This is a genomic window from Flavimobilis rhizosphaerae (genome assembly GCF_014852685.1).
GTDB classification, from domain to species: domain Bacteria; phylum Actinomycetota; class Actinomycetes; order Actinomycetales; family Cellulomonadaceae; genus Flavimobilis; species Flavimobilis rhizosphaerae.
Map to the genome: position 1 here is coordinate 746,711 of NZ_JACZDF010000001.1, position 44,359 is coordinate 791,069.

Here is a 44,359-nt window from a genome sequence, read left to right on the forward strand (position 1 = left end):
CCTGTCGCTCACACTGTTCTTCAAGGACACCGCGACGACGCGCGACCTCAACAAGGCCCAGATCTACGCGTGGCGCAAGGGCATCAAGACGATCTACTACATCCGTCTGCGCCAGCTCGCGCTCGAGGGCACCGAGGTCGAGGGCTGCGTCTCCTGCATGCTCTGACCCGCTGACAGCACGTCGACGGCCCCGTCCCGCCACCCGGCGGTGCGGGGCCGTCGGCGTCGCGACCAGGGAGCACCTGCGCCGTGCACGCTCGTCGGAGGTGGGGGAGGATGAGCAGCAAAGCGACAGGGGGATGCATGAGCAATAGCCGCACGCACATCACGGTGGCGCGGGGGCCCGTCGCGTACGTCGTCCTCGGCGTCATCGTGCTCGGGATGGCTGCGTTCTGGGGCTTCGTCGCGCCGTTCGTCCTCTCGGCGGTCTCTGCGGCGGGACCGGGGCCGGGCGGGCTCGACGCGCGCACGCTCGGGCTCCTCGTCCGCGGGGTCACCGTGCTGCTCGTCGTCGGCGGCCTCGCGAGCGTCGTCCGGGGGATCGTCGGCGTCGTCCGACGCGAGAGCCCCGGGGCATCGAGCGCGAACTTCTACGTCGACGTCGGAGTCGAGCCCTGGCTGCTCGACGGGATCCTCGGGCAAGACGAGCACGGCACGCCCGACGGCGGCACCTCCGACGACGGGAGCCCCGACGACCGCGAGGAGCCGAGGTCGCAGGGCCCTGATGTCGCTCCTCCGCTCTTCTGACCACGGTCGGCGCCGCCCGGCGGGTGCGCTCGCACCTGTGACCGGGCACCCCTAGACTCTGCGCGACAGCCACGGCCGCGCCTCCGGGCGTGTACCGCGGCACGGAGCCGGTGCGCGACGCAGGGGGTCGACGGACGATGACAGATGAAATCTACGGCGGCGCGCCCGCGTGGGGCCCCGGACCGGGCTCCGGTGCGCCGGACCCGTCCCGTGCTGCACCGGCCGGTGCAGCGCGGCCGGGCACGGGCCGCACGGTCGGTGGTATCGCCGCGCTCGTCATCGGCATCTTCCTGCTGTTCTTCGCGGTCGTGTGGCTTTCCATCACGGTCGGGTTCGGTCTCCTCTCTGGGGCCGGGAACGCGCTGTTCGACGACAGCCTCGTCGAGGCCGACGGGCGTGTCGTCGACCTCGTCCGGTCGACGTCGAGCGACGGCGGCGCCTCGTGCCAGCCCGTCATCGCCTACCCGGGGCGCGAGGGAGAGGTCCTCACGTTCACCGGGCTCGTGAGCGAGTCGCCCTGCCGACGCGTCGGCGACGTCGTCCGCATCCACGTCGACCCCGAGAACCCGACGCGCGTCTATCTCGACCCGTTCGACGGGCCCACGGGCCTGCTGCTGCCGATTTTCGCCGTCATCGGCGGGGTCCTGTTCGTCGGGGGCATCGGACTCGTCGTCGGGGGTGCCGTCGCCCTTCGGCGTGGGCGTCGTGCAGCGCGTGCGGGCGACGTGCCCCGCGGGGCGTGGCCGCCGCCCACGGCGGCACCGTCCTCCGTGCCACCGCCGCCCGGGTACGCCGAGCACGCGGGCCCGGGCAACGTCATGGATGCCGGTGCGTACGCCGTCGCGGACGAGGCCCCCGCCCGCCCCGAAGCTGCCCTTCGTGAAGCGGCCAGTCCGGACGCTGCCCGCCCCGACGGGTCGGGGCCGCACGTCGCACCGCCCCTCTTCTGACCCCCGCTCCCGCCTGTTCGAGGGTCTCCGCCCGTCCGAGGGGCGAGACCCGTCGACCGTCCGGGAGAGGTGTCGCGGGCATCACCCGACCGGAGCGTGGGTCCGGCTTCACCCCGCTCGCGTGCGCGGCTAGGCTGGGCCAGCGGCGCACGAGCACCCGCCCGAACCTCGTCCCGGCGCCACGCCGGTCGGGTCCGTGGCGGCTCGTCGGCCGCAGGTCGCTGCGCCCGGGGCACCCCGTGGGCCCGCAGCGGCGCACGACGACCCTGGAGCGAGGAGCGGCATGACCCCCAGCCCGAAGATCAAGCTGATCGACCGTGTGACGGCGATCAACTGGAACCGCATCGAGGACGACAAGGACCTCGAGGTCTGGGACCGTCTCACCGGCAACTTCTGGCTGCCGGAGAAGGTCCCGCTGTCGAACGACATCCAGTCGTGGGCCAACTTCAACGACGAGGAGAAGACGCTGACGACGCGCGTCTTCACCGGCCTCACGCTGCTCGACACGATCCAGGGCACGGTCGGCGCCGTCTCGCTCATCCCGGACGCGCTCACGCCGCACGAGGAAGCCGTCTACACGAACATCGCGTTCATGGAGTCGGTCCACGCGAAGAGCTATTCGTCGATCTTCTCGACGCTCATCTCGACGCCGGAGATCGACGAGGCGTTCCGCTGGTCGGAGGAGAACGAGGCCCTGCAGCGCAAGGCGCAGATCATCCTCGACTACTACCGCGGCGACGACCCGCTCAAGCGCAAGGTCGCCTCGACGATGCTCGAGTCGTTCCTCTTCTACTCGGGCTTCTACCTGCCCATGCACTGGTCGTCGCGGGCCCGCCTGACGAACACAGCGGACCTCATCCGCCTCATCATCCGCGACGAGGCCGTCCACGGGTACTACATCGGCTACAAGTACCAGAAGGGCCTCGAGCGCGCCTCGCAGGAGGTCCGTGACGAGATGAAGGCCTACACGTTCGAGCTGCTCTTCGAGCTCTACGAGAACGAGGTCCAGTACACGCAGGACCTCTACGACGGCGTCGGTCTCACCGAGGACGTCAAGAAGTTCCTGCGCTACAACGCGAACAAGGCGCTCATGAACCTCGGCTACGAGGGTCTCTTCCCCAAGGATGAGACGAACGTCAACCCGGCGATCCTCTCGGCGCTGTCGCCGAACGCCGACGAGAACCACGACTTCTTCAGCGGTTCGGGTTCGTCGTACGTCATCGGCAAGGCCGTCAACACCGAGGACGAGGACTGGGACTTCTGACGTTCCGGCTCCCAGCACGACGGAGGGCCGGTCACCGCGCACGCGGTGACCGGCCCTCCGTCGTCGGCCGCGGTTGTCAGTCGCCCGGCGTTGTCGTCCCGATCGCGGGCTGCGCCGACCACGGGAACGTGATCCACAGGTCCGTGTCCTTCCACGAGTAGTCGGGTCGCACGATCGAGCGCGGCTTCGTGAAGAGCACGGCCGAGCGCGCCTCGGCACCCTTGGCGGCGAGCATTTCCATGACGAGCGCGAGCGTGCGGCCCGAGTCGGCGACGTCGTCGACGACGAGGACGTGCGCGCCGGGCAGGTCCGAGGTGTCCATGAGGGGCGGCAGGACGCGCGGGTCGTCGAGCGTCTGCCCGATGTCTGTGTAGAACTCGACGTTGAGCGTCCCGACGCCCTTCGTGCCGAGCGCGTACGCGACGGCGCCGCCGGGCACGAGGCCGCCGCGGGCGATCGCGACGACGACGTCGGGCCGGAAGCCCGAGTCGTAGACCTGCTGGGCCAGCTCACGGGCGGCGACGCCGAAGGTCTCCCACGTGAGGACCTCACGCTCGGGTGACAGGACGGGGTTCTCGGTGCTCATCGCCTCACGATACGTGCGCCGCGGCAGGGGATCGGGGTCGGACGGCCCGGATCGGGCGGACGTCGCGCGTGAGCCTCCTCACGCATCACGCCTCGGACCGCTGACGACTGAGGGGCGCGCACCGGCAGGTGCGCGCCCCTCAGGACGTGAGACGGACGGAGCCTCCCGGTGTTACTCCGCGGCGACGACCGAGTCGATCGTCACGACGAAGACGAGGGTCTCGGTCGCGAGCTCGGAGGAGGGCGACGCACCGTAGCCGAGGGCCGGCGGAATGATGAGCATGACCGTGGTCCCGACCTTGAGGCCCTCGAGCCCGTGCGTCCAGCCCTGGATCACACCGGTGAGGGGGAACTCCGACGGCTCGTCGCCGCGCGTCCACGACGAGTCGAACTCCTCGCCGTCCGAGCCGTTAACTCCGAGGTAGAAGGCCTTGATCGTGTCGGTCTGCTTGACGACGTCGCCGTCGCCCTCTTCGAGGACGACGCGGGTGACGCCCGGAGCCGTCGTCGCGAGCCCGCCCTCGGGCAGCGTCACGGTCGGCTTCTTGCCCTGGGGGGCGTCGACGGTCGGCAGGCCGGCGTCGCTGACCTTCGCGTCCGTGACGAACTTGTCCTGGGTGAGGACGTCGACGAGCTCGAAGACCTGGACTGCGGGCGTGCCGTCGTTGGCGAACGTCACGGCGAAGCGCGTGCCGACGGTGAGGCCCGCGAGGGCCCCCTGGTCAAGCTCGCCCTTCGCGACGCTCATGTAGCCGGGTGCCGTGGCCACGTAGAGCTCGGTGCCGTCCGCGATCGTCACGGCGCGCGAGAGGTACGTCGCCACGGAGCCCTCCTCGAGGACCGGACCGTCGCCGGTGCACAGGGTCGCGACCTCGCCCTCGTCGGGAACCTCGTACGACGCGTCGACGGTGATCGTCGGGGTCGTGCCGAGGTCGCCGCCGAGCGTTGCGGCGGACACGAGCTTCGACTCGCTTCCCTCGACTGGGGTGCAGGTCGTCGCGTTGGTCGCGAACGTCGCGGGGACACCGGGGGTCGCAGTGTTGCCGGAGGGCGTCGCCGACGCGCCGGGAGTCTCGTAACCCGACGAGCTCGAGGTGTTGCCACCGTCGTCGGAGCAGCCGGCGAGGGCGAGGACGGCAACGGCGACGAGCGCGGTGCCGCGCCGCAGGAAGGTGCTGGACACTGGGGAGATCCTCACGTCGTGGGGGCGCAGCGCGCCGCGGGTCCGGACCACCCTACGGCCACTTCCTGTGAGCGGCCTGAGGAGCCCGGCATCCGGTCGTCCCGGTCCGCCGTGGCACGATGGGGACGTGCCGTCCAAGCGTCCCTCCCGTCGCCGCCCGTGGGGCGAGCCGCACCGTGAGCTCGACCTTGACCGAGCGACCGGCGGACGGTCGACGACGCAGCGGCGCGGCGAGGACTGGACTGTCCAGAAGATCCGCGCGAGCGACAAGGCCTACCGGTGTCCCGGGTGCCAGCAGGAGATCGGGCCGGGCACAGCGCACGTCGTCGCGTGGGCGCAGGACGGGCTCTTCGGCGCGGACGCCGCGCTCGCGGACCGTCGCCACTGGCACAACGCGTGCTGGGACCGCGCCCGCTGACGTTCGCGCCGTGGCCTGCGGTCGTGCCCGACGTCACGCGGGGCCGTCGCCCGTGGGGCGGTCGCCCGGGCTAGGCTCGGGCCTCGTGACGACCGAGATCCGCTCCACGACAGTCCTGCCCGCGCGTCGCGAGGACGTCGAGCTCCACACGGCCGACGGCCTCACGCTCGTCGGGGAGCTCGCCCTCCCCGCCGACCGCGACCCGGTCGCGACGCTCGTGACGCTCCACCCCCTGCCGACGCACGGCGGGTTCATGGACTCCCACGTCTACCGCAAGGCCGCCTGGCGCCTGCCGGCGCTCGCCGACCTTGCGGTGCTGCGCTTCAACACGCGCGGCACGTCCTCGCCGCGCGGCACGAGCGAGGGCACCTTCGACGGCGGCGAGGCCGAGCGGTTCGACGTCGCCGCAGCGATCGAGCTCTCCGAGTTCCGCGACCTGCCGCGACGCTGGCTCGTCGGCTGGTCCTTCGGCACCGAGCTCGTCCTCAAGCACGGCGCCGACCCGTCGATCGAGGGCGCGATCCTCCTCTCGCCCCCGCTGCACCGCGCGACCGACGAGGACCTGCGCCGCTGGGCCGAGTTCGGCCGCCCGCTCAAGGTCCTCGTACCGGAGCACGACGATTACCTCCGCCCGGCCGAGGCGCGCGAGCGCTTCGGCCTCGTCCCGCAGGCGGAGGTCATCGGCGTCGACGCCGCCAAGCACCTGTGGGTCGGGGAGGCCGCGGTGCGGCGCGTCCTCGACGAGATCGTCGGCACCGTCCTGCCCGGCCACGGCCCGCTCCCGACGACGTGGGACGGCGAGGCGACGACCGCCGACGAGCCCGAGACCCGCTGACGCCCGTCCTGCCCGTCCAGGGTGCCGTTCGGCCCCAGTGCGCCATGATGGTGACGGGCACGGCCGCACGGGCCGTGCGACGCTGCGGGCCCCGCGCCCGGGACGGGAGGCACCTCGTGATGACCGGAGACGGACTGCTCGCCCACCACCGCCTGCGTGAGGGGGAGGGCACGCCCCTCGTCCTCCTCCACGGCTTCCCGCTCGACTCACGCATGTGGCACGACATCGTGCCGCTGCTCCCGGGCTCGTTCCCCGTCCTCGCGCTCGACCTCCCCGGCATGGGGGCCTCGCCGTCGGGTCATGACGTCGCGCTGCGCCTCCAGGTGCCCGACGTCCCGTCGGTCGAGCTCCAGGCCGACGCGGTCGCCGACACGCTCGCCGAGCTCGGCATCGACCGCGCCGTCGTCGCGGGCCTCTCGATGGGCGGCTACACGGTTCTCGCGCTGCTCGAACGTCACGCGTGGCTCCTCGCCGGCGCGGCGCTCGTCGACACGAAGGCCGGCGCCGACGCCGAGGAGGCACGCGCGAACCGCCTGCGCATCGCCGACGAGGTCGAGCGCACGGCGACGGTCGACGAGGTGCTCGGGATGCGCCGGGGGATCCTCGGGGAGACGAGCCGTGTCGAGCGCCCCGACCTCGTCCAGCGGATCGACGGCTGGATCCGCGACCAGGGCCCCGCAGGGGTCGCGTGGTGCCAGCGGGCGATGGCAGCCCGGCCCGACCGCCTCGACGCGCTGCGGGCCTTCGACGGCCCGGTCGCGGTCGTCGTCGGCGACGAGGACGAGCTCTCGCCGCTGCCGGAGGCTGAGGCGATGGTCGGCGCCGCGCAGGACGCCGTCCTCACGGTCGTCCGTCGGGCCGGGCACATGACGCCCATCGAGCAGCCCGAGCCGGTCGCCGTCGCGCTCGCGGACCTCGTCGCGCGGGCCTGAGAGCCCCTGGGGACGTACGGGTCAGGGCCCGTGGCTACTCGTCGCGGCCACGGGCCCTGACCTGTTCGACGGACTCGGGGTCAGTCCTCGGGGACGACGCGCGCGAGCGCGTCACGCATGTCGATCGACTCACCGTCACGCCCGCCCTTGCCGAGGACGAGAGGCGGGTCACTCGGCTCAGGACGCGACCCGGCGAGCCGGGCACGCAGCCCCCCGGCGACCGTGAGGACGTAGAAGAGGCCGTCCTCGCCGACCGCGGCGGAGCGGTTGGCGCGGACGTACCACCCGCGCAGGCCCGTGCGGTACGGGCCGTTGCCCGAGTAGTCCCGTGCCTGGAGCGGCTCCGGCTCGACACCTCGTGCGCGGGCCCGCTCGACGAACGCCGCGATGAGCTCGCGTGCGACGGCCGTCTCGCCAGCCTGCTTCTCACGGAGCCGCTGCTCGTGGACGAGGGCGGCCTCGCGCCGCTGCTCGGCCCAGTCGCCCCCGCCGCTCATCGTGCTGCCTGCTCCGAACTGCTCTGCTCGTCGCCCGCCGCGTCCTCGTCCGTGGCCGTCGCGCCCTCGTCGGGCTCGACGGCGGGAACCTCGACCTGCGCGTCGGTCGTCCCGGCCTCGACGGCCTCGACGGCCTCGGCGGAGACAGCCGACGGTGCGGGCTCGGCGGAGGCCGCCGACGGTGCGGCGGCTGCCGCAGCTGCCGAGAGGTCGTCGGCAGCGGCCGATGCCGCCGCCGTGAACTGAGTCGTCTCGGTGCCCTCGGCCTGCTGCTCGAAACGCTCCTGGGCGACGGAGACCTTCTCGAGCGTGCGCCGCGAGGGGATGGGGTCGCCACCGAGAAGCGAGCGCAGCTCGTCGAGGTACGTCGTGATGGACTCGCGCTGCTTGTTGAGGTCGTCGACCTGGCGCTGCGCGGTCGTGCGCTCGCGGTCAGCCTCGCTCACGGCCTCCGAGAGGGTGCGCTCGGCGTGCTCGCGCGCGCCCGAGACGATCTCGTCGGCGTTGCGGCGGGCACCGGCGAGCAGTTCCTTCGCGTGGGCGTCGGACTCCTGACGGATCTTCTCGGACTGCTCGACCGCGCGGACGACGCGCTGCTCGGCGTCCGCGGCGTGCGCCTCGGCCTCCGCGACCATGCGGTCCGTCTCGGCGCGGGCAGCTGCCATGCGCTCGTCCTCGGAACGCTCGAACTCGGCCTTGCGGGTCGCGATCTCGAGCTCGGCGTCGGCGAGCGCCTTGCGGGCCTGCTCCCGCAGCGTGTCGGCGTCGGCCTTCGCGGACGCGAGGACCGCGGCCGCCTCACGGGCTGCCTCGGCGCGCTGTGCCTCGACCGCGAGGCGGGTGCTCTCGCGGAGCTCGGCGGTCTCACGAGCCGCGGTCGCGCGGAGCTCGGCGACGGCGGTGTCCGTGGTCTCGCGCAGCTCGGTCGTCTCCCGTTCCGCGGCCTCGCGGAGCGCGGTCGTCTCGAGGCGGGCGGTCTCGCGCTGCTCGGTCGTCTCGCGGTCCGTCGTCGCTCTGAGCGTCGTCACGTGCTGCTCGGTCTCCGTGCGCAGCGCCGTCGCCCACGTGTCCGTCTCAGCGCGGAGCTGAGCGACCTCGGCGGCTGCGGCCTCCCGGAGCTCACGGACCTCGCGGTCGGCAGTCGTGCGTGTGAGGGCCGCGTACTGGTCGGCCTCGGTGCGGAGAGCCTCGGTCTCCTCCGTGACGCGGCGGCGCAGCTCGGTCGTCTCGCGCTCGGCGGTCTGGCGGAGCGTGTCGGCAAACTCCTGGGCGCTTGCACGCAGCTCGGCGGCGGCGGTCTCGGCTGCCTGTCGGAGCTCACCCGTCTCGCGTGCCGCGGTGCGTCGCAGCTCGGCGGTCTCGCTGTCGGCTGCCTGGCGGAGCGCGGCGGTGTCCGCCTCGGTCTTCTGGCGCAGCGCCGACGTCTCGACGTCAACGGTGCGACGCAGGTCCGCGGCGTACGCGTCGGTCTCCTCGCGCAGCGCGGTCGTCTCGCTCTCGGCCGTCTGGCGCAGCGCGGCGACCTCGTCCTGCGTGCGCACGCGGAGCTCGGTCGTCTCGAGCTCGACGGCTGCGCGGAGGCTCGACGTCTCGCGCTCGGCGGTCGCGCGAAGTTCGGCGACCTCGGTCTGCGTGACGGACTGGATGCGAGCGGCCTCGCGCTCGGCGGAGCTCACCATCTCGTCCGCGCGGCGCAGCGCGCTCGTCGTCACGGACTCGGCCTCGGTCACTGCGGCGGCGCGGGTGTCGTCGGCCTCGCGTCGGGCGGTCGCGAGGATCTCGGCGGCCTCGTTCTCTGCGCGGGCACGGATCTGGCCCGCGGCGAGCTTGGCACGAGCGACGGAGTCGGATGCCTGGGCGTTCGCCTGCGCGACGACGTCCGACGACTGCTCCTCCGCGGACCGCATGAGCTGTTCGATGCGCGAGCCGAGACCGGAGTACGTCGGGCGCTCGGCCTCACGGAGCTGGCGCTGCGCGTCCGAGAGTTCTCCACTCATCTGGAGCGTCTTCTCGTCGAGCGACGCGACCTGCGCGCGCGCGGCGTCGAGCTGCTTGGCGAGGCGGGCGATCTCGCCGTCGACCTGGCCGCGGTCGTAGCCGCGCATGACGACGGGGAACAGAGGACGGTCTTCGGACACGATGAGCCTTCGGCGTCGGGAGTGGAGCATCGGATGCGCAGGTCCGCCGGGTGGTCGTCGTCGACTCCCGCCCGGGGGCGCCGTCCCAGCGTATCGGTTCACCCGCAGGTCCGGGACCCGGATGATGTGATCTGTGCCGGTGTGCAGATCCCGTGGTGAGGTGGCACGGGCTGGACCGCTCGTTGGCTGTCGCCGCGGGCGACACCGTAGGCTGGAGCGTCCGGAACGGAAGGAAACTTGGTGCTGCAACGCGTCATCGGTGCCGTGCTCGTCGCGCTCGGCGTGCTCTCGGTGGCCTTCGCCGTCGCCTCGGCGACGGTCTGGCGACCCGACGCCGTCGTCACGGCGTCGAGCACGAGCGGGGGTGCGACGACGCTGCTCGTCGTCGAGCCCGGTGTGCTCGACCTCGTCTCGGACGAGGTGACCGTGACCGCGAGCCGGAGCGACGGCGGCGAGGTCGCGGTCGCTCTGGGCCGTGAGGTCGACGTCCGTGGCTGGGTCGGGGAAGACGCGCACCTTGCCGTCACGGGTCTCGCGTCGTGGGACGCTCTCGCGACGCAGCTCGTCGCGGGGAGCACGACCCCTGTCGAGCCTACCGACGACGCGACGACGAAGCCGTCCGACGACGCCTCGACGAAGCCGTCCGACGACGCTTCCGCGACCCCCTCCGGCGACCCGACGACGAAGCCGGCCGATGGCTCCTCCGCGACCTCGACGGCGTCGCCCACGCCGGCACCGGACGTCGGATCCTCGGGTCTCGTCGGACCTGATCCGTCGGGCTCCGACATGTGGTTCGCCTCGGCCTCTGGCGCCGGCAGCGCGAGCCTCCCGGCTGGTACGGCCGTGGCAGAGGGACGCACGATGCTCCTCGTCGCATCCGTCGGCGACGGCGCGCCCGCGCCCGTCCTCACGCTCTCGTGGCGGCGCGAAGTCTCGTCGGCGTGGCTCGTCCCCGGCCTTGTCCTCGGGAGCCTGCTCGCGCTCGCCGGCGCGGCGGTCCTCGTCGCCGCCTCGCGCGGCGGGCTGCGCGCCGTCGGCGCGAGCACGCGCCGCAGCATCCTCGAGACCTCCGCCCGCACCGCCGCGACCCTCTCGCGCCGCGGTGGCCAGCGTGCCGAGCCGACCGACGAGCGACCGGCGTCGCCGACCCCCACGCAGCCGCCGACCCCCACCCAGCCACCGGCGACCCGGCCGGCGACGCCCGTGGCGCCCACGGTGGCGCAGGCCCCGTCCCCGTACGATCTCCGGCCCGGGCCCTCCTCAGCCGGCGGACCGGTGCCCGCAGGACCCGCCTACCGCGGGCCCGTGCCCGGGGTCGCCTCCGTAGCGGGCGCACAGCACGCCGACGAGCCCGCCCGGACCGCCGGAACCTCCGCGGCGAGCCCCTACGCGATGCGACCGAGTTCCCCGACGAGCGGCTCCGCGGTCGACCCCGCAGCCGAGACCGGGGCCCGACCGCTCACGCGGCGTGAGCTGCGCGAGCAAGCGGAGCGCGAGGCGCTCCTCGCGGCACAGGAGAAGACCCGTCGCCGACCCCGCACGGGCGCGCTGCCAGCCGTGCGCGCCGAGCGTGCAGGCGGCGGCACGGAGCCGACACCGACGCAGCCGACTCCTCCCGCAGCCGCGCCCACGCCTGCCCCCACGCCCGACGACTCGAACACCGCCCGGGCCGACGCCTGGCGGCGCGCCTGGGGCTTCGAGCAGCAGACCTGGACCCCGGACCCGCACGACGGCAGCCCCGCCCGCCCCGAGGAGGACGCATGACCCGCACTCACCGGACGGCACTCGCTGCGTCCGCGCTCGCGCTCGCGTTCGGCCTCTCGGCGTGCGCCGAGCCGCTCCCCACGCCGACGCCCGCGGCGACGCCCGTCCAGGCGCCGCCCGTGCTCACTCCCGAGCAGTCCGCAGCGATCCTCGGCTCGATCGGTGAGACCCTCGCGACGACCGACGAGGCCCGCAGCGACAAGGGCCTCAAGGACCGGCTTTCAGGACCTGCGCTCGCGATCCGCAAGGTCGAGCTCGCGGTCGCCAAGGCGACGAAGAAGGACGACTCGCTCACGAAGCTGCCGACGACGGCACTGTCGATGACGAGCCCCGTCGAGCAGGCGTGGCCGCGCGCGGCGCTCGTCGTCTCGGAGCAGCCCGAGCTCGAGACGGAGCGTCTCCTCGTCCTCGAGCAGGACGAGGCCCGGGACCCCTGGCGCCTGTGGTCGTGGGTGCGGCTCTTCCCGGGGGTCACGCTGCCGCGCTTCGCGGCCGCGACCGTCGGGTCGGCCGAGGTCGGTGCGGACGACGACGGCTACCTCGTCTCCGCGTCCGAGGCACTCGAACGCTACGCGGACGTCCTCTCGAAGCCGAAGAAGTCCAAGCACCTCGATCTCTTCGCCGACGACCCGTTCCGGGAGAGGGTCGCGCAGCTGAGCAAGCTCCAGAACGCGGCGCTCAAGCCCGCCGAAGGCAAGCAGACCATGACGTTCACCGCGGTGCCGGGCGCGCTCCACGCGTTCGCGACCGTCGACGGCGGCATGCTCGTCGTCGGTGAGCTCACGGCGCTCGAAGATCGCGTCGCCGAGAAGGGCGCGAAGATCTCGCCCGTCGACGACGTCGAGAAGCACCTCACGAAGAAGCTCAAGGTCGAGAACTCGATGGCGCTCACGTACACGACGGTCGTCGCGATCCACGTGCCCGCCGACGGCTCCGACGCGACGAAGGTCGACGTCCTCGGCGTCGAGCACGCCGCGACGAAGGCCTCGATCCCCGAGAAGAAGGACTGACGACGCGCGTCGTCCCCGCACGCAGGAAGGTGTCATGAGCCAGCCCCAGCCCGACCCCCGTCTCGACGTCCGCGGAGCCGTCGACCTCTCCTCGCTCGGCCGACCGACCGCGCCGCCCCCGGGCGAGCCCGGGGGCGCACCGGCGGCCGGGGGCAACGTCGTCGACGTGACGACCGAGACGTTCGGCGACGTCGTCGAACTCTCCGCGCGCGTGCCCGTCGTCGTCCTCATGTGGCTGCCGACGGACGACGCCGTCGCGCGCTTCGGCACCGCGCTCGGTGCGGTCGTCGACCGCTACGAGGGACGCATGCTCCTCGCGCGCGCGGACGTCGAGGCGCACCCGCAGATCGCTGCCGCGTTCCAGGTGCAGGGCGTGCCGTCGGTCGTCGCCCTCATCTCGGGCCAGCCCGTCCCGCTGTTCCAGGGCATCCTCGACGACGCGCAGGTCGGGGGCGTGCTCGACCAGGTCCTTCAGGCTGCCGAGGCCAACGGCGTCACCGGGCGCCTCGACGCCGAGGGCGGGGCCGCGGACGACGACGTCGCCGCGGAGCCCGAGCCGGAGCCGCTGCCGCCGCTCCACCAGAAGGCGTACGACGCGATCGACGCAGGGGACCTCGAGGGCGCGATCGCGGCCTACACGCAGGCGCTGCGCGAGGACCCCCGCGACGCGGCCGCGTCGGCAGGGCTTGCGAACGTCCGGCTCCTCGCGCGGACCGCGACGATGGATCTCGGCGCGGTCCGGGCGGCCGCAGCGGAGCGTCCCGCGGACCTCCAGGCCCAGCTCGACGTCGCCGATCTCGACCTCGCAGGCGGCAAGGTCGACGATGCGCTCGGTCGTCTCGTCGAACTCCTGCCGTCGCTCGACGCCGACGGCAAGGAGACGGTGCGCACGCGCCTCGTCGAGTACTTCGAGATCCTCGGACCCGAGGACCCGCGCGTCGGACCGGCGCGCCGCGCCCTCGCCAACGCGCTGTACTGACGCTCACGACGACGGCGGCCACCCCGGACCGGGGTGGCCGCCGTCGTCGCGCGTGGGTGTCAGCCCTCGTGCCGCAGGTAGATCGCGCCGAGCGGCGGGACACGCAGTGGCACGGAGAACCGCTGGCCCTTCCACGGCTGGTCCTCCGCGGTGACGCCGCCGAGGTTGCCGACGCCCGAGCCGCCGTACGCCGACGCGTCGGTGTTGAGGATCTCCGTCCACGTGCCAGCCGTCGGAAGCGGCAGACGCCAGCCCTCGTGCACGGTGTCGGCGAAGTTCACGACGACCGCGACATCCTGGCCGTCCGTGCCGCGCCGGAGGAACGCGATGATGTTCGCGTCGGCAGCGTCGGAGTCGAGCCACGTGAAGGCCGCAGGGTCGAAGTCCCGCTCCCACAGCGCCCCCTCGGCGCGATACACCGAGTTGAGGTCGCGCACGAGGCTCTGGACGCCCCGGTGCGGCGCATGGTCGAGCAGGTACCACTCGACACCCGAGCCGTCGTCCCACTCGGTGCCCTGTCCGATCTCGCAGCCCATGAAGAGCAGCTGCTTGCCCGGATGCGCCCACTGGTAGGCGAGCAGCCCGCGCAGCCCCGCGAACTGCTGCCACTCGCCGCCCGGCATCTTGCGCAGGAGCGACCCCTTGCCGTGGACGACCTCGTCGTGGCTGAGCGGCAGCATGAACTGCTCGGAGTACGCATACACCATCGAGAACGTCACCTCGTGGTGGTGGTATCGCCGGTGGATTGGGTCCGTCGCGAGGTAGCGGAGGGTGTCGTTCATCCACCCCATGTTCCACTTGAGCCCGAAGCCGAGGCCGCCCGCGCTCGTCGGCGCCGTGACTCCGGGCCACGACGTCGACTCCTCGGCGATCATGACGATGCCCGGGTTGCGCCGGTAGGCCGTCGCGTTGGCCTCCTGGAGGAACGTGATCGCCTCGAGGTGCTCACGGCCGCCCTGCACGTTGGGACGCCACTGACCGGGCTTGCGCGAGTAGTCGAGGTAGAGCATCGACGCGACGGCGTCGACGCGCAGACCGTCGACGTGGAACTCCTCGAGCCAGTATGTCGCGTTCGCGACAAGGAAGTTACGGACCTCGGCACGTCCGAAGTTGAAGACGTACGTGCCCCAGTCTGGGTGCTCGCCACGGAGCGGGTCCGGGTCCTCGTACAGCGGGGTGCCGTCGAAGCGCGCGAGCGCCCACTCGTCCTTGGGGAAGTGCGCGGGCACCCAGTCGAGGATGACGCCGACGCCCGCCGCGTGCAGCGAGTCGATGAGGAACCGCAGGTCGTCAGGGTGACCGAAGCGTGAGGACGGCGCGTAGTACCCCGTCACCTGGTAGCCCCACGACGGCCCGTACGGGTGCTCGGCGATCGGCATGAGCTCGACGTGCGTGAAACCCTGCTCGACGACGTACGCCGTGAGCTGCTCGGCGAGCTGGCGGTAGCCGAGTCCTGGACGCCACGACCCGACGTGCACCTCGTAGACGCTCATCGGCCCCGTGTGCGGGTCCGACTGCGCACGGCGCGCCATCCACGCGTCGTCCTGCCACACGTGCTCGGAGGCGACGACGACGGACGCCGTCGCGGGCGGCACCTCCGCGGACTTTGCCATCGGATCGGCCTTCTGCCGCCACGAGCCGTCCTGCGCGAGGATCTCGAACTTGTAGCGCGTGCCGGCACCGACCCCCGGGACGAAGAGCTCCCACACGCCCGAGCCGCCGAGCGAGCGCATCGCGTGCGCCGCACCCTGCCAGTGGTTGTGGTCGCCGACGACGCGCACCGCGCGCGCGTTGGGCGCCCACACCGCGAACGCCGTGCCGTGGACCTCGCCGAGCACGCTCGGGAACGTGCGGAGGTTCGCGCCGAGCACCGTCCACAGCGTCTCGTGGCGGCCCTCCTGCACGAGGTGGAGGTCGAGCTCGCCGAGCGTCGGCAGGAAGCGGTACGGGTCGTCGGAGCGCGTGACCTCGTCGCCGTAACGCACGCGGAGCCGGTAGTCGGGCACCTCGTCGACGGGCAGGACGACGCGCCATACCCCGTCCTGCTCGTGCTCCGCCGGGTGCTCGCCGTCAGCTGTGACGACGACGACCTCGTCGGCGAGCGGACGCAGGACCCGGACCGTCACCGTGCCGTTGTGCACGTGCGGCCCGAGCACCGAGTGCGGGGCATGGTGACGACCTGCGGCGATCGCGGCGAGCTGCGCGGCGTCGACGGGGAGCGGCGAGGGTGAGGACGGGATCATTGCACTACCTTTCCACGGCACGGGCAGGAGACAGGGGGACCGACGACCGGCGCGTCGGCTCCGGTGCAGGTCACCCGGGCACGGGCTCGTCCCCGTCGGGCGCAGGTGGCTTGCCGTGCGCGAGCAGCCGGTCGACCGCGCCGAGCGGGATCCCCAGCCAGTCGGGCCGGTTCCCGGCCTCGTAGACGACCTCGTAGAGCGCCTTGTCGAGCTCGAGCGCGTCGCGCAGGGTCTGCGTGAACGCGTCGTCGGGCGTGGGGTACGCCTCCGTGTAGCCCGCGAGGAACGCGTCACGCGCGTCGGTCGCCCACGTGGGCGACGTCGCCTCGCCGACGGCCGCCGCGTAGTCGAAGGACCTCAGCATCCCGGCGACGTCCCGGACCGGGAGGTCGGGGCGCTGTCGCTCCTCGAGCGGCCGCATGGGCTCGCCCTCGAAGTCGAGGACGCGCCACGTGCCGTCGCCCGCGCGGAGGACCTGGCCGAGGTGTAGGTCGCCGTGGATGTGCTGGAGCTCGAGCAGGCTCGCCTCGCCCGGAGCCTCGAGCAGGCCGTAGAGCCGCTCGATCGCGGGGAGACGCCCCGCGATCACGCTCGCGCTCGCGGCGGCGGCACGCGCCCGTCGGCGCAGCTCCGAGCGCAGCCATGCGAGCCCGACGGTCTGGCCGGCAGCGGGCAGCGCCTGCCGCAGCGCGACGTGCATGCCCGCGACGGTGCGGCCGAGCTCGGCCGCGTCCTCGGCGAACGAGAGGCCGCCCGTCGCGTACGCGCACGCGAGCTGGAACCCGTCCGACGCGTCAGGGACGAGCTCCGTGAGCACCCCGAGGTCGATCGGCTCGGCACCGGCCGGCACGTCGCCCTCGTCCTCGCCCGCAAGCTCGAGCCACGCGAGCGGGGCGGGCACGCCGTCCCAGCCGACCTGCACGAGCGCCCGCGGCACGTCGACGTCCGGGTTCGCGCCCGGCGCGACCGTCCGGAACAGCTTGAGGATCGCGCCGCCCGCAACCGCGGGCAGGAGGATCGACGTGTTCGACTGCTCGACCGTGAGCATGCGCGCGCCCGCGAGGTCGAGGCTCGCGGGCGGGGCGTCTGCCTCGCCCCACTGGGCGAGCGTCAGCCACGCCCGCCAGAACGTCGGGTCGTCGCACGCGTCGAGCAGGTCCGTGCCGTCGCCCAGCGTGCCGATCCACGACGGTGGTACCTCCTGCCCGACGGCGTGCGTGACCGACGGCCGCCGCACGACCGGAACCTGGACCGTGACGGTCGCCTCGGGACCCTCGACGCGCAGGAGGTGGACGATCGCGTCCGAGCCGTCGGCGAGCCCGAAGGACCGCCACGGCGTGATCGTCGTCGTCCCCGACTTTACGGGGAACCAGCGTCGCGCCGGCATCCACGCGCGCAGCAGTGCCAGCTGGGCGTCGTCGGGCGCAGGCGCCGGGACGAACGGTCCGAGCTGGTCGGTGAGATCAATGCGTCGACGGCTCATCCGCACCCCTCAGCTGGCCGTCGTCGACGTCGCCGGCGTGAGCGACACCCAGTGGAAGTCGCGCGCCCCGAAGGTCCACCGCACCGAGCCGTCGGCCGCGACCGTGCCGAGCACGGCGCCGCCGAAGAGGTCCGTGAGCGTCGCACCCGCATGCCCGGGAAGCATGAGGGTCGCGGCACGTGCCGTAGCACCGAGGTTCGCGAGGCACAGCAGCGTCTCGTCGGCTGTCGTCCGGAGGAAAGCGAGCACGGACTCGTCGTCCGCCGGCACCGGCGTGAACGTGCCGAGCCCGAACGCCGGGTGCCGCCGCCGGACCGTGAGCATGCCGTGCACCCAGTGGAGGAGCGAGCCCGGCATCGCGAGCTGCGCCTCGACGTTCGTGCCCTCGTAGGTGTGTCCGAGCGAGCGCACGACCGGCAGGTAGAGCTTGCCGGGATCCGCCGTCGAGAAGCCCGCATTGCGGTCCGGCGTCCACTGCATGGGGGTGCGCACGCCGTCGCGGTCCTCGAGCCAGATGTTGTCGCCCATGGCGATCTCGTCGCCGTAGTAGAGGCAGGGGCTGCCCGGGAGCGACAGGAGGAGGGCGTGCGCGAGCTCGATCTCCTTGCGGGAGCCTCCGAGCAGCGGCGCGAGCCGCCGGCGGATGCCGACGTTCGCACGCATGCGCGGGTCGGGCGCGTACCAGCCGTACATCGCGGCACGCTCCTCGGTCGACACCATCTCGAGCGTGAGCTCGTCATGGTTGCGCAGGAACGTCGACCACTGCGCGCCCGCCGGGATCTCCGGGGTGTCCGCGAGGATCTCGAGGATCTTCGTCGCCTTCTGGTCTCGCAGCGCGTAGTAGATGCGCGGCATGACGGGGAAGTGGAAGCACATGTGGCACTCGGGGGCTTCCTCGGTGCCGAAGTACTCGACGACCTCGCCCGGCCACTGGTTCGCCTCCGCGAGCATGATCGTGCCCGGGAACTCCGCGTCGACCATCGCCCGAACGCGCGCGAGGAACTCGTGGGTGCGCGGCAGGTTCTCGCAGTTTGTGCCTTCCTCCTCGAAGAGGTACGGCACGGCGTCGAGCCGGAAGCCGTCGACGCCCACACGGCACCAGAATCGTGCGACGTCGAGCATCGCTTCCTGGACGGCGGGGTTCTCGAAGTTGAGGTCCGGCTGGTGGGAGAAGAACCGGTGCCAGAAGTACTGGCGGCGCACCGCGTCGAACGTCCAGTTCGACGTCTCCGTGTCGACGAAGATGATGCGGGCGTCGCCGTACCGTGTCGGGTCGTCGCCCCACACGTAGAAGTCGCCGTACGGGCCGTCCGGGTCCTGCCGCGACGCCTGGAACCACGGGTGAGCGTCGCTCGTGTGGTTCATGACGAGGTCGATGATGACGCGCATGCCGCGCGCGTGCGCAGCCTCGATGAGCTCCGTGAAGTCCTCGAGCGTCCCGTACTGCTCGGCGATCGCCGTGTAGTCCGCGACGTCGTAGCCACCGTCACGCAGCGGCGACGGGTAGAACGGCGGCAGCCACAGGCAGTCGACGCCGAGCCACTGCAGGTAGTCGAGCCGGTCGACGAGGCCGCGCAGGTCGCCCGATCCTGACGCTGTCGAGTCGGAGAACGCCCGCACGAGCACCTCGTAGAAGACCGCGGTCCGGTACCACTCGGGGTCGTCGGACAGCGCACGAGGCACGGCCGGGACCGTGGGGCGACGCTGCGGCGGCAGCGCCGCAGCAGCGAGCTGGCCGGTCACGGGTGCTGGCTCAGGCATCCGGGGAATCGTCGTCATGGCGTCGTCACCTCGATGATGTGCGCGGGGCGGCCCGGCTCGAGCCGCACGAACGCTCGACGGCCCCACGCGTACGTCTCGCCTGTGAGCAGGTCGTGCGCGTTGAAGCGCGGCTCGTCGTCGTCCGCGGGCTCGAGGCCGAGGGCCACGAGGTCGAGGTCGACCATCGACTCCTGCGGACCCCACGGGTCGAGGGAGACGACCGTGATGACGGTGTCGGGGCGGCCATCCGCCGTGAACTCACCGCCGAGGTGCGAGGAGAACGCGACGACCTGGTCGTTCGTCGTGCCGTGCACCGTAAGGTTCCTCAGCTGGCGCAGCGACGGGTGCGCGCGGCGGATCTCGTTGAGCCGCGTGAGCAGACCCGTGAGACGCGCAGCCTCGGGAGCAGACCAGTCGCGCGGCTTGAACTCGTACTTCTCGTTGTCGATCTGCTCCTCGGCGCCAGGTCGCGCGACACGCTCGGCAAACTCGTAGCCCGAATAGATGCCCCACGTCGGCGATCCCGTCGCGGCGAGCACCGCGCGGATCGCGAAGATCTCCTCGCCCCCGTGCTGCATCGTCGGCGTGAGGATGTCGTGCGTCGTCGGCCAGAAGCTCGGCCGCATGACCGAGCCGACCTCGTCCGACACCTCCGCGAGGTACGACGTGATCTCCTCACGCGTGTTGCGCCACGTGAAGTACGTGTACGACTGCTGGAACCCGATGCGCGCGAGCGTGAGCATCATCGCGGGACGCGTGAACGCCTCTGCGAGGAAGATCACCTCGGGATGCGTCGCCCGGATGCTCGTGAGCAGCCGCTCCCAGAAGTCGAGCGGCTTCGTGTGCGGGTTGTCGACGCGGAACGCCGTCACCCCGTGATCGATCCACAGGCGCACGACGCGCTCGATCTCCGCCTCGATGCCCGCGGGGTCGAGGTCGAAGTTCAGCGGGTAGATGTCCTGGTACTTCTTCGGCGGGTTCTCCGCGTACGCGATCGTGCCGTCGACTCGCGTCGTGAACCACTCGGGGTGCTCCGTCACCCACGGGTGGTCCGGCGAGCACTGCAGCGCGAGGTCGAGCGCGACCTCCATGCCGAGGCTGCGAGCACGCGCGACGAACGCGTCGAAGTCGTCGAAGGTCCCGAGCTCGGGATGGATCGCGTCGTGACCGCCGTCGGGCGAGCCGATCGCGTACGGCGAGCCAGGGTCGCCCGGGAGCGCCTCGAGCGAGTTGTTGCGCCCCTTGCGGAACGTCGTGCCGATCGGGTGGATCGGGGTGAGGTAGACGATGTCGAAGCCCATCGCGGCGATGCCCGGCAGGCGCTCGGCCGCGGTCCGCAGTGTGCCCGAGCGCCACGAGCGCGTTGCGGCGTCGTAGACCGCGCCCTCCGAGCGCGGGAACATCTCGTACCACGCACCCGCGAGCGCAAGCTCGCGGCTCACGACGAGCGGGTAGTCCGCGGACGGCGAGACGTGGTCACGCAGGGGCGACCGCAGGACGAGGATGTCGCGGACGTCGTCCGCGAGCGCCGCCGAGAGACGGTCCTGCGGGGTCGACCGGGTGTCGGCGAGCGTCGTCCGGACGCGCTCGAGCGTCGAGCGGTCCGCGGCGTCGAGCGCGAGCTCGGCGAGGACACGGTCCATGAGCCGCACACCCTCGGCGAGCATGAGCTCAACGTCGACGCCCGCAGCGATCTTCACGGCCGCGTCGTGCGTCCACGTCCCGTACGGGTCCGACCACCCCTCGACGCGGAACGTCCACTCGCCCGGTGCGTCAGGCGCGACGCGGGCCTCGAGGCGGTCGAGCCCCGGCGCGATGTCGACCATGCGGGCGCTCGCGCGGACTGTGCCGTCGGGCGCGACGAGCACGGCGGTCGCGGCGACCGCGTCGTGCCCTTCGCGGAAGACTGTCGCGCGGACCGGCACGGCCTCGCCGACGGCGGCCTTCGCGGGCCAGCGGCCCTGCTCGACGGTCGGGGAGACGTCGACGACGGGGATGCGGCCGATCGGTGTCGGCAGGACCGGGACGGGCTGCGCGACGCGCGGGGCCGGGGCGACTGGTGCGCTGATGCGCACGGCGTGGCCCGGGTTCGCGGCGGCACTGACGGGGCGGGGGCGCTTGTTCCTGCTCACAGGTCGAACCTAGCCCGTGGGACGGGTCTCTCGCGCGTCGCCACGCTCCCGGCGGGTCCCGGCAATGGGCGTCGGGGGACCGTGACCAGCGAACCTGCGGTCAGCGGGCGCCCTCGACGTAGAGCCGCATGCTCAGCGGCTCGAGCTCGGTGTCTGGGTCGTCGAACGGCTCGAGGTGCTGGTCCGGGTGCTCCCACGAGGAGTCCCACACGAGCTCCCAGCCGACATGGGACTCGGGGAGCGCGGCGTCGACGACGTCGAGGGACCCGTTGAGGACGATGAGAACCGCCGGGTCGGCGACGTCCGCCGTCCGGCGCACCATCTGCAGCACACGACGCGACGTGTCGTTCCACTCGGCCGGCGACATCGGTGTGCCCGCCTCCGTATACCACGCGAGGTCGAGCCCGTCGTCCGGACGCGACTCGTACGGACGGCCGCGGTAGAAGCGCGCGGGACGCAGCGCCGCGAGCTCGGCGCGGCGCGCGAGGAGGTAGCGCGTCGTCGCGAGGAGGTCGGCCTCGGGGCCCGTCGCGTCGAACCGCGGCCGCGTGAGCTCGTTGTCCTGGCAGTATGCGTTGTTGTTGCCCTGCTGGCTGTGCCCCACCTCATCGCCCGCAGTGAGCATGGGCGTGCCCGCCGAGAGGAGGAGCGTGCCGAGAAGGTTGCGGTGCGAGCGTCGACGCAGCGCCGCGATCCCGTCGCCGTCGTCGACGTCGGGGCCCTCGATCCCGTGGTTCCACGACCGATTGTCGTCCGTCCCGTCGCGGTTGTCCTCCCCGTTGGCCTCGTTGTGCTTGTGGTCGTAGCGTGTGAGGTCGGCCATGGTGAAGCCGTCGTGCGCCGTGACGAAGTTGATCGAGGCGACCGGGCCGCGCTCGAGCGGCGGGTCGGAGTGACCGAAGAGGTCGGCCGAGCCGGACAGCCGCGTCGCGAGGTCCCGCAGCCCGTGACCCGTGCGGCCGTGCGAGAGCTCGCGCGCGTCGGCGAGCCAGAACTGCCGCACCGCGGAGCGGTAGCGGTCGTTCCACTCGCCGAACGGCTCCTTGAAGCTGCCGGTCTGCCAGCCGCCCGGACCGACATCCCAGGGTTCCGCGACGAGTTTGACGTCGGCGAGCGTCGGGTCGGTCGCCAGCGCGACGAGGAACGGGTGGACGTTCGTGAAGCCGTCGTGGTGGCGTCCGAGCGTCACGGCGAGGTCGAAGCGGAAGCCGTCGACACCGATCTCCTGGGTCCAGTAGCGCACCGAGTCGAGAGCCGCCTGGATGGGCCTCGTTCGCCGGTGGTCGAGCGTGTTGCCGCAGCCCGTCGTGTCGGCGAACCGGGCAGGCGTGCCGCCGTCGTGCATGTAGTGGACGGTCGCGTCGAGGCCGCGCCACGACAGCTGCATGCCGTCCGTGCCGCCCTCCGCGGTGTGGTTGTGGACGACATCGAGCATGACCTCGAGCCCGGCCTCGTGCAGGAGCGCGACCATGCCCTTGACCTCGTCGAGCACGGCCGTCGGGCCCTGCGCACGTGCCGCGGCGGTCGCATACGACGGCTCGGGCGCGAAGAACCCGAGCGTGTTGTAGCCCCAGTAGTTCACCCGGCCCTGCGAGAGGAGGTGCGGCTCGGACACCTTCGCGTGGATCGGCAGGAGCTCGAGCGTCGTCACGCCGAGCGAGCGCAGGTGCGCGATCGTCGCGGGGTGCGCGACTCCCGCATACGTGCCGCGCAGCGCGTCGGGAACGCCGGGCAGGTGAGCCGTGAGGCCCTGGACGTGGGCTTCGTAGACGACGGTCCGCGACCACGGGACGTGCGGCCGCTCGTGCACGGGGCGGTAGGTGGGGTCGACGACGACCGAGAGCGGGACGTGCCCGAGCGAGTCGAGGTCCGACGGCAGCGGCAGGCCGTCCTCGCCGCGCGTGTCCCAGGCGTGGCCGTAGACCGCCGGCCCGTGGACGAGCGCGCCGTCGAGGCCTCGCGCGTACGGGTCGACGAGGATCTTGGCGGGGTTGTACCGCAGGCCGACGCGCGGGTCCCAGCGACCGTGGGCCCGGAACCCGTACCGCTGGCCGTCGCCCACGCCGGGCACCGTCGTGTGCCACACCCCGCGCGCACCCCGCGTCATCGGCAGGCGTTCCTCGGCCCAGCCCGAGGCCGTCGCGGGGTCGCGCTCGAGGAGGCACAGCTCGACGAGGTCGGCGTGCGAGGCGAACACCGCGAACGAGGTGCCGCCGGGGACGACGCGCGCGCCGAGCGGGGGCGTCCGCTCGTCGGTCGCGGTGCGTGCGGCGGTCGTCGTCATGGTGGTGGTCTCCTCGAGCGTAGGGTCCCGCGGTGCGCGCCGGGGCCGACCATCGATCCTACCGTCGCGCCGGGACCGGATGGCGGGACGTCCGCCACGCCACGCACGCGACCGCGCCGTGGGGCGATAGCCTCGACGGGTCCGGTCCCGGCCCCTCCAGGAGGCTCGCAGCGTCATGGCCCGCAGAATCGTCGTGGTCGTCAAGCACGTCCCTAACATCCACTCCGCCCGCGCGTTCGCGGACGGCCGCACGGTGCGCGGCGCGGAGGACGGCTCGCTCAACGAGCTCGACGAGCACCCCGTCGAGGAAGCGGTGCGGATCCTCGAGGGGCTCGACGAGGCCGAGCGTGCAGAGTCCGAGATCGTCGTCATCACCGTCGGTCCCGCCGAGGCGGTCGACGCGCTGCGGCGCGCCTTCCAGCTGGGTGCGACGACCGCGATCCACGTCAACGACGAGGCGCTCGCGGGCTCCGACTACGCGGGCACCGCGAAGGCGCTCGCCGCTGCGGTGCGCAAGGTCGCGGCCGACGGCCCGATCGACCTCGTCCTCGCGGGCATGGCGGCGCTCGACGGACTCGGCTCGGTCGTGCCCGCGCTCCTCGCCGCCGAGCTCGGCCTGCCGCAGCTCACGAACGCCGGCAAGCTCGAGCTCGACGGGGCCACGGCGCGCGTCGAGCGTGTCGTCGACGGCGCGACCGAGGTCCTCGAGGCGCCGCTGCCCGCGGTCGTCTCCGTCAACGACCACATCAACCGGCCCCGCTTCCCGAACTTCAAGCTCATCATGGCGGCGCGCACCAAGCCCGTGACGACGTGGACCCTCGCGGACCTCGGCGTCGACGCGGCCGAGGTCGGCGAGGCCGGAGCCCGCACCCGCGTCCTGTCGGCCGAGCCGCGCCCCGAGCGCGCGCCCGTCGAGATCCACGTCGATGCCGGCGCGGGCGGCGAGGCCCTCGTCGAGTTCCTCGTCCGCCGCGGCCTGGTCTGAGAGGAGACCCCCATGACCCGTCACATCTCCGTCGTCCTGCTCGACGACGTCACCGGCGCGCTGCGCGGACCTGACCTCGAGCTCCTCACCGTCGCGCGGACGCTCGGTCCGGTGCGTGCCGTCGCGTTCGAGGCGCCGTCGGCCGACGCGCTCGCGGCGCTCGGCACGTACGGCGTCGCTGACGTCGTCCACCTCGACGTCGACGGCGAGCCGCACCTCACGGGCGTGGCCGCGGCCGCGCTCGCACCCGTCCTCACGGACGCGCGCGTGCTCCTCGCCCGCGCGACGTTCGCCAACAAGGAGGTGCTCGCGCGCCTCGCCCACCTCACCGGGGCGGGCCTCCTCATCGACGCCGCGCGCGTCGGCGAGCACGACGGCCTCGTCGCCGGGTGGAAGCGCGTGTTCGCGGGTTCGTGGGACGTCGACTCGGTCGTGACGACCGAACTCGCGCTCCTCACGGTGCGACCCAACGCGGTGCGGCCCGTGCCGGCCGACGCACCCGCCGACCCGGTCGTCCGTGCCGTGGCGCTCGACGCCGCAGCCGCGGAGGCCGCCGCGGGCGGCGTCCGCCTCGTGTCGCGCACGCTCCACGAGACCTCGGGCTCGGCGCGCCCGCCGCTCGCCGAGGCGAGCGTCGTCGTCGCGGGCGGGCGTGGGACGCTCGGCGACTTCGGGCCCGTTGAGGACCTCGCCGACGCGCTCGGCGCCGCGATCGGCGCGACCCGCGACGCCGTCGACGAAGGCTGGATCGACCACGACGCGCAGGTCGGCCAGACCGGCGTGACGATCACCCCGCACCTCTACATCGGCGCCGGTATCTCGGGCGCGCCCCACCACCGCGGCGGCATGCAGGCGTCCGAGGTCATCGTCGCTGTGAACTCCGACCCGGAGTGCCCGATCTTCGAGATCTGCGACTTCGCGGTCGTCGGCGACCTCGCGACCGTCCTGCCTCAGGCGGCCGCCGCTCTGCGGGCCCGGACGGCCTGAGCCGACCCGCGCACGTCCCGGACGCCGCGGCCACCGACGAGAGGGTCGCGGCGTCCTTCGTAGGATGGGGGGCGTGACACCTCCCGCCTACCTCGACCACGCCGCGACGACCCCGATGTCGCCTGCGGCGGTCGCGGCGTACACCGAGCAGCTCGCGATCGCGGGCAATCCGTCGTCGCTCCACACCGCGGGCCGCGCCGCCCGCCGCGTCGTGGAGGAGGCGCGCGAGTCGATCGCGGCGTCGCTCGGCGCGCGCCCCAGCGAGGTTGTCCTCACCGCGGGCGGCACCGAGGCCGACAACCTCGCGATCAAGGGCCTCTTCTGGGCGCGCCGCACGGGGCACCCCGAACGCACGCGCGTCCTCGTCTCCGCCGTCGAGCACCACGCGGTGCTCGACCCTGCGTTCTGGCTCGCAGAGCACGCGGGCGCCGAGATCGTCCTCCTGCCGGTCGACGCGACCGGCCGCCTCGACCTCGACGCGCTCGGCGCCGAGCTCGCCGCGCACGCCGAGGAGACCGCGCTCGTCTCCGTCATGTGGGCGAACAACGAGATCGGCACTGTGCAGCCCGTCGCAGACGTCGTGCGGCTCGCGCACGCGCACGGCGTGCCCGTCCACTGTGACGCCGTCCAGGCCGCGGGCATCCTGCCCGTCGACTTCGGCGCGAGCGGCCTCGACGCGATGACCGTCACCGCGCACAAGCTCGGCGGCCCCGTGGGCGTCGGTGCGCTCGTTGTCGGGCGCACCGTCGACCTCGTGCCCGTCCTCCACGGCGGCGGCCAGGAACGCGGTGTGCGCTCAGGGACGCTCGACGCTGCGGGTGCGCGCGCATTCGCGGTCGCACTCGCCGAGGTCGTTGCTGCCCGCGACGTCGAGGCTGCGCGCCTCGCCGCGCTCCGGGACGAGCTCGTCACCGGCGTGCTCGCGCGCGTGCCTGACGCGACGCTCCGCGGCCCTGCACTGGACGCCCGGACCGACGACGGGGGGGTGGCGCGCCTGCCCGGCAACGCGCACCTCACGTTCGACGGCTGCGAGGGCGACTCGCTCCTCTACCTGCTCGACTCCGCGGGCGTCGAGGCGTCGACCGGCTCGGCGTGCCAGGCCGGCGTGCCGCAGCCCTCGCACGTGCTCCTCGCGCTCGGTCTCACCGAGCACGAGGCTCGCGGCGCTCTGCGGTTCTCGTTCGGCGCGACGTCGACGTCCGCGGACGTCGCGCGCGTGCTCGACGTCCTGCCCGGCGTCGTCGAGCGGGCCCGCGCTGCGGGCCTCGCCTCGCCCGCGCGCCGCAGCGTGCCGACGGGCCCGGCTGCGGTCGGGGGTGCCGCATGAGGGTGCTCGCCGCGATGTCCGGCGGCGTCGACTCGGCGCTCGCGGCCGCTCTCGCGCTCGAGGCCGGGCACGAGGTCGTCGGCGTCCACATGGCGCTCGCACGCGAGCGGGCCCAGATGCGCACGGGCTCGCGCGGCTGCTGCTCGATCGAGGACGCGGGCGACGCCCGGCGTGCGGCTGACGTCCTCGGCATCCCGTACTACGTGTGGGACCTCTCCGAGACGTTCGAGGAGACCGTCGTCGCGGACTTCCTCGCCGAGTACGCCGCGGGCCGCACCCCGAACCCGTGCGTGCGCTGCAACGAGCACGTGAAGTTCGACACGCTGCTCGACAAGGCGACTGCCCTCGGCTTCGACGCGGTCGCGACGGGCCACTACGCGCGGATCGTCGAGACCGACGGGCGGCGCGAGCTGCACCGCTCGCCCAACACGGACAAGGACCAGTCGTACGTCCTCGCCGTCATGGGATCCGAGAGGCTCGCCCGGTCGATCTTCCCGCTCGGCGGCTTCACGTCGAAGGCCGACGTCCGTGCGGAGGCCGCGCGTCGCGGGCTCGGCGTCTCGACAAAGCCGGACTCCTACGACATCTGCTTCGTCGCCGACGGTGACACGCAGGGCTTCCTGCGCTCGCGGCTCGGCTCGCAGCCCGGCGAGATCCTCGACGAGTCCGGGCAGGTCGTCGGCGAGCACGACGGCGCCTACGCGTACACCGTCGGGCAGCGTCGCGGCCTCCACCTCGGGCGTCCCGCGCCCGACGGCCGACCGCGCTACGTGCTCGAGGTGCGGACGGGCACCAACCAGGTCATCGTCGGGGCCGCCGAGTTGCTCACGGTCGACCGCGTCACGGGCGACGGCACGGTGTGGCTTGCCGACGACGTCGACGCGTCGGGCGGCATCGAGGCAGAGGTCCAGGTGCGCGCGCACGGGGCGCCCGTGCCCGCGGTCGTTACCCGGACCGGCACGGGCCTTGTCGCCGACCTCACGGGGACGCGCCTGCGCGGCGTTGCCGCCGGGCAGTCGCTCGTCGTCTACCGGGGCACGCGGGTGCTGGGGCAAGCGACGGTGACGAGCGCTGGACGGCGGGCGGCCTCCGCGGGCGCGACGTCTGCTGTGGGCATTGGCCGTTGAGCGAGGTACTGCGGCTTGGGGCGGACGGTGCGACAGGCGCCGTCACGACGGACGGCATCGTTGCGAACGGCATCGTTTCGAGCGATGCCGCGCTCGGTGGGACCGCGCCCGCGACCTTCGCACCTCGTGCCCTTCCCGGCGCGGTTGCGCCGCTCGCGTGGCCCGGGACGGAGCCGCTTGAGGCGCTCATGACGGTGCTTGGCGACACCGACGAGGCCCCGGCCGACGTGCGTGCGCTCGCGACCCTGCCGGTCCTTGCCGCGCGCGGGCCGGGATCTGACCGGGTCGGCCGGACGGCGTCACTGCTTGACGGCATGCCCGTGGAGTTGGGCCCGCACGGTTGGCGGCTTGCCGACCACGCGGGCGTGGACCTCGAGCGAGCACGGGCGGCGCACCGGGAGGATCTCGACGCTCTTGCGGTTGCCGCTGTCGGCTGGGCGGGGGAGATCGTCGTCGAGGCCGTCGGGCCGTGGTCGCTTGCGGCATCGCTGTGGCTTGCGCGCGGGGATCGCGTGCTGTGCGACGACGGCGCCGTTGCAGATCTGGGTGCTGCGCTTGCCGAGGCGCTGACCCGTCGCGTGCACGATGTGCGCAGGCAGGCTCCGGGCGCGCACGTCACGGTGTTGCTTGCCGAGCCCCTCGTCGGGCAAGTCGTTGCGGGGGTACTCCCGACGTTCTCGGGGCATGCCCGGTTGCGCGCGGTGCCGCGCCCGCGTGTGCTTGAGGTGCTTTCGCCGGTTGTCGCCGCCGTGCGCGCGGCCGACGCCCGCGTGGTTGTGCACGTGGGGACGGCCGTGGGCGGCGTGGCTCCCGCGGTGCTTGCCGGGGCCGACGGGGTCGGGCTCGACGCCGGGCCCTGGGATGAGCGCCGGTGGGAGACGATCGCGACGGCTGTTGAGCGTGGGGTTGAGCTCTGGCAGGGGCTGCCTCCCGCCCGCGTGTCGTCGTGTGCGGGCCCGGACCTTGTCGCACTCGCGCGGCTCGTTGCCGAGCCGTGGCGCCGCGTGGGACTGCCAGCCGCTGACCTCGCGCGGGTTGTGCTCCACGAAGCGCTCGGCGAGGTGCGGGTTGATCCCGCACCGCCCGCGCAGCGGTCGGTTGACGAGGCGCGGGCGGCGGGCCGGAATCTGCGGCGGACGGCGCTGCTTCTTGCAGAGCGCGCGGCGGGCTGAGGTCCGCGGACACGCAATGCCAGGCGGTGCGGGAGCACACTCGTGCCGTTCCGGGTGTCCGGATGCGATGCGGACGGAAAAGCGGACGTGCCACATCGATACGGAAGTCGCGAGACGCTGGTGTCGTCATCGCCCACCTGCCACTTTCTTTGCATGCACTCAACGAAGCTCCTCCGATTGCCGCGGACGCCGCGGCTCGTCGCAGTTCTCGTCGCGCTCTTGCTGGGTCTTGTTGGTATCGGCATCGTCACGCCGATCGCTTCAGCGAGCCCAACAGTGGCGCTTGCCGGCGCGGGGATACCGCTTGCCGCCGCGCGATCGTTCACTCAAGCCCCCGTGCCAAAGATCACTGGCAAGCTGATCGTCGGGAAGAAAGTGCGTGCGAGCACTGGGAAGTGGGCGCCGAAGGCGCGGCTCTCCTATCAGTGGTACCGCGGAAAGGCCAAGATTAAGGGAGCGCGGAGTGCTACCTACACGCTCGTTGCTGCCGATCGCGGCAAGCGAGTCAGCGTCAGGGTCACTGGTCGGGCGAAGGGGCGAACGACCATCGTTCGCGCATCGCGGCCATCGGCTCGGGTTGCGGCCGGGCGTTTTCAAGCGAGCGATCCATCGATCACGGGGACTGCTGCAGTCGGGAAGACCCTGCAGGGATCGATCAGCGCATGGAAACCGAAGGCGCGTATCGCACTTCAGTGGTACCGGAGCGAACGTGCGATCGAGGGTGCTACCGGGACGACCTACGCTCTGACGGCCTCGGATGTCGGCCACAAGATCTCTCTGCGTGCCCAGGGAACGCGCAAGGGCTACGCGACGGCGACTCGCTCGTCGCAGCCCACTGCAGTCGTAGCGGCGGGGAGCTTTACCTCGACGCCCGCACCGACGGTGACGGGGAACCTGAAGGTCGCGGCGGTACTCACCGCGACGACCGCCGCCTGGCAGCCGGCCGCCACCTTGAGCTACCAGTGGTTCCGGGGAGCTGCCGCGATTCCCGGAGCGACAAAGGCTACATATCGCCTCGTTGATGCTGACGCTGGCTCCCGAATTCGCGTGAGGGTCACCGGCGTTCGGACAGGGTTTGCGACGACTTCACGAGATAGTGGATTCACCAGCGAGGTAGTTGGCGCGATCACTGGAACAACACCTCGTATCACGGGGTCTGCGGTTGTCGGATCGACGCTGCGGGGAGAGCCTGGCACGTGGAACCCTGCGGGTGTGGCGCTCAACTACCAGTGGAAGCTCGACGGTGTGCCGATTTCTGGCGCGACCGCCGCGACCTTCACGCTGGGGCAGGAGCATCTGCGGAAGAGTATTTCTGTGACGGTCACCGGCCGACGCGCGGGATATGCGTCCCTTTCGCTGACTTCGCCCGCGCTATCCGTCGGAGCGCCGTCGACGCTCGGGGCTAATCAGGCGCTGCGGCGTGGCGGTGAGCTTTGGTCGCCGACGGGAAGCTATCGGCTCGTCATGCAGGGCGATGGAAACCTCGTTCTTTACGGTCCGGCAGGGGCTGTGTGGGCCTCGGGCGGAAGCGACGCAAGCAGGGTCGTCATGCAGAGTGACGGCAACCTTGTGAGCTACAACGATGGCGGCACCGCACGATGGTCAACGGGATCTTGGGGGTCCGGCGGAACCAGGCTTTCTGTGCAGGACGACGGGAATCTTGTCATCTATGACGCGGGTGGAACTGCGCGATGGGCGAAGAACGTCGTCGGCTTCATCACGGTTCACACAGGGTCCAAGGCGGGAAGTCAGTCAGGAACGCAGAGCCAGTCGGCCGCGACACTGTCGAGCACAATGTTCCGCGTCTACGGCGTCGGTACGCGGGTGCCCGTAGTTTGCGGGGTGACGAACGGTCAGGCGGTTTCTGGCAGCGCCACTCCTGGGACGTCGAAGTCGACGGTGTGGCATCGCTTGCTCTGGGGAGACTGGGTTCCGGATGCGGACTTCCTGACAGGCGTCGACGGCCTCATTCCTCGGGGCAGGCTCGGTTTCACGGCCAATGAGCCAAACTGCGGCGGCAATGCGGCGACGTCGACGTCGCTACCTGGGGTCAACGGTTGGGTGTTCCCGATCCAACCGCACGCGACGCTCACGACATACTCCGGACATAACGGCGATGACTTCCCGGTTCCGAATGGGACTCCTGTCTATGCGATGTACGGGGGAACCGTGAGCATTCCAGCTGCCTACCGGGTGGATGCGAGTTGGTGCCCGGTGCCTGCAGCAGTCGGGCGTACGCAGCAGGATCTCATCGTGACGTCCGTCCGAGACGGTAAGACCTATCGTTTCGATTATGCGCACATGAGGAGTTTCAGTGTGTCTTCAGGTCAGACCGTTCGGGCCGGGGATCTTCTGGGTTACTCAGGTGACCGTGGCTGCGTCACAGGACCACACCTGCACATCGACATCAAGGTCAACGGTCAGGCGAACGTGGTGTATCCGCACAACCTCATAGGTTGGAAGTACTGACGGTTCTAGAGAGGCCGACGGCGGAGTTCCTCTACTCCGCCGTCGGCACCTGGAGCCGCTCCCAGCAGAACGTGTAGGCGAGCGCCGAGAGATGCGCGGCCTGGCGGTTGTCGGCGGCGCCCCCGTGTCCGCCCTCAAGATTCTCGTAGTAGGTGACGTCGGCTCCGAGAGCTTCGAGTAGCGCGGTCGCCTTGCGGGCGTGGCCGGGGTGGACGCGGTCGTCCTTCGTCGACGTCGTCAGCAGGACGGGCGGGTACGCGACCCCGGGCCGCAGCAGGTGGTAGGGCGAGAACGTGCGGATGAACTCCCACTGCGCGGGGTCGTCGGGGTCGCCGTACTCGGCCTGCCAGGACGCGCCTGCGAGCAGGTGCGTGTACCGGTGCATGTCGAGGAGCGGCACCTGGACGACGATCGCGCCGAAGAGCTCGGGGTAGCTCGCGAGCATGTTGCCTGTGAGCAGGCCGCCGTTCGAGCCGCCCTTGCACGCGAGGTGCGCGTGGTCGGTGATGCCGCGTGCGACGACGTCGCGCGCGACGGCCGCGAAGTCCTCGTACGCGCGGTGGCGGTTCTCCTTGAGCGCGGCTGCGTGCCACGCGGGCCCGTACTCGCCGCCGCCGCGGATGTTGGCGACGACGTACGTGCCACCGCGGGCGAGCCACGCGCGGCCGAGGACCCCCGAGTAGTCCGCGGTGAGGGAGATCTCGAAGCCGCCGTAGCCGTACAGGAGCGTGGGGACCGGGCCGTCGCCCTTGCGCGCCGCGGGATCGCCGTGGACGACGAAGTACGGCACGCGCGTGCCGTCGTCCGACACGGCGGTGTGCTGCTCCCAGTGCATCGTGGACGCGTCGAAGAACGAGGGGGCGGCCTTGAGGGACTCGCGCGGACGCGCCCCGGTCGCGTCGACGCGCACGAGGGTCGGCGGGGTGAGGAAGTCGGTCGCGGTGACCCACAGGTCGTCGTGCATGTCGCGGTCGACGGCCCCGACGGCAAGCGTCGCCGCGGACGGCGCCCCGGGCAGGGCGGCGCGCTGCCACGCGCCGCTCGGGGCGTCGGGCGGCGTGAGGACCTCGATGCGGTGACGAACGTCCTCGAGCACGGTGAGGACGACGCGGCTGCGGGTCCACGTGACGTTCTCGAGCGCGCTCGTCGGGGTCGGGGCGAAGAGCACGACGGGCTCGTGAGCTCCTGCGAGCAGCGCGTCGAGCCGAGCGGCGAGGAGCGTCCCGCCGGGGTGCACCGTCCCCGCGACCTCCCACGGCTCGCGCAGCCGGACGAGGGCCCAGGGGCCGTGGAGGAGGACGTCCGCGGAACGGGGTGCGGGCACGAGCACGGGCGTGTCCGCCCCGTCGAGAACGTACGTCTCGGAGTCGTAGAAGGCGATCGACCGCGTGACGACGTCGCGCTCGAACCCGGGAGTGCGCTCGTGGTGGGCGGAGATGTAGAGGTCGTCGGCGAGGCCCTCGTAGACGACCTCTGCGGTGCTCATCGGGGTCCCACGGCGCCAGCGACGCACGACGCGCGGGTAACCCGAGCGCGTCGACGAGGCCTCGTCCTCCGCGGAGAAGACGAAGACGGTGTCGCGGTCGATCCATGCGAGCCCACCCTTGGCCTCGGGCCGCACGAAGCCTCCGTCGGCAGGATCGACGAACGCGAGCGTCGCGAGGTCGTACTCACGGTCGACGTCGGCATCGGAACCGCCGTGCGAGAGCGTGACGATCGCGCGGTCGAGGTCGGGCCTCAGGAGGCTCGCGCCGTGCCACACCCAGTCCTCGCCCTCCGCCTCGTTGAGCGCGTCGAGGTCGAGGAGGACCTCCCAGACGGGCTCGTCGGTGCGGTAGGACTCTTCCGACGTCCGGCGCCAGAGCCCGCGCGGGTGCTCGGCGTCGCGCCAGAAGTTGTAGAGGTGGTCGCGCGCCGCGCCGACGTAGGGGATGCGGGCGTCGTCGTCGAGCACCTCGAGCACCTCGGCCTCGATCTCGGCGAGGAGCCCACCGCCGGCGAGCCGCGCGTTCGCGGCCTTGCCGCGCTCGCGGGCCCACGCGAGCGGGGCGTCGCCGCTCACGTCCTCGAGCCACGCGTACGGGTCGGCGCCCGGGAGGGGGAGCGTGACGTCGGTCGGGATCTGGTGCGGCTGGGCAGCAGGGGGCGTCGGCATGGTGACACGGTAGCCGGGGCGACGGACATCGCAGCGTACGGGGTGCCGTGACCTGCGGTGACGTCCCCGGGGCCGGGCGAGCCCGCGCCCGATGTCCGACCCCCTTGGCATGATGGTGGACGTGACCGACGCCGACGCTCCCGCCACCCCCGCCGAGCCTGACTCTGCCGCGCACGCGCGCTGGACCGAACTCGCCCAGACCGTGACGGCGCACCAGTTCGCCTACTACGTCAAGGACGCCCCGCTCGTCTCCGACGGCGAGTTCGACGCGCTCCTCGGCGAGCTCACAGCGCTCGAGGACCGCTTCCCGTCGCTGCGCACCCCTGAGTCGCCGACGCAGCGGGTCGGCGGCACGTTCTCGACGGATTTCGCGGCGGTCGACCACGTCGAGCGCATGCTCTCGCTCGACAACGCGTTCTCGTTCGAGGACGTCGAGGCATGGGCGAGCCGCGTCCGTCACGGCGTCGGGGACGCGGAGATCCACTACCTCACCGAGGTGAAGATCGACGGCCTCGCGATCGCGCTCGTGTACGAGAAGGGACGGCTCGTGCGCGCGGTGACGCGCGGCGACGGGCGCACCGGTGAGGACGTCACGCTCAACGTCCGCACCCTCGCGTCGGTGCCTCACGAGCTCGGCGGCGACCCCGCGACGCACCCGGACCTCGTCGAGGTGCGGGGCGAGGTCTTCTTCCCGGTCGAGCAGTTCGAGGCGCTCAACGCTGCCCAGGTCGCCGCGGGACGTGCGCCGTTCGCGAACCCGCGCAACGCGGCGGCCGGGTCGCTGCGCCAGAAGGACCCGCGGGTCACGGCGTCGCGCGCGCTCGCGATGTACGCGCATGGTGTCGGCGCGCTCGTGTGGGGCGACGCGGCCGTGCCCGCGGCCTTCGCCGACGGCCGCGTGCGGCAGTCGCAGGAGTACGACCTCTTGGCGGCGTGGGGCGTGCCCGTCTCGCCGCACAACCGCGTGTGCGACGACCTCGACGGAGTCCGCGAGTTCGTCGCGCACTTCGCGCAGCACCGCCACGACATCGAGCACGAGCTCGACGGTGTCGTCATCAAGGTCGACGAGGTCGCGCTGCAGCAGCGGCTCGGCGCGACGAGCCGGGCTCCGCGCTGGGCGATCGCGTACAAGTACCCGCCCGAGGAGGTGACGACGCGCCTCCTTGACATCGTCGTCGGGGTCGGCCGCACGGGCCGCGCGACACCGTACGCGGTCATGGAGCCGGTGCGGGTCGCGGGCTCGGTCGTTCGCCAAGCGACCCTCCACAACCAGGACGTCGTCAGAGCCAAGGGCGTCCGCATCGGCGACATGGTCGTGCTCCGCAAGGCGGGCGACGTCATCCCGGAGATCGTCGGCCCCGTCGAGGCTGCGGCGGACGACGGCACCCCGCGACGCGACTTCGTCATGCCAGCCGTGTGCCCCGAGTGCGGAGCGACGCTCCGCCCCATGAAAGAGGGCGACGTCGATCTCCGGTGCCCCAACGCGCGCTCGTGCCCCGCGCAGGTGCGGGGTCGCGTCGAGCACATCGGCTCGCGCGGCGGTCTCGACATCGAGGTTCTCGGCGAGGTGACCGCCGCAGCGCTCACGCAGCCGCTCGTCCCCGAGGTGCCGCCGCTCGAGACCGAGGCGGGTCTCTTCGACCTCACTGAGGCCGACCTCGTGCCCATCCGCGTCGTCGTCAAGGACGCCGAGACGGGGCTGCCCAAGGTTGACGAGGACGGCCAGGCCAAGGAACGCACCCCGTTCGCGCGTCGTGCGACGAAGAAGGACCACGTCGCGTGGGCCGAGGAGCGCGGACTCACGTTCGAGGAGGCGCAGGCGTCGGGCGAGCTCCCGGCCGTCGTGCCGTCGGCGGCCGCCGGCAAGCTCGTCGCCGAGCTCGCGAAGGCCCGGACGAAGGACCTCTGGCGGATCCTCGTCTCGCTCAACATCCGGCACGTCGGACCGTCGGCGGCGCGCGCGCTCGCGGACCACTTCGGCTCCCTCGACCTCGTGCGGACGGCGACGGCCGAGGAGCTCGCAGCGGTCGAGGGCGTGGGCCCGACGATCGCGGCGGAGATCCGCGCATGGTTCGGCGTCGACTGGCACGAGGAGATCGTCGAGCGCTGGCGCGCGTCGGGCGTGCGTTTCGAGACCCCGGGACACCCCGGGCCGGGGGCCCCGAAGGAGGAGGTGTCAGGCGTGCTCGACGGACTGACCGTCGTCGTCACGGGAGGTCTCGAAGGTTTCACGCGCGACGGTGCCAAGGAGGCGATCCTTGCGGCCGGCGGCAAGTCTGCGGGTTCCGTCTCGAAGAAGACGGACTTCGTCGTCGTCGGTGAGAACGCGGGGTCCAAGGAGACGAAGGCGCGCGAGCTCGGCCTCCGGATCCTCGACGAGGCGCAGTTCGTGCGCCTCCTTGCGGAAGGCCCGTCGGCGTTCGACGCGTGAGCGGCGGGGCTCTCAGCCTCGCGCGGCCCAGAGGAGCCCGCGCTCGATGATCGTGCGCACCTGCGGGACCGCGAGGTCCGCGAGGTGGTGCCCGGGGGCGCACACGACGATCCGGCCCGCGCCCCAGCGCCGCGTCCACACGGCGGGATGCGTCGAAGCTCCGTCCCAGGGGTCGTCGGGGCCGGCATCGATCGTCGTCGTCGCGAGGACGTCGAGCAGCGGGTCGGTGAGGAGCCAGTAGCGCTCGGAGCGCAGCGTGAAGTCCTCGAGACCGGCGACGACGGGGTGGTCGGCGCGCTCGGGGACGATGCGCACGGCGTGCTCGACGGAGTCGCCGGGGTGAGCGGCGAACTGAGCGCCCATGAGGTGGAGGTACTCGGCGGACATCCGGAAGGAGTCGACGACGCCACCGTGCCAGCCGACGAGCCCCGTCCCGGCGGCGACGGCGGCGCGCAGGCCGTGGACCTCGTCGCCGAGGATCTCCCCCATCGTCCAGGACTGCAGGACGAGGTCGGTCTGGGACATGAGCTCGGTGTCCGCGTAGACCTCGAGGGAGTCGGAGACGACGACCGTGAACCCGGAGTCCTCGAGAAAGGGGACGAAGAGGTCGGTCGCCTCCTGCGGGGCGTGCCCGTCCCACCCTCCTCGGACGACGAGGGCCTGGCGTGCGGTCATCGGTGACTCCTCTGACGGAGGGTGGTGGACGGCGGTGTCCTGCTCCGACCGTAGCGGTCGGGTGCGGGGGAGGGCGAGCACCCTACTGGACGAGCGCCTCGACGGCGACGGCCGAGAGGACGGCGTCGGTCGCCATGACGCTCGCGCCGAGGACGCCTGCGCGGGTCCGGGTGCGGGACGTGACGATGCGCAGGTGCTGGGTCGCGAGCGGGAGCGAGCGTTGGTAGACGACCTCACGGATGCCGGCGATGAGGTGTTCGCCGGCCTCGGCGAGCGCCCCGCCGACGACGATCATCGACGGGTTGAGCATGCTCACGCAGGTCGCGAGGACAGCGCCGAGCTCGCGTCCGGCCTGGCGGACCTCGGAGCTCGCGGTCGTGTCGCCCGCGCGGACGAGGGCGACGACGTCGGCGGTCGTGCGGACGTCGCGGCCGGTGTCGCGGAGGCGTGCGACGAGCGCGCCGCCTCCGGCGACGGCCTCGAGGCAGCCGGTGTTGCCGCAGCGGCACAGGACGTCCTGTCGGCCGGGGACCGCGACGTGCCCGAGGTCGCCGGCGGCGCCCTGGGCGCCGCGGCGGATGCTGCCGTCGGAGATGATGCCGGCGCCGATGCCGGTCGCGACCTTGACGAGGAGGAGGTGGTCGACGTCGGGCCAGGTGGTGGCGTGCTCGCCGAGCGCCATGATGTTGACGTCGTTGTCGACGAGGACGGGGGCGCCGAGGGCGCGGCGCAGGACGCCGGGGACGTCGGCGTCGTCCCAGCCGGGCATGATCGGCGGGCTGATGGGGCGTCCGCTCGTGTGCTCGACGGGGCCGGGGAGGCCGACGCCGATGCTCACGAGGTCGGTGCGGGGTCGGCCCGAGGAGGTGATCATCTCGTCGGCGAGCTCGATGACCCGTGTGAGGACGCGGTCCGGTCCGTCGGCGATGTCGAGGTCCTCGGAGTGCTCGACGAGGACGTTCGACGCGAGGTCGGTGAGGGCGAGGCGGGCGTGGGTCGCGCCGAGGTCGACGGCGAGGACGACGCGGGCGCCGGGGTTGAAGGCGAAGGTCGCGGGTGGTCGGCCGCCGGTCGAGACGGCTTCTCCTGCGGGGGCGACGAGTCCTGAAGCGAGGAGGAGGTCGACGCGGGCGGCGATCGTGGAGCGTGCCTGGCCGGTGGTCTGGGCGAGGTCGGCGCGGGTGCGTGGTGTCCCGTCGCGGAGCAGCTGGAACATCTCGCCGACGCCGGTGCCGCGCGGTGCGAACTTCGTGGAGTCGTCGACCATGCGCACAGTGAACCACGTCCGCTTCTGCAGGTCACGTTCGCGTAACACGCACGATCATCATGCATCTTTTGATTGACGGTCGACAGAAGTCTCCGTAGCGTCGTCGTCATGGTCAACGACGACCCCCACCAGACCGACGACCCCGCACCGTTCCTCCGGATGCGCGGCATCGTCAAGACGTTCCCCGGAGCGCGCGCCCTCGCCGGGGTGGACCTCGACGTCCGCCCCGGAGAGGTCCACTGCCTCCTCGGACAGAACGGCGCCGGCAAGTCGACCCTCATCAAGGTCCTCGCCGGGGCCCACCAGCCCGACGAGGGCGAGATCGAGATCGACGGCGAGATCGTCACGCTGCCGACCCCGGTCGCAGCGCTGCGCCGCGGCGTCGCGACGATGTACCAGGAGCTCGACGTCGTCGACGGCCTCACCGTCGCCGAGAACGTCTTCCTCGGCCACGAGCTCGCGAGCGCGGGCCTCACCCGCCGCGGCGAGCTCCGCGCCCGCACCGCGGAGCTCCTCGCCCGGCTCGGCCACCCCGAGATCCGCCCCGGACGCGAGGTCGGGTCGCTCTCGGCCGCCGGCAAGCAGGTCGTCTCGATGGCTCGGGCGCTCTCGCGCGGCGCACGCGTCATCGTCATGGACGAGCCGTCGGCCGTCCTCGACACGGAAGAGGTCGACAACCTCTTCCGCGTCGTCGCCGAGCTCACGGCCGCAGGCGTCGCCGTCGTCTACATCTCGCACCGGCTCGAGGAGATCCGACGCATCGGCCACCGCATCACGGTCCTCAAGGACGGCCGCACGGTCGCGACGGGCCTCGACGTCCACGCGACCCCGACCACGGAGCTCATCCGGCTCATGACGGGCCGCGACGTCGAGCGCGTCTTCCCCGACCGTCCGTCCACGACGGTCGAGGGCGCTCCCGTCCTCGAGGTGTCCGACCTCGCGCTCCACGGGGTGTTCGACGGCATCGACCTCACGATCCGCCCGGGGGAGGTCGTCGGCCTCGCGGGCCTCGTCGGCTCGGGCCGCTCGGAGATCCTCGAGACGATCTACGGCGCCCGCCGCGCGACCCGCGGCACGGTCCGCGTCGACGGCCGTCCGCTGCGACGCGGCTCGGTCCGACGCGCGGTCGCCGCGGGCATCGGCCTGTGCCCCGAGGAGCGCAAGTCCCAGGGGCTCCTGCTCGACGAGCCCGTCTACCGGAACATCACGCTCTCGACGTTCGCGCTCAGCGCCCGCGCGGGGTTCCTCGACGAGCGCGCCGAGCGCAGCCAGGCGCGCGCGCAGATCGACGACCTCGAGCTGCGGCCTGCCGACCCCGAGCGCGACGCGCGCACCCTCTCGGGCGGCAACCAGCAGAAGATCCTCCTCGGTCGGTGGCTGCTCCACGGCTGCCGGGTGCTCCTCCTCGACGAGCCGACGCGCGGCGTCGACGTCGGGGCGCGGGCCGAGATCTACGCGCTCGTGCGCCGGCTCACGGCGCAGGGCACCGCGGTCCTCGTCGTCTCGAGCGAGATCGAGGAGGTCCTCGGCCTCGCCGACCGCGTCCTTGTCCTCGCCGAGGGCCGCGTCGTCCACACCGGCCCTGCGGCCGAGATCGACGAGCACCGCGTGCTCGACCTCGTCATGGAAGGAAGTGCAGCGTGAGCCCCTCGACCTCCTCGCCCGCCGCGACCGCCCCCGCAGGGGTCCCGGCGCCGATGGCCACGAAGAAGCGGCGCAGCCCGTTCGCCGGAGCGGCGGGACGCAACGCCGGGCTCGTCGTCGCGTTCGCGCTGCTGTGCGTCGTCGGCTTCGTCACGGGGGGTGAGCGCTTCGCGTCGGTGAGCAACCTCCTCACGGTGCTGAGCCTCGCGTCGGTCATCGGCGTCCTCAGCATCGGCATGACGTTCGTCATCACGACGGGCGGGATCGACCTCTCCGTCGGCGCGGTCATGGGGCTCGCGTCCGTGTGGGCGACGACGCTCGCGACCCAGCAGATGGCCATGGACACGCACTGGTCGGTCATGGTGCTCACGGCGCTCGCCGTCGGGCTCGTCGCGGGCCTCGTCAACGGTGCGCTCGTCGCGTACGGCAAGGTCGTCGCGTTCATCACGACGCTCGCGATGATGGCCGCGGCGCGCGGCCTCGCGGAGATGATCTCGAACCGTCAGACGCAGCGGGTGCGCGTCAAGCCGTTCCTCGACTTCTTCGGGAGCGACGTGCTCGGAGTGCCGATGCTCGTGTGGATCTTCGCGCTGGTCTCTGCGGCCGGCTGGATCCTTCTCAACCGCACGACGTTCGGCCGACGGACGGTCGCGGTCGGCGGCAACCCGGAGGCTGCGCGCCTCGCGGGCATCGACGTGCGGCGCCACACGATGTACGTCTACGGCCTCGCGGGTCTCACCGCCGGAATCGGCGCCGTCATGATGCTCGTCCGCACGACGGCAGGCACGTCGACCCACGGCTCGATGTACGAGCTCGACGCGATCGCCGCGGTCGTCGTCGGCGGGACCCTGCTCATCGGGGGCCGCGGCACGATCGTCGGCACCGTCCTCGGCGTCCTCATCTTCACGACGCTCACGAACGTCTTCACGCTCAACAACCTCTCGACGTCGGCCCAGGCCGTCGCGAAGGGCGTCATCATCGTCGCCGCGGTCCTGCTCCAGCAGCACCTCGCCCGACGGTCCCGCTCGACCACCTGAACCGGTCGACGGTCCTGGCGCCGCAGGTGCCGCGACCGTCCTCCGTCGCTCGTCCCGCTCTCGTCACTCGACCCAAGGAGACTGTCATGCCCGCATCACCGACGCTGCGCCGCCGCCTGACCCTCACGCTCGGCACGGCAGCCGCGCTCACGCTCGCACTCACGGGGTGCACCTCGAACGAGGCGCCGCCGGACCCGACGACGGCTGGCGGCGGGAGCACCTCGTCCGCTCCTGCCCCTGGGGCGGGCGGCAACGACGAGCCGGGGGAGAAGGTCGTTATCGGCTTCTCGGGCCCCGCGGCCGACCACGGCTGGCTCGGCGCGATCAACAAGGCCGCGATCGCCGAGGCAGGGCGCTACTCGGACGTCGAGCTCAAGGTCTCGGAGGGCACGAACGACGCGAACCTCCAGATCTCCCAGGTGGAGACGTTCATCAACGAGAAGGTCGACGCGATCGTCCTCCTGCCGACCGACGGTGCGGCGCTCACGGACGTCGCGATCAAGGCGATGGAGGCGGGCATCCCCGTCATCAACGTCGACCGCGAGTTCTCCTCGACGTTCGCGGCGCGCGTCACGGTGCTCGGCGACAACTACGGCATGGGCGTCTCCGCGGGCACGTACATCTGCGAGCGCCTTGGTGACCAGCCGGACGCGGTCGTCGCGGAGATCGCGGGCATCGACTCGCTGCCGCTCACGCAGGACCGCACGAAGGGGTTCAACGACGCGCTCGCGGGCTGCGGCCTCAAGGTCTCCAACCGCGTCGCGGCGGACTTCACGATCCAGGGGGGCGAGTCGGTGACGGCCCAGCTCCTCCAGGCGGCGCCGAAGATCGACGCGATCTGGAACCACGACGACGACCAGGGCATCGGTGTCCTCGCGGCGATCGACACGGCCAAGCGTGACGAGTTCTTCATGGTCGGCGGCGCCGGCTCGAAGGACGTCATGGAGCTCATCAAGAGCGGTGACTCCGTCATGGAGGCGACGGTCATCTACCCGTCGACGCAGGCGGCAGACGGGATCCGTCTCGCACGGATCCTCGCGCAGGGCCGGGTCATGGGTGACCTCGTCTCGGGAACGGTGCCCCGCAAGGTGCAGCTGTATGCGCCGGTCGTCACGAAGGACAACGTCGACGACTTCATCGGCGCCGCGTTCACGTCCTGACCTTCGCCGGGCGGGCGCGTCGCGCCCGCCCGGCCCTGTCCGAGAGGAGGACGCACATGAGCAGGACGGATCGACCCCGGCTGGGGGTCGGGATGGTCGGCTACGCCTTCATGGGGGCGGCGCACTCGCAGGCGTGGCGCACCGCGCCCCGGTTCTTCGACCTGCCGCGCACGATCGACATGGCTGCGCTGTGCGGCCGTGACGGTGCGGCGGTCGCTGCGGCGGCGGAGCGGCTGGGCTGGGCGAGCACGGAGACGGACTGGCGTGCGCTCGTCGAGCGCGACGACGTCGACCTCGTCGACGTGTGCACACCGGGTGACACGCATGAGGAGATCGCTGTCGCGGCGCTCGCGGCGGGCAAGCACGTGCTGTGCGAGAAGCCGCTCGCGAACACGCTCGCGGAGGCGGAGCGCATGGCTGAGGCCGCGCGCGCCGCGGAGGCCCGGGGGCAGGTCGCGATGGTCGGCTTCACGTACCGGCGCGTGCCGGCGGTGCAGCTCGCGCGGCAGATTGTCGAGGAGGGCCGCATCGGCCGCGTGAGGCACGTGCGCGCGCAGTACCTCCAGGACTGGATCGCGGATCCGGAGGCGCCGCTGTCGTGGCGGCTCGACCGTGAGAAGGCGGGCTCGGGGGCGCTCGGTGACATCGGGGCGCACGTCGTGGACCTCGCGCAGTTCGTCACGGGGGAGTGGCTCACGGGGGTCTCGGGTCTGCTCGAGACGTTCGTCCACGAGCGTCCGGTCGCGGAGGCCCATGCGGGGCTCCGAGGGTCGGCCGGCGCCGACCGGGGCCCGGTGACGGTCGACGACGCCGCGGTGTTCTACGGCCGGCTCACGGGCGGAGGGCTTGCGACGTTCGAGGCGACGCGCTTCGCGTGGGGCCGCAAGAATGCGATCCGCCTCGAGATCAACGGGGAGGCCGGCTCGCTCGCGTTCGACTTCGAGGACATGAACGTCCTGCACCTCTTCGACGCGTCGGAGCCAGCCCGGACGGCGGGCTTCCGCCGGATCGTCGTGACGGAGGCCGACCATCCGTTCGTCGGGGCGTGGTGGCCAGCGGGTCACGGTCTCGGCTACGAGCACGGTTTCACGCACCAGGTCGTCGACCTGGTCGAGGCGGTGGCCGCGGGCGCGGCCGTGCGCCCGACGTTCGACGACGGTCTGCAGGTTCAGCGGGTTCTCGACGCGGTCGAGCGTTCGAGCCTGGCCGACAACGTCTGGGTCCCGGTCCCGGGGCCTCGCCGCGCGCAGCCTGCCGCGGCCCGAGAGTGAGGAGAGCTGCTGTGGCACGACCGATCACGCTGTTCACCGGCCAGTGGGCCGATCTGCCGTTCGAGGAGGTGGCGCGCCTTGCGTCGGGGTGGGGGTACGACGGGCTCGAGATCGCCTGCTGGGGCGACCACCTCGACCCGTGGCGCGTCGACGAGCCGGGCTACGTCGAGGGTCGGCTCGAGATCCTCGAGCGGCACGGCCTCAAGGTGTGGACGATCTCGAACCACCTCAAGGGCCAGGCGGTGTGCGACGACCCGATCGACGCGCGGCACCGGGACATGCTGCCAGACGTCGTGTGGGGGAACGGAGATCCTGAGGGGGTGCGGACGCGGGCTGCGGAGGAGATGCGGCTGACGGCGCGTCTGGCGCGCAAGCTCGGCGTCGACACGGTCGTCGGTTTCACGGGCTCGTCGATCTGGAAGTACGTCGCGATGTTCCCGCCGGCGACGCAGGCGATGATCGACGCCGGGTACGAGGACTTCGCGCGCCGGTGGAACCCGATTCTCGACGTGTTCGACGGGGAGGGGGTGCGCTTCGCGCACGAGGTCCACCCGAGCGAGATCGCGTACGACTACTGGACGACGCACGCGGCGCTCGACGCGATCGACCACCGGGAGGCGTTCGGCCTCAACTGGGACCCGTCGCACATGGTGTGGCAGGACATCGACCCGGTGAGCTTCCTCTGGGACTTCCGTGACCGGATCTATCACGTCGACTGCAAGGACACGAAGAAGCGCATGACGAACGGGCGCAACGGCCGGCTCGGGTCGCACCTGCCCTGGGCCGACCCGCGGCGCGGCTGGGACTTCGTCTCGACGGGCCACGGTGAGGTGCCGTGGGAAGACGCGTTCCGCATGCTCACGACGATCGGCTACGAGGGCCCGATCTCCGTCGAGTGGGAGGACGCTGGCATGGATCGCCTCGTCGGTGCGCCTGAGGCCCTCGAGTTCGTGCGCAGGACGGCGTTCGACGCGCCGACGGCCGCGTTCGACGCGGCGTTCAGCGTGCGGTGAGCCGCTCGCCCGTCGTCCGGCTCCGGAGGACGGGCGAGCCTCGCCCTGCCGGGGGGAGCCGGGAGGGACGGGCGCGGCACCTCCGGGGGAGGGTGTCATGTCCGTCCTGCGCGCCCGGGCACCCTCTCGTCCGCAGGATCCCGCCGATTTGTCATCCGCGGAGGCGCCCGTGTAATGTTCTTCGAGCCAGCCCGGCAGGGCGAAGGAACGGGATGCAGATCCCGGGCCGAACCGCCGAGGCTCAGCCACCCACCTTCACCGGCCCCGGAACTCCGGGTCCTCTGGTATGCGTGGAGGGCGCGGGTGCTTCCGCAACTCGGATCCGGTCAACACACCGGGTTTGACGCGGGGGAGCGAACGGGGTAAGTTTGAACGGTTGCCTCCGAGCAGGACCCGCAAGGGAAGAGCGAGGATGCGCGTCTGTTCCTTGAGAA

34 protein-coding genes (1 of these 34 only partly in view) are annotated in these 44,359 nt (G+C 72.2%); 22 read left to right on the plus strand and 12 right to left on the minus strand.

Annotated features, from left to right (window positions below; genetic code table 11):
- The 4 genes from nrdE to nrdF form a co-directional block, all read left to right on the plus strand.
- A protein-coding gene (nrdE, locus tag IGS67_RS03155) for a class 1b ribonucleoside-diphosphate reductase subunit alpha (RefSeq protein WP_192277698.1) crosses the window boundary here: on the plus strand, positions 1-166 show its end. The gene continues 1,967 nt to the left of window position 1, outside the view; the window shows 166 of its 2,133 coding nt (coding positions 1,968-2,133); the start codon falls outside the window, past its left edge; its stop codon occupies positions 164-166.
- Positions 167-303: 137 nt separating this feature from the next.
- A complete protein-coding gene (locus tag IGS67_RS03160; RefSeq protein WP_192277700.1) occupies positions 304-747 on the plus strand; it encodes a hypothetical protein in 444 nt (147 codons plus the stop codon).
- Positions 748-884: 137 nt separating this feature from the next.
- The gene (locus IGS67_RS03165) at positions 885-1,697 is read left to right on the plus strand and encodes a DUF3592 domain-containing protein (RefSeq protein ID WP_192277702.1); all 813 of its coding nucleotides are present in this window, start codon (positions 885-887) and stop codon (positions 1,695-1,697) included.
- 283 nt (positions 1,698-1,980) lie between these two features.
- Complete coding sequence (nrdF, locus tag IGS67_RS03170; protein WP_192277704.1) at positions 1,981-2,961, plus strand: class 1b ribonucleoside-diphosphate reductase subunit beta; 981 nt, start codon at positions 1,981-1,983, stop codon at positions 2,959-2,961.
- 76 nt (positions 2,962-3,037) lie between these two features.
- Here the strand turns inward: nrdF and IGS67_RS03175 are convergent, their stop codons facing one another.
- Both IGS67_RS03175 and IGS67_RS14285 read right to left on the minus strand, forming a co-directional pair.
- Positions 3,038-3,547: a phosphoribosyltransferase gene (locus IGS67_RS03175; RefSeq protein WP_192277705.1), complete on the minus strand. Its 510-nt coding sequence runs from the start codon at positions 3,545-3,547 to the stop codon at positions 3,038-3,040.
- Positions 3,548-3,718: 171 nt separating this feature from the next.
- Positions 3,719-4,729, minus strand: a complete 1,011-nt coding sequence (locus IGS67_RS14285; protein WP_192277707.1) for an FKBP-type peptidyl-prolyl cis-trans isomerase — start codon at positions 4,727-4,729, stop codon at positions 3,719-3,721.
- 127 nt (positions 4,730-4,856) lie between these two features.
- On the opposite strand from IGS67_RS14285, the gene IGS67_RS03185 reads away from it, so the two are divergent.
- The 3 genes from IGS67_RS03185 to IGS67_RS03195 all read left to right on the plus strand — a co-directional run bounded on the left by IGS67_RS03185 (position 4,857) and on the right by IGS67_RS03195 (position 6,914).
- Positions 4,857-5,147 (plus strand): hypothetical protein, encoded by a 291-nt coding sequence (locus IGS67_RS03185; protein WP_192277709.1) that lies wholly within the window; start codon positions 4,857-4,859, stop codon positions 5,145-5,147.
- A gap of 85 nt (positions 5,148-5,232) precedes the next feature.
- Entirely contained in the window at positions 5,233-5,982 is a 750-nt protein-coding gene (locus IGS67_RS03190; RefSeq protein ID WP_328741382.1) for an alpha/beta hydrolase, read from the plus strand.
- 119 nt (positions 5,983-6,101) lie between these two features.
- Complete coding sequence (locus IGS67_RS03195; RefSeq protein WP_192277711.1) at positions 6,102-6,914, plus strand: alpha/beta fold hydrolase; 813 nt, start codon at positions 6,102-6,104, stop codon at positions 6,912-6,914.
- Positions 6,915-6,994: 80 nt separating this feature from the next.
- Here IGS67_RS03195 and IGS67_RS03200 read toward each other — a convergent pair whose 3' ends face one another.
- Together IGS67_RS03200 and IGS67_RS03205 are read right to left on the minus strand one after the other, a co-directional pair.
- Positions 6,995-7,411, minus strand: a complete 417-nt coding sequence (locus tag IGS67_RS03200; RefSeq protein WP_192277713.1) for a hypothetical protein — start codon at positions 7,409-7,411, stop codon at positions 6,995-6,997.
- Complete coding sequence (locus IGS67_RS03205; RefSeq protein ID WP_192277715.1) at positions 7,408-9,549, minus strand: coiled-coil domain-containing protein; 2,142 nt, start codon at positions 9,547-9,549, stop codon at positions 7,408-7,410. Before IGS67_RS03205 ends, IGS67_RS03200 begins: the two co-directional genes overlap by 4 nt.
- 240 nt (positions 9,550-9,789) lie before the next feature.
- On the opposite strand from IGS67_RS03205, the gene IGS67_RS03210 reads away from it, so the two are divergent.
- From IGS67_RS03210 to IGS67_RS03220, 3 genes are read left to right on the plus strand one after another with little or no spacing between them, the layout of a single operon-like run.
- Positions 9,790-11,313 (plus strand): hypothetical protein, encoded by a 1,524-nt coding sequence (locus IGS67_RS03210; protein WP_192277717.1) that lies wholly within the window; start codon positions 9,790-9,792, stop codon positions 11,311-11,313.
- On the plus strand, positions 11,310-12,323 hold the full coding sequence (locus IGS67_RS03215) for a hypothetical protein (protein WP_192277719.1): 1,014 nt from the start codon (positions 11,310-11,312) through the stop codon (positions 12,321-12,323). Before IGS67_RS03210 ends, IGS67_RS03215 begins: the two co-directional genes overlap by 4 nt.
- Positions 12,324-12,357: 34 nt before the next feature.
- A complete protein-coding gene (locus IGS67_RS03220) occupies positions 12,358-13,302 on the plus strand; it encodes a tetratricopeptide repeat protein (protein WP_192277721.1) in 945 nt (314 codons plus the stop codon).
- A gap of 59 nt (positions 13,303-13,361) precedes the next feature.
- Here the strand turns inward: IGS67_RS03220 and glgB are convergent, their stop codons facing one another.
- The 5 genes from glgB to glgX form a co-directional block, all read right to left on the minus strand.
- A complete protein-coding gene (gene glgB / locus IGS67_RS03225) occupies positions 13,362-15,545 on the minus strand; it encodes a 1,4-alpha-glucan branching protein GlgB (protein WP_192277724.1) in 2,184 nt (727 codons plus the stop codon).
- A gap of 70 nt (positions 15,546-15,615) precedes the next feature.
- The gene (locus tag IGS67_RS03230; RefSeq protein WP_192277727.1) at positions 15,616-17,028 is read right to left on the minus strand and encodes a maltokinase N-terminal cap-like domain-containing protein; all 1,413 of its coding nucleotides are present in this window, start codon (positions 17,026-17,028) and stop codon (positions 15,616-15,618) included.
- Positions 17,029-17,037: 9 nt separating this feature from the next.
- A complete protein-coding gene (gene treS, locus IGS67_RS03235; RefSeq protein WP_192277729.1) occupies positions 17,038-18,807 on the minus strand; it encodes a maltose alpha-D-glucosyltransferase in 1,770 nt (589 codons plus the stop codon).
- Positions 18,804-20,858 (minus strand): alpha-1,4-glucan--maltose-1-phosphate maltosyltransferase, encoded by a 2,055-nt coding sequence (locus tag IGS67_RS03240; RefSeq protein WP_192277902.1) that lies wholly within the window; start codon positions 20,856-20,858, stop codon positions 18,804-18,806. Before IGS67_RS03240 ends, treS begins: the two co-directional genes overlap by 4 nt.
- A 163-nt stretch (positions 20,859-21,021) precedes the next feature.
- The gene (gene glgX, locus IGS67_RS03245; protein ID WP_192277731.1) at positions 21,022-23,205 is read right to left on the minus strand and encodes a glycogen debranching protein GlgX; all 2,184 of its coding nucleotides are present in this window, start codon (positions 23,203-23,205) and stop codon (positions 21,022-21,024) included.
- 175 nt (positions 23,206-23,380) lie between these two features.
- Here glgX and IGS67_RS03250 point away from each other — a divergent pair, with 175 nt between their 5' ends.
- The 6 genes from IGS67_RS03250 (at position 23,381) to IGS67_RS03275 (ending at position 31,272) form a co-directional block, all read left to right on the plus strand.
- Positions 23,381-24,190, plus strand: a complete 810-nt coding sequence (locus tag IGS67_RS03250) for an electron transfer flavoprotein subunit beta/FixA family protein (RefSeq protein WP_192277733.1) — start codon at positions 23,381-23,383, stop codon at positions 24,188-24,190.
- A 12-nt stretch (positions 24,191-24,202) separates the two neighbouring features.
- Positions 24,203-25,177: an electron transfer flavoprotein subunit alpha/FixB family protein gene (locus IGS67_RS03255; protein ID WP_192277735.1), complete on the plus strand. Its 975-nt coding sequence runs from the start codon at positions 24,203-24,205 to the stop codon at positions 25,175-25,177.
- A 64-nt stretch (positions 25,178-25,241) separates the two neighbouring features.
- On the plus strand, positions 25,242-26,504 hold the full coding sequence (locus IGS67_RS03260; protein ID WP_192277737.1) for a cysteine desulfurase family protein: 1,263 nt from the start codon (positions 25,242-25,244) through the stop codon (positions 26,502-26,504).
- Positions 26,501-27,631, plus strand: a complete 1,131-nt coding sequence (gene mnmA, locus IGS67_RS03265; protein ID WP_192277739.1) for a tRNA 2-thiouridine(34) synthase MnmA — start codon at positions 26,501-26,503, stop codon at positions 27,629-27,631. The genes IGS67_RS03260 and mnmA overlap by 4 nt, the downstream gene beginning before the upstream one ends.
- 227 nt (positions 27,632-27,858) lie before the next feature.
- The gene (locus tag IGS67_RS03270) at positions 27,859-28,803 is read left to right on the plus strand and encodes a uroporphyrinogen decarboxylase/cobalamine-independent methonine synthase family protein (RefSeq protein ID WP_328741384.1); all 945 of its coding nucleotides are present in this window, start codon (positions 27,859-27,861) and stop codon (positions 28,801-28,803) included.
- A gap of 153 nt (positions 28,804-28,956) precedes the next feature.
- On the plus strand, positions 28,957-31,272 hold the full coding sequence (locus IGS67_RS03275; RefSeq protein WP_192277741.1) for a peptidoglycan DD-metalloendopeptidase family protein: 2,316 nt from the start codon (positions 28,957-28,959) through the stop codon (positions 31,270-31,272).
- A 31-nt stretch (positions 31,273-31,303) separates the two neighbouring features.
- Here the strand turns inward: IGS67_RS03275 and IGS67_RS03280 are convergent, their stop codons facing one another.
- A complete protein-coding gene (locus IGS67_RS03280) occupies positions 31,304-33,427 on the minus strand; it encodes a prolyl oligopeptidase family serine peptidase (protein ID WP_192277744.1) in 2,124 nt (707 codons plus the stop codon).
- Positions 33,428-33,539: 112 nt separating this feature from the next.
- Here IGS67_RS03280 and ligA point away from each other — a divergent pair, with 112 nt between their 5' ends.
- Positions 33,540-35,858 (plus strand): NAD-dependent DNA ligase LigA, encoded by a 2,319-nt coding sequence (gene ligA / locus IGS67_RS03285; RefSeq protein WP_192277906.1) that lies wholly within the window; start codon positions 33,540-33,542, stop codon positions 35,856-35,858.
- A gap of 12 nt (positions 35,859-35,870) precedes the next feature.
- Here ligA and IGS67_RS03290 read toward each other — a convergent pair whose 3' ends face one another.
- Both IGS67_RS03290 and IGS67_RS03295 read right to left on the minus strand, forming a co-directional pair.
- A complete protein-coding gene (locus tag IGS67_RS03290) occupies positions 35,871-36,533 on the minus strand; it encodes a ThuA domain-containing protein (protein ID WP_192277746.1) in 663 nt (220 codons plus the stop codon).
- 82 nt (positions 36,534-36,615) lie between these two features.
- Entirely contained in the window at positions 36,616-37,800 is a 1,185-nt protein-coding gene (locus IGS67_RS03295; RefSeq protein WP_235977487.1) for an ROK family protein, read from the minus strand.
- Positions 37,801-37,908: 108 nt separating this feature from the next.
- Here IGS67_RS03295 and IGS67_RS03300 point away from each other — a divergent pair, with 108 nt between their 5' ends.
- From IGS67_RS03300 to IGS67_RS03320, 5 genes are all read left to right on the plus strand, one after another.
- Complete coding sequence (locus tag IGS67_RS03300; RefSeq protein ID WP_192277748.1) at positions 37,909-39,444, plus strand: sugar ABC transporter ATP-binding protein; 1,536 nt, start codon at positions 37,909-37,911, stop codon at positions 39,442-39,444.
- Between the two features lie 53 nt (positions 39,445-39,497).
- Positions 39,498-40,481, plus strand: coding sequence for an ABC transporter permease (locus tag IGS67_RS03305; RefSeq protein ID WP_192277911.1), 984 nt, complete (start codon positions 39,498-39,500; stop codon positions 40,479-40,481).
- Positions 40,482-40,567: 86 nt separating this feature from the next.
- Positions 40,568-41,641 (plus strand): substrate-binding domain-containing protein, encoded by a 1,074-nt coding sequence (locus IGS67_RS03310; protein ID WP_192277750.1) that lies wholly within the window; start codon positions 40,568-40,570, stop codon positions 41,639-41,641.
- Between the two features lie 56 nt (positions 41,642-41,697).
- Entirely contained in the window at positions 41,698-42,912 is a 1,215-nt protein-coding gene (locus tag IGS67_RS03315; protein ID WP_192277752.1) for a Gfo/Idh/MocA family protein, read from the plus strand.
- Between the two features lie 11 nt (positions 42,913-42,923).
- Positions 42,924-43,925 (plus strand): sugar phosphate isomerase/epimerase family protein, encoded by a 1,002-nt coding sequence (locus tag IGS67_RS03320; RefSeq protein WP_192277753.1) that lies wholly within the window; start codon positions 42,924-42,926, stop codon positions 43,923-43,925.
- Positions 43,926-44,359: the final 434 nt, after the last annotated feature.

What these genes read in the sequence shown, in the direction of transcription:
- IGS67_RS03200 (WP_192277713.1), bottom strand. Translation starts at nt 7,411, where the DNA reads ATGAGCGGCGGGGGCGACTGGGCCGAGCAGCGGCGCGAGGCCGCCCTC.
- nrdF (WP_192277704.1), top strand. Translation starts at nt 1,981, where the DNA reads ATGACCCCCAGCCCGAAGATCAAGCTGATCGACCGTGTGACGGCGATC.
- IGS67_RS03215 (WP_192277719.1), top strand. Translation starts at nt 11,310, where the DNA reads ATGACCCGCACTCACCGGACGGCACTCGCTGCGTCCGCGCTCGCGCTC.
- IGS67_RS03280 (WP_192277744.1), bottom strand. Translation starts at nt 33,427, where the DNA reads ATGCCGACGCCCCCTGCTGCCCAGCCGCACCAGATCCCGACCGACGTC.
- ligA (WP_192277906.1), top strand. Translation starts at nt 33,540, where the DNA reads ATGGTGGACGTGACCGACGCCGACGCTCCCGCCACCCCCGCCGAGCCT.
- IGS67_RS03255 (WP_192277735.1), top strand. Translation starts at nt 24,203, where the DNA reads ATGACCCGTCACATCTCCGTCGTCCTGCTCGACGACGTCACCGGCGCG.
- IGS67_RS03220 (WP_192277721.1), top strand. Translation starts at nt 12,358, where the DNA reads ATGAGCCAGCCCCAGCCCGACCCCCGTCTCGACGTCCGCGGAGCCGTC.
- IGS67_RS03315 (WP_192277752.1), top strand. Translation starts at nt 41,698, where the DNA reads ATGAGCAGGACGGATCGACCCCGGCTGGGGGTCGGGATGGTCGGCTAC.
- IGS67_RS03195 (WP_192277711.1), top strand. Translation starts at nt 6,102, where the DNA reads ATGACCGGAGACGGACTGCTCGCCCACCACCGCCTGCGTGAGGGGGAG.
- IGS67_RS03175 (WP_192277705.1), bottom strand. Translation starts at nt 3,547, where the DNA reads ATGAGCACCGAGAACCCCGTCCTGTCACCCGAGCGTGAGGTCCTCACG.
- glgX (WP_192277731.1), bottom strand. Translation starts at nt 23,205, where the DNA reads ATGACGACGACCGCCGCACGCACCGCGACCGACGAGCGGACGCCCCCG.
- IGS67_RS03230 (WP_192277727.1), bottom strand. Translation starts at nt 17,028, where the DNA reads ATGAGCCGTCGACGCATTGATCTCACCGACCAGCTCGGACCGTTCGTC.
- IGS67_RS03305 (WP_192277911.1), top strand. Translation starts at nt 39,498, where the DNA reads ATGGCCACGAAGAAGCGGCGCAGCCCGTTCGCCGGAGCGGCGGGACGC.
- IGS67_RS03275 (WP_192277741.1), top strand. Translation starts at nt 28,957, where the DNA reads ATGCACTCAACGAAGCTCCTCCGATTGCCGCGGACGCCGCGGCTCGTC.
- IGS67_RS03250 (WP_192277733.1), top strand. Translation starts at nt 23,381, where the DNA reads ATGGCCCGCAGAATCGTCGTGGTCGTCAAGCACGTCCCTAACATCCAC.
- IGS67_RS03160 (WP_192277700.1), top strand. Translation starts at nt 304, where the DNA reads ATGAGCAATAGCCGCACGCACATCACGGTGGCGCGGGGGCCCGTCGCG.
- IGS67_RS03290 (WP_192277746.1), bottom strand. Translation starts at nt 36,533, where the DNA reads ATGACCGCACGCCAGGCCCTCGTCGTCCGAGGAGGGTGGGACGGGCAC.
- treS (WP_192277729.1), bottom strand. Translation starts at nt 18,807, where the DNA reads ATGACGACGATTCCCCGGATGCCTGAGCCAGCACCCGTGACCGGCCAG.
- IGS67_RS03260 (WP_192277737.1), top strand. Translation starts at nt 25,242, where the DNA reads ATGGGGGGCGTGACACCTCCCGCCTACCTCGACCACGCCGCGACGACC.
- IGS67_RS03310 (WP_192277750.1), top strand. Translation starts at nt 40,568, where the DNA reads ATGCCCGCATCACCGACGCTGCGCCGCCGCCTGACCCTCACGCTCGGC.
- IGS67_RS03165 (WP_192277702.1), top strand. Translation starts at nt 885, where the DNA reads ATGACAGATGAAATCTACGGCGGCGCGCCCGCGTGGGGCCCCGGACCG.
- IGS67_RS03300 (WP_192277748.1), top strand. Translation starts at nt 37,909, where the DNA reads ATGGTCAACGACGACCCCCACCAGACCGACGACCCCGCACCGTTCCTC.
- IGS67_RS03295 (WP_235977487.1), bottom strand. Translation starts at nt 37,800, where the DNA reads ATGGTCGACGACTCCACGAAGTTCGCACCGCGCGGCACCGGCGTCGGC.
- mnmA (WP_192277739.1), top strand. Translation starts at nt 26,501, where the DNA reads ATGAGGGTGCTCGCCGCGATGTCCGGCGGCGTCGACTCGGCGCTCGCG.
- glgB (WP_192277724.1), bottom strand. Translation starts at nt 15,545, where the DNA reads ATGATCCCGTCCTCACCCTCGCCGCTCCCCGTCGACGCCGCGCAGCTC.